At 40.5% G+C, this 57,671-nt stretch carries 55 protein-coding genes and 3 pseudogenes (1 of these 58 running past the window's edge); 50 read left to right on the top strand and 8 right to left on the bottom strand.

Annotated features, from left to right (window positions below):
* The 13 genes from AC25Y6_RS11170 to AC25Y6_RS11110 all read left to right on the top strand — a co-directional run.
* A protein-coding gene (locus tag AC25Y6_RS11170; RefSeq protein WP_488143076.1) for an EAL and HDOD domain-containing protein crosses the window boundary here: on the top strand, positions 1–264 show its 3' end. The gene continues 972 nt to the left of window position 1, outside the view; only the last 264 of its 1,236 coding nucleotides appear in the window; its start codon lies beyond the left edge, outside the window; its stop codon occupies positions 262–264.
* Positions 265–907: 643 nt separating this feature from the next.
* On the top strand, positions 908–1,756 hold the full coding sequence (locus AC25Y6_RS11165; protein ID WP_488143075.1) for a DegV family protein: 849 nt from the start codon (positions 908–910) through the stop codon (positions 1,754–1,756).
* A gap of 67 nt (positions 1,757–1,823) precedes the next feature.
* Complete coding sequence (locus tag AC25Y6_RS11160; RefSeq protein WP_488143074.1) at positions 1,824–3,203, top strand: ATP-dependent helicase ComFA; 1,380 nt, start codon at positions 1,824–1,826, stop codon at positions 3,201–3,203.
* A complete protein-coding gene (locus AC25Y6_RS11155) occupies positions 3,200–3,808 on the top strand; it encodes a ComF family protein (RefSeq protein WP_488143073.1) in 609 nt (202 codons plus the stop codon). Before AC25Y6_RS11160 ends, AC25Y6_RS11155 begins: the two co-directional genes overlap by 4 nt.
* A 20-nt stretch (positions 3,809–3,828) precedes the next feature.
* Entirely contained in the window at positions 3,829–4,257 is a 429-nt protein-coding gene (locus tag AC25Y6_RS11150; protein WP_488143072.1) for a TIGR03826 family flagellar region protein, read from the top strand.
* A 133-nt stretch (positions 4,258–4,390) separates the two neighbouring features.
* Complete coding sequence (gene flgM, locus AC25Y6_RS11145) at positions 4,391–4,654, top strand: flagellar biosynthesis anti-sigma factor FlgM (protein ID WP_488143071.1); 264 nt, start codon at positions 4,391–4,393, stop codon at positions 4,652–4,654.
* Positions 4,655–4,684: 30 nt separating this feature from the next.
* The gene (locus AC25Y6_RS11140) at positions 4,685–5,182 is read left to right on the top strand and encodes a flagellar protein FlgN (protein WP_488143070.1); all 498 of its coding nucleotides are present in this window, start codon (positions 4,685–4,687) and stop codon (positions 5,180–5,182) included.
* Between the two features lie 12 nt (positions 5,183–5,194).
* Positions 5,195–6,715: a flagellar hook-associated protein FlgK gene (gene flgK / locus AC25Y6_RS11135; protein ID WP_488143069.1), complete on the top strand. Its 1,521-nt coding sequence runs from the start codon at positions 5,195–5,197 to the stop codon at positions 6,713–6,715.
* 18 nt (positions 6,716–6,733) lie between these two features.
* Positions 6,734–7,597, top strand: coding sequence for a flagellar hook-associated protein FlgL (gene flgL, locus AC25Y6_RS11130; RefSeq protein ID WP_488143068.1), 864 nt, complete (start codon positions 6,734–6,736; stop codon positions 7,595–7,597).
* Between the two features lie 54 nt (positions 7,598–7,651).
* The gene (locus AC25Y6_RS11125; RefSeq protein WP_488143067.1) at positions 7,652–8,206 is read left to right on the top strand and encodes a DUF6470 family protein; all 555 of its coding nucleotides are present in this window, start codon (positions 7,652–7,654) and stop codon (positions 8,204–8,206) included.
* Positions 8,207–8,262: 56 nt separating this feature from the next.
* Positions 8,263–8,706, top strand: a complete 444-nt coding sequence (gene fliW, locus AC25Y6_RS11120) for a flagellar assembly protein FliW (RefSeq protein ID WP_488143066.1) — start codon at positions 8,263–8,265, stop codon at positions 8,704–8,706.
* 4 nt (positions 8,707–8,710) lie between these two features.
* Positions 8,711–8,932 carry a carbon storage regulator CsrA gene (gene csrA, locus AC25Y6_RS11115; RefSeq protein ID WP_488143065.1) on the top strand — a complete coding sequence of 74 codons (222 nt, stop codon included), beginning with the start codon at positions 8,711–8,713 and terminating at the stop codon, positions 8,930–8,932.
* A gap of 219 nt (positions 8,933–9,151) precedes the next feature.
* The gene (locus AC25Y6_RS11110) at positions 9,152–10,465 is read left to right on the top strand and encodes a flagellin N-terminal helical domain-containing protein (protein WP_488143064.1); all 1,314 of its coding nucleotides are present in this window, start codon (positions 9,152–9,154) and stop codon (positions 10,463–10,465) included.
* Positions 10,466–10,656: 191 nt separating this feature from the next.
* Here AC25Y6_RS11110 and AC25Y6_RS11105 read toward each other — a convergent pair whose 3' ends face one another.
* Positions 10,657–10,788, bottom strand: a complete 132-nt coding sequence (locus AC25Y6_RS11105; RefSeq protein ID WP_488143063.1) for a hypothetical protein — start codon at positions 10,786–10,788, stop codon at positions 10,657–10,659.
* A 23-nt stretch (positions 10,789–10,811) separates the two neighbouring features.
* Here AC25Y6_RS11105 and AC25Y6_RS11100 point away from each other — a divergent pair.
* Positions 10,812–10,925: pseudogene (locus AC25Y6_RS11100) on the top strand (flagellin); the annotation flags it as partial.
* Positions 10,926–11,416: 491 nt separating this feature from the next.
* Positions 11,417–11,983, top strand: a complete 567-nt coding sequence (locus AC25Y6_RS11095; protein WP_488143062.1) for a hypothetical protein — start codon at positions 11,417–11,419, stop codon at positions 11,981–11,983.
* Positions 11,984–12,114: 131 nt separating this feature from the next.
* Here AC25Y6_RS11095 and AC25Y6_RS11090 read toward each other — a convergent pair whose 3' ends face one another.
* The gene (locus tag AC25Y6_RS11090; protein ID WP_488143061.1) at positions 12,115–13,161 is read right to left on the bottom strand and encodes an endonuclease; all 1,047 of its coding nucleotides are present in this window, start codon (positions 13,159–13,161) and stop codon (positions 12,115–12,117) included.
* 842 nt (positions 13,162–14,003) lie between these two features.
* Here AC25Y6_RS11090 and AC25Y6_RS11085 point away from each other — a divergent pair.
* The 12 genes and pseudogenes from AC25Y6_RS11085 to AC25Y6_RS11030 form a co-directional block, all read left to right on the top strand.
* Positions 14,004–14,162 carry a hypothetical protein gene (locus tag AC25Y6_RS11085; RefSeq protein WP_488143060.1) on the top strand — a complete coding sequence of 53 codons (159 nt, stop codon included), beginning with the start codon at positions 14,004–14,006 and terminating at the stop codon, positions 14,160–14,162.
* A 121-nt stretch (positions 14,163–14,283) separates the two neighbouring features.
* Entirely contained in the window at positions 14,284–14,826 is a 543-nt protein-coding gene (locus tag AC25Y6_RS11080; protein ID WP_488143059.1) for a hypothetical protein, read from the top strand.
* Entirely contained in the window at positions 14,814–16,715 is a 1,902-nt protein-coding gene (locus AC25Y6_RS11075; RefSeq protein ID WP_488143058.1) for a hypothetical protein, read from the top strand. The genes AC25Y6_RS11080 and AC25Y6_RS11075 overlap by 13 nt, the downstream gene beginning before the upstream one ends.
* A gap of 77 nt (positions 16,716–16,792) precedes the next feature.
* A pseudogene (locus tag AC25Y6_RS11070) lies at positions 16,793–17,221 on the top strand (type I restriction enzyme endonuclease domain-containing protein); the annotation flags it as partial.
* Between the two features lie 279 nt (positions 17,222–17,500).
* Entirely contained in the window at positions 17,501–17,926 is a 426-nt protein-coding gene (locus AC25Y6_RS11065; protein ID WP_488143057.1) for an alcohol dehydrogenase catalytic domain-containing protein, read from the top strand.
* An 11-nt stretch (positions 17,927–17,937) separates the two neighbouring features.
* On the top strand, positions 17,938–18,531 hold the full coding sequence (locus tag AC25Y6_RS11060) for a zinc-binding dehydrogenase (RefSeq protein ID WP_488143056.1): 594 nt from the start codon (positions 17,938–17,940) through the stop codon (positions 18,529–18,531).
* Positions 18,532–18,830: 299 nt separating this feature from the next.
* The gene (locus tag AC25Y6_RS11055; protein ID WP_488143055.1) at positions 18,831–19,070 is read left to right on the top strand and encodes a hypothetical protein; all 240 of its coding nucleotides are present in this window, start codon (positions 18,831–18,833) and stop codon (positions 19,068–19,070) included.
* A 118-nt stretch (positions 19,071–19,188) separates the two neighbouring features.
* Complete coding sequence (locus AC25Y6_RS11050; RefSeq protein WP_488143054.1) at positions 19,189–19,632, top strand: hypothetical protein; 444 nt, start codon at positions 19,189–19,191, stop codon at positions 19,630–19,632.
* A gap of 234 nt (positions 19,633–19,866) precedes the next feature.
* Entirely contained in the window at positions 19,867–19,992 is a 126-nt protein-coding gene (locus AC25Y6_RS11045; protein WP_488143053.1) for a hypothetical protein, read from the top strand.
* Between the two features lie 148 nt (positions 19,993–20,140).
* Positions 20,141–20,725 (top strand): TetR/AcrR family transcriptional regulator, encoded by a 585-nt coding sequence (locus AC25Y6_RS11040; protein WP_488143052.1) that lies wholly within the window; start codon positions 20,141–20,143, stop codon positions 20,723–20,725.
* Positions 20,715–22,007, top strand: a complete 1,293-nt coding sequence (locus AC25Y6_RS11035; RefSeq protein ID WP_482103735.1) for a cytosine permease — start codon at positions 20,715–20,717, stop codon at positions 22,005–22,007. The genes AC25Y6_RS11040 and AC25Y6_RS11035 overlap by 11 nt, the downstream gene beginning before the upstream one ends.
* Positions 21,991–22,092: pseudogene (locus AC25Y6_RS11030) on the top strand (S-methyl thiohydantoin desulfurase domain-containing protein); the annotation flags it as partial. The gene AC25Y6_RS11035 and the pseudogene AC25Y6_RS11030, both read left to right, overlap by 17 nt.
* 328 nt (positions 22,093–22,420) lie before the next feature.
* Here the strand turns inward: AC25Y6_RS11030 and AC25Y6_RS11025 are convergent.
* Complete coding sequence (locus AC25Y6_RS11025) at positions 22,421–24,466, bottom strand: catalase (protein WP_488143051.1); 2,046 nt, start codon at positions 24,464–24,466, stop codon at positions 22,421–22,423.
* A 287-nt stretch (positions 24,467–24,753) separates the two neighbouring features.
* Between AC25Y6_RS11025 and AC25Y6_RS11020 the strand changes: the two genes are divergently transcribed.
* Positions 24,754–25,494, top strand: a complete 741-nt coding sequence (locus tag AC25Y6_RS11020; RefSeq protein WP_488143050.1) for a pirin family protein — start codon at positions 24,754–24,756, stop codon at positions 25,492–25,494.
* A gap of 362 nt (positions 25,495–25,856) precedes the next feature.
* Here the strand turns inward: AC25Y6_RS11020 and AC25Y6_RS11015 are convergent, their stop codons facing one another.
* Positions 25,857–26,645 carry a helix-turn-helix domain-containing protein gene (locus AC25Y6_RS11015; RefSeq protein ID WP_488143049.1) on the bottom strand — a complete coding sequence of 263 codons (789 nt, stop codon included), beginning with the start codon at positions 26,643–26,645 and terminating at the stop codon, positions 25,857–25,859.
* A gap of 588 nt (positions 26,646–27,233) precedes the next feature.
* Between AC25Y6_RS11015 and AC25Y6_RS11010 the strand changes: the two genes are divergently transcribed.
* On the top strand, positions 27,234–29,033 hold the full coding sequence (locus tag AC25Y6_RS11010) for a DNA/RNA non-specific endonuclease (RefSeq protein WP_488143048.1): 1,800 nt from the start codon (positions 27,234–27,236) through the stop codon (positions 29,031–29,033).
* A gap of 117 nt (positions 29,034–29,150) precedes the next feature.
* On the opposite strand, the gene AC25Y6_RS11005 is transcribed toward AC25Y6_RS11010, so the two are convergent.
* On the bottom strand, positions 29,151–30,113 hold the full coding sequence (locus AC25Y6_RS11005) for a S8 family peptidase (RefSeq protein WP_488143047.1): 963 nt from the start codon (positions 30,111–30,113) through the stop codon (positions 29,151–29,153).
* Between the two features lie 2,338 nt (positions 30,114–32,451).
* Between AC25Y6_RS11005 and AC25Y6_RS11000 the strand changes: the two genes are divergently transcribed.
* The 3 genes from AC25Y6_RS11000 to AC25Y6_RS10990 all read left to right on the top strand — a co-directional run bounded on the left by AC25Y6_RS11000 (position 32,452) and on the right by AC25Y6_RS10990 (position 34,658).
* The gene (locus AC25Y6_RS11000) at positions 32,452–32,949 is read left to right on the top strand and encodes an RNA polymerase sigma factor (RefSeq protein WP_488143046.1); all 498 of its coding nucleotides are present in this window, start codon (positions 32,452–32,454) and stop codon (positions 32,947–32,949) included.
* 4 nt (positions 32,950–32,953) lie between these two features.
* Complete coding sequence (locus tag AC25Y6_RS10995) at positions 32,954–33,625, top strand: TIGR04104 family putative zinc finger protein (RefSeq protein WP_488143045.1); 672 nt, start codon at positions 32,954–32,956, stop codon at positions 33,623–33,625.
* 307 nt (positions 33,626–33,932) lie between these two features.
* Entirely contained in the window at positions 33,933–34,658 is a 726-nt protein-coding gene (locus AC25Y6_RS10990) for a Fic family protein (protein ID WP_488143044.1), read from the top strand.
* Between the two features lie 137 nt (positions 34,659–34,795).
* Here the strand turns inward: AC25Y6_RS10990 and AC25Y6_RS10985 are convergent, their stop codons facing one another.
* Entirely contained in the window at positions 34,796–36,793 is a 1,998-nt protein-coding gene (locus tag AC25Y6_RS10985; protein WP_488143043.1) for a methyl-accepting chemotaxis protein, read from the bottom strand.
* A 946-nt stretch (positions 36,794–37,739) separates the two neighbouring features.
* Between AC25Y6_RS10985 and flaG the strand changes: the two genes are divergently transcribed.
* The 4 genes from flaG to fliT are packed head-to-tail and all read left to right on the top strand — an operon-like array spanning position 37,740 to position 40,379.
* Positions 37,740–38,108, top strand: coding sequence for a flagellar protein FlaG (gene flaG, locus AC25Y6_RS10980; RefSeq protein WP_488143042.1), 369 nt, complete (start codon positions 37,740–37,742; stop codon positions 38,106–38,108).
* A gap of 18 nt (positions 38,109–38,126) precedes the next feature.
* Positions 38,127–39,593, top strand: coding sequence for a flagellar filament capping protein FliD (fliD, locus tag AC25Y6_RS10975; protein ID WP_488143041.1), 1,467 nt, complete (start codon positions 38,127–38,129; stop codon positions 39,591–39,593).
* A gap of 34 nt (positions 39,594–39,627) precedes the next feature.
* Positions 39,628–40,029 carry a flagellar export chaperone FliS gene (fliS, locus tag AC25Y6_RS10970; RefSeq protein ID WP_488143040.1) on the top strand — a complete coding sequence of 134 codons (402 nt, stop codon included), beginning with the start codon at positions 39,628–39,630 and terminating at the stop codon, positions 40,027–40,029.
* Positions 40,026–40,379 (top strand): flagellar protein FliT, encoded by a 354-nt coding sequence (gene fliT, locus AC25Y6_RS10965; RefSeq protein WP_488143039.1) that lies wholly within the window; start codon positions 40,026–40,028, stop codon positions 40,377–40,379. The genes fliS and fliT overlap by 4 nt, the downstream gene beginning before the upstream one ends.
* A gap of 88 nt (positions 40,380–40,467) precedes the next feature.
* Here the strand turns inward: fliT and AC25Y6_RS10960 are convergent, their stop codons facing one another.
* Complete coding sequence (locus AC25Y6_RS10960; RefSeq protein ID WP_488143038.1) at positions 40,468–41,079, bottom strand: zinc dependent phospholipase C family protein; 612 nt, start codon at positions 41,077–41,079, stop codon at positions 40,468–40,470.
* A 284-nt stretch (positions 41,080–41,363) separates the two neighbouring features.
* Here AC25Y6_RS10960 and AC25Y6_RS10955 point away from each other — a divergent pair, with 284 nt between their 5' ends.
* From AC25Y6_RS10955 to prfB, 5 genes are all read left to right on the top strand, one after another.
* Entirely contained in the window at positions 41,364–41,735 is a 372-nt protein-coding gene (locus tag AC25Y6_RS10955) for a PilZ domain-containing protein (RefSeq protein WP_488143037.1), read from the top strand.
* A 145-nt stretch (positions 41,736–41,880) separates the two neighbouring features.
* On the top strand, positions 41,881–42,444 hold the full coding sequence (hpf, locus tag AC25Y6_RS10950; RefSeq protein WP_488143036.1) for a ribosome hibernation-promoting factor, HPF/YfiA family: 564 nt from the start codon (positions 41,881–41,883) through the stop codon (positions 42,442–42,444).
* A 118-nt stretch (positions 42,445–42,562) separates the two neighbouring features.
* Positions 42,563–43,744 (top strand): amidohydrolase, encoded by a 1,182-nt coding sequence (locus tag AC25Y6_RS10945; RefSeq protein ID WP_488143035.1) that lies wholly within the window; start codon positions 42,563–42,565, stop codon positions 43,742–43,744.
* 857 nt (positions 43,745–44,601) lie between these two features.
* Entirely contained in the window at positions 44,602–47,109 is a 2,508-nt protein-coding gene (secA, locus tag AC25Y6_RS10940) for a preprotein translocase subunit SecA (RefSeq protein WP_488143034.1), read from the top strand.
* A gap of 39 nt (positions 47,110–47,148) precedes the next feature.
* Positions 47,149–48,250, top strand: a protein-coding gene (gene prfB, locus AC25Y6_RS10935) for a peptide chain release factor 2 (RefSeq protein WP_488143098.1) whose coding sequence is annotated in 2 segments (ribosomal slippage) — positions 47,149–47,220 and positions 47,222–48,250 — 1,101 coding nt in all. Because the reading frame shifts where the segments join, the coding sequence is not laid out codon by codon here.
* A gap of 66 nt (positions 48,251–48,316) precedes the next feature.
* Here the strand turns inward: prfB and AC25Y6_RS10930 are convergent.
* A complete protein-coding gene (locus tag AC25Y6_RS10930) occupies positions 48,317–48,445 on the bottom strand; it encodes a hypothetical protein (RefSeq protein WP_488143033.1) in 129 nt (42 codons plus the stop codon).
* Between the two features lie 63 nt (positions 48,446–48,508).
* On the opposite strand from AC25Y6_RS10930, the gene cccB reads away from it, so the two are divergent.
* The 9 genes from cccB (at position 48,509) to AC25Y6_RS10885 (ending at position 57,308) form a co-directional block, all read left to right on the top strand.
* Positions 48,509–48,853 (top strand): cytochrome c551, encoded by a 345-nt coding sequence (gene cccB, locus AC25Y6_RS10925; RefSeq protein WP_488143032.1) that lies wholly within the window; start codon positions 48,509–48,511, stop codon positions 48,851–48,853.
* A 1,002-nt stretch (positions 48,854–49,855) separates the two neighbouring features.
* A complete protein-coding gene (gene ftsE, locus AC25Y6_RS10920; RefSeq protein WP_482103756.1) occupies positions 49,856–50,539 on the top strand; it encodes a cell division ATP-binding protein FtsE in 684 nt (227 codons plus the stop codon).
* The gene (gene ftsX, locus AC25Y6_RS10915) at positions 50,529–51,413 is read left to right on the top strand and encodes a permease-like cell division protein FtsX (protein WP_488143031.1); all 885 of its coding nucleotides are present in this window, start codon (positions 50,529–50,531) and stop codon (positions 51,411–51,413) included. The genes ftsE and ftsX overlap by 11 nt, the downstream gene beginning before the upstream one ends.
* Before the next feature lie 36 nt (positions 51,414–51,449).
* A complete protein-coding gene (locus tag AC25Y6_RS10910; RefSeq protein ID WP_488143030.1) occupies positions 51,450–52,796 on the top strand; it encodes a murein hydrolase activator EnvC family protein in 1,347 nt (448 codons plus the stop codon).
* Positions 52,797–52,920: 124 nt separating this feature from the next.
* A complete protein-coding gene (locus AC25Y6_RS10905; RefSeq protein ID WP_488143029.1) occupies positions 52,921–53,577 on the top strand; it encodes a hypothetical protein in 657 nt (218 codons plus the stop codon).
* Positions 53,574–54,155, top strand: coding sequence for a peroxiredoxin family protein (locus tag AC25Y6_RS10900; RefSeq protein WP_488143028.1), 582 nt, complete (start codon positions 53,574–53,576; stop codon positions 54,153–54,155). The genes AC25Y6_RS10905 and AC25Y6_RS10900 overlap by 4 nt, the downstream gene beginning before the upstream one ends.
* A 72-nt stretch (positions 54,156–54,227) precedes the next feature.
* A complete protein-coding gene (locus AC25Y6_RS10895) occupies positions 54,228–55,676 on the top strand; it encodes a S41 family peptidase (RefSeq protein ID WP_488143027.1) in 1,449 nt (482 codons plus the stop codon).
* 151 nt (positions 55,677–55,827) lie between these two features.
* Positions 55,828–57,021: a PDZ domain-containing protein gene (locus AC25Y6_RS10890; RefSeq protein WP_488143026.1), complete on the top strand. Its 1,194-nt coding sequence runs from the start codon at positions 55,828–55,830 to the stop codon at positions 57,019–57,021.
* A 35-nt stretch (positions 57,022–57,056) separates the two neighbouring features.
* Entirely contained in the window at positions 57,057–57,308 is a 252-nt protein-coding gene (locus AC25Y6_RS10885) for a CsbA family protein (protein WP_482100598.1), read from the top strand.
* Positions 57,309–57,671 lie beyond the last annotated feature (363 nt).

Here is a 57,671-nt window from a genome sequence, read left to right as displayed (position 1 = left end):
CTGACAGGCATGTTTTCCTTAATTGATGTCATTTTGAAACGGAGCTGGGACGCAATCTTCCAACTCATTCCACTGTCCGACAAAGTAGTGTCTACTTTAAGGGGAGAACCAACGGAAATTACACCTTATCTTGAACTAACCATCGCGGTTGAAAAGTTCGACTGGGACACAATTGAATATTTGTCGAAGAACATGAAGATTTCGCAAACGGAATTGAGCAGAATCACTCTAGAGGCACATCGCTGGGTACAACAAATCGAATGAAACAGGTTCGCTTTCTTTAATAAAAAGGAGAGGACGTTATTTGTTACTCCTAGAATCTAGCTGTATATATTGATTTTATCAATACATATGGAAATCGAATGAATGTTTTTAACGACAGTCACTATATAGAGAATGAATCAAAAATCCTGCTAATACCGCTTCTGGGAGGGATTGAACCGCATCCCTCCATCGGTCTTATCGCTTTGGTTACCACGAAGTCGCTCCTACGCTTGAGAATCTACTTTAGAAAGCGCAGTCCATTATCAGGGGTTATACCTGCAATCTGTAATGCATCTTTCTGAAATGAGATTAGTATCAAAGAGGAATAGCATTGTAATCTCAGTCCATACATCTCAGTATCATAATTCCCACGCTAGTGTAGTCACTAGCGCAGGCGCGGCAAAGGGGTAGCCTCTCGCCATGAGACTGGATGCGAAGCGTCAATCCAGGCTCATGGCGAGAGGCATCCCCAAAGCGCCAAGCGGTCTAGACTCTACACTCCAAATCACTCTCAATAATGGAACACCCCCAACGTAAGCGGCCGCCAAGGAAACCTCACCCTCAATTATTCTAGCTTTCTCCATACTACTCATTCCCATTTCACCACAATTTAGGTAGAATAGAAGCAGGAGTTGATCGGAATTTGAAAACAGCAATTGTTACAGATAGTACGGCATACTTACCTGCAATTTTAATGAAGGAACTGGACATTCGGATGATACCGCTGACAGTCACACTGGGCGGTACTGTGTTCGATGAAGAAATCGACATTAGCTCAACCGATTTTTACGATAAAGTGCGCGGGGATGGGCCACTGCCAAAGACGTCACAGCCGCCCATCGGCAAATTTGTAGAACTGTTCGAATCGCTAAAAAGCACACATGACGCGGTTATTTCCATCCATTTATCCAGCGGAATTAGTGGAACATACGCTGGGGCGGGACAAGCCGGTAACATGGTGGAAGGCATTGATATATACACATTCGATTCGGAAATTTCGACCTACATGCAAGGGTTCTACGTCATTCGCGCGGCAGAACTTGCGCTAGAAGGTGCATCACCGGAAGAAATTATCTCCGAGCTCAATGAAATGAAGCAGACAATGCGCGCTTATTTCATGGTGGACGACCTGACACATCTGCAACGCGGCGGCAGATTGTCTGCTGCGCAAGCATTGATTGGTGGACTTCTTCAAGTAAAACCACTGCTTCATTTCCAAGAAAAAGTGATCGTTCCATTTGAAAAAATACGCACTCGTAAAAAAGCGATGAAACGAATTGTTGATTTGCTAGCAGTAGACGCAGCAATTATGCCACTCGAGGCGGCAATCATCCATGCCAATCGTCCAGAAGACGCTGAAATGTGGCTAGCTGAACTTTCGCAGCGGTTACCGAATGTTGAGTTCACAATCAGTCATTTTGGACCTGTGATCGGGACACATTTAGGGGAAGCATCCATGGGACTCGGATGGGTTAAACGACGAACGAGTTAAGCTTGATTCAGGCACATCTAAAAGTGCCGAAGCAAGTAGATAGTCCAAAATAAGGGAGGTGTTGCGGATGACAAATACATTCGATCCGTCAGTTAGGGATTTCCTGGCTGGCCGTATTTGGCTCCGTCTGCACACTCCTTTTTCTATTGAATTAATCGACGCACACATCAAATCAGCGCACATTAAAACCATCCCAGGCATCAAAACCACCAAGACATACAAACGTTTTTCACATCACTTCTGCAATCGATGTGAAAACACCACACAATCTCGCTTCACAACATTCGACTGCGCCAAATGCGTTGGTCCGTGCACGTATTGCAGGCACTGTCTGAAAATGGGACGTGTTTCAACATGCACAGAACTCATTGTCTGGAACGCAGAACCACCGATTTATCCGACAAACCATACGCTCGCATGGCTTGGAACCTTAACACCCGCGCAACAGAAAGCCTCCCTAGAACTAACAAAAAGCACAACCGAACGAATCCCGCATCTCATCCATGCCGTCTGCGGATCAGGAAAAACAGAAATTCTCTTTGAACCAATTCGCAAACTGCTTACAGAAGGCAAACGAGTATGCATCGCAGCGCCACGCGTCGACGTCATATTAGAACTCGAACCGCGTTTGCGCACAGCTTTTCCGCGTACTGCAATTGAAGCGTTATACGGTGGCGCAGAAACAACAACCGATTCCGCACAACTGATTCTTGCGACAACCCATCAGCTTTACCGATTCCGTCACGCCTTCGATGCCATTTTCGTCGATGAAGCCGATGCCTTTCCCTATACAGCCGAAGAAACCTTACGGCGAGCCGTTCGAAAAGCGGCGAAACCTGATGCACCCGTCCATTTCGTAACAGCGACTCCGTCTGATAAATTACTTGCGGATATCAAACGAACCGGGGCTGTTTCAACCATAAACCGTAGATACCACGGACATCCGCTGCCGACTCCGCGGTATGACTCTCTGTGGAATTACACAAAACACATTCAAAAAGGGAACTTGCCGAAAAAACTTGCTAGCTGGACGGAAGAACGACTTCTAAGAAAGGAACCTTTTCTCATCTTCTTTCATCACATAGGACTGATGGAAGAAGCGGAGCCTTTATTCAAAATGCTAGATGCACGCATTCATGCGGTCCACGCGTCGCATCCCGATCGGAAAGAACATGTCCAAGCACTGCGCGACAAAAAAGTTCCGGGACTTCTGACAACCACGATTCTTGAACGGGGCATTACCATTCCAAACGTCCAAGTCGCCGTCGTCGGGGCAGAACAGCTCATCTTCAACAAAGGCGCGCTGATTCAAATCGGTGGTCGTGTCGGACGTTCCGTAAACCATCCATCAGGCGATTTTGTATTATTTCACCACGGCGTTACGTACGCAATGGACGAAGCGAAAAACGAAATTGACTTGCTCAATAAAGGTGGGGTCCGCACGTGAACGAATGCCTTCTCTGTCAAACACCAATTGCGATAGCGCCATCCTGGAAAGCGCTTGTTGGACTGCAAAAACAATCAGATATCTGCCAAAACTGTTCAAAAAAGTTTAAACGTGCCGACATAAAGGAAGTAGACAATTTACTCAGCCAAATCACATCGCTCTATACCTATAACGAAGCGATGCGGGAATACCTGCACCAATACAAATTCCTTCAAGACATTGCACTATCAACCGTCTTCGCGAATGAACTACGCACCCATTTAAAAGGTGTGGCAACAGTCGTTCCAATCCCGATGCATCCCGAAAAAAAGATTCAACGGACATTCGCTCATGTCGATGAACTGCTAAAAAGCGCACGCATTCCGTTTACGCATCTTTTAGAAAAAACGAATACAGAGGCAATGGGAAAGAAATCGAAAGAACAGCGTCTTGCGATGGACCCTTTATTCACGACAATACCCGGAATTACAATTCAACCAGGTACGTACATTGTAGTGGATGATATTTATACGACAGGAACAACGCTCCGTCATGCGGCAACCGTCTTAAAAGAGGCAGGTGCAACGCGTGTCGAAGCGCTAACACTTATCCGTGCTGAACGATGAATAGATAGGAGATAGACGATATGGCAGAACTACGAGATTGTCCTAAATGCGGTGGCTTTTTCAACTATACGGGCCTACGTGACGTTTGTGCGAAGTGCGCTGCAAGCGAAGAGAAAATGTATGAGGAAGTATACCGCTTTTTAAGAAGACGTGAAAACCGGGCGGCGACCATCGAGCGCATCGTTGAAGTAACTGGCGTGACGGAAACTTTGCTTCACCAATGGGTACGAAAAGGTCGGCTCCAACCCGCATTGTTTCCGAATCTCGGGTATCCATGCGATAATTGCGGCAAGCTGACAAGCTCAGGGAAATTATGTGCGAGCTGTACAGCGGACCTTAAAAACGAACTTAAAACGTTCGATGCTGCGCTGGAATTCAGAGAAGCAATCGAAGCAAATGACGATGCAACGTACCATATAAACCGTGATCTAAACCGTAATCGGAAATAGGTAAAAGTCCGGCAGTTTTGAACTGGCCGGATTTTTCGTACTATTGACCCTAAACGTTCAAAGATTTATGCCGAAATAAAGAGAGAAGAGGTCCATACACTATATAAAAACTAAACGAAAGGGACGATAGCCGATGAAAATTCAAAAATTCACGCCGCCTGTCATTAACCCGTACAAAACAAATCAGTTAAAAGCGGAACAAACCGAGCAGAAAGCGAAGATGAAAACGGATAAAATTGAAATTTCATCTGAAGCAAAACAACTGTCGGAAGTTTCTTCATTCACCGCTGGGCGTAACGAACGCGTTCAGCAACTAAAAGCTCAAGTCCAAGCGGGAACGTACGAAGTGAAACCCGAACAGCTTGCGAATAATCTGGTGAAGTACTTCAAACCGTAAAAAACTATGTAAATGAAAGCAGGAACATACATGTCTATCACACTAATTTTGGCGTCACTTGACAGCCTGGAAAAACTTCATAGAAGTCTGCTAAGGCTTGCATACGACAAAACTGTTCATATCAAGAACGGGGACATGGAAAAACTCGACCAATTGTTAAAAGACGAGCAAGCCCACTTAGCTGCCATTGTTCAAATGGACAATCAGAGGCAACTGAATGTTGTAAAATACCTAACTGATCAAGGACGATCAGTGCCGCAAAATCCGACGGTTGCCGATTTACTCGACGCTACACCGGAAGCGGACAAGAAAAGCCTTGAGGAGGCGAGGGAACGTCTCCTGCATGCGATTCATGACTTGAAATGGCAAAACGACCTCAATCAGAAGTTGACGTACCAATCACTTCAGTTCGTGAATCTGTCGCTGGACATGGTCCGGCCGCGCCTAGAAGCGGTCAACTACTCAAAACCCGAAATTAACGGAAGAAAAGTATCGAAAGAACAACCAACTTTCGATACAAATGCCTGAGGAGGTAAATGAATGTCTACATTTATGGGACTTGAGACAAGTAAACGCGGCTTGTTCACACAGCAATCCGCGCTCTATACAACAGGACACAACATCAGTAATGCCAACACGCCCGGTTACTCACGCCAACGTGTCAACATGGAAGCAACAGGCGGATTCCCAGGCGTTGGACTAAGTGCAGGCACGATGCCCGGTTTCCTTGGAACAGGTGTTCAAGCAGGTTCCATTCAACGTATTCGTGACGGCTTCGTCGACGATCAATTCAGACAGGAATCCAACAAGCTAGGCTATTGGGATTCCCAAACAAAAGCGATTTCTCAAATGGAAGACGTCATGAACGAGCCTTCTGCATACGGACTCCAGAAATCACTCAGTGAATTCTGGCAATCGCTGCAAGACCTCGCCGTCAACCCTGAAAACGGCGGTGCACGTGCGGTCGTCGTTCAGCGTGGTGAAGCAGTTGCAGACTCGTTCAACTACATGCACAAATCATTGACGGAAATCCAGACAAACCTAGGAAATGAAATCGGTGTGTCAACAGGTCAAGTCAACTCTATCCTTAAACAAATTTCAGAGCTCAATGCGCAGATTAAGCAAGTCGAACCGAACGGTTATTTACCAAATGACTTATACGATGCACGAGATGCACTTTTGGATGAACTATCTAGTTACTTCCCGATTGAAACGGATAACATGCCATCAGGTGGACGTGCATTGGCGATTGCTGAAGGTTCGGTGACTGTTACCATGAAAGTTAACGGGGTACCTGTTGAACTTGTTAAAGGTGACAAATTTGCAACTGTAGAAACGAACCCAAAACCACTAATTGAGGATACTACAAAGAGCAATCTACCAATCATTGGAATGAAAATCACGAAGATTGATGGCAATGAAGAGCTAGTTGGACATGCGAAATTACTAAATCTAGGAAAAATGAAATCATTGATGAATTCATATGGTACGGATGATGGAAAAGGCATGTACCCGGGAATGCTTGCTGAGTTAAACAAAATGGCGGCAGCATTTTTGAAAGAGTTTAATACTACCCATTCTGCAGGCGAGCCACTTCCAACTAATCCACCTCTTGCTGCCAGAATAAAAGAAGATAACTTTTTTACAGGGGCTTCCGCATCTACTATTGCTGTCAATGAAAAAATAATTGCCGACCCTGGTTTAATTAATGCCTCAGATAAGGTAAATGAAGAAGGTAACGGAAAAAAAGCACTTGAACTAGGAAACGTGCAGTTCAAGGCGATAATGGAAGATGGCTCAACCATCCAAACCTACTTCCAAGGCATCATAGGCCAACTCGGTGTAGACGGCCAACAAGCTGAACGAATGACCTTCAATACGACAACATTACTAGGAGCCGTCGAACACCGACGTGCATCCATCAGCTCCGTCTCACTGGACGAAGAAATGACAGACATGATCAGATTCCAACAAGCCTACAACGCATCCGCTCGTATGATCACCGTCGTAGACGAAACCCTCGACAAAATCATCAACGGCATGGGCCGAGTAGGAATGTAAGAAAGGAGCATCACCTAAATGCGCGTAACACAGTCAATGCTATCCAATAATATGCTGAGGAATCTCTCCACGAGCTACAATAATATGGGCAAGGTACAGGAACAAATTAATACAGGAAAAAAAGTAAACCGTCCATCAGATGACCCCGTCGTCGCGATGAAAGGCATGGGCTACCGCATGCAAGTCGACAAAGTTGCCCAATACCAACGCAACTTAGGGGAAGTGCACAACTACCTCGACAGCTCGGATGATGCACTCGATAAAGTCGGACAAGCCATGCACCGTGCAAGGGAACTTGTTACAAGTGCAGCGAATGGAACAATGACACCAGAAGACAAAGCGAAGGTGCAAAGTGAACTAGAACAACTGCAAATGCATATTCAAGACATGGCAAATACAAAAGTCGGAGATAAGTATATTTTCAGTGGAACGAAGACTGCTACTCCACTCTATGATAAACAAGGAACTGGATTCCCGGTTGACTCAACAGCCTTTGAAAAAAGTGTCGATGTAGAAGTTTTTGACGGTGTCACCATGAATGTAAATGCAAATGTAGTAACACTTTTTCAAGGAATAAATGCTATGTTTGAAGGATTTAAAGGAGACCCAGACTTCAGCGCTGCAATTGCAGATGTCGACGCCAATATGGACAAAGTACTAACAACACGCGCCGACATCGGTGCACGCCAAAATCGTGTTGAAATGATGAGCAATCGTCTAGATTCTCAAGAAGCCGCAGCAAAAAAACAAATGAGCGAAAACGAAGACATTGACTATGAAAAAGCAATCACTGAAATGCTAACATTAGAATCAATCCATCGTGCCGCGCTTTCTGTTGGTTCACGTATAATCCAACCATCACTTGTAGATTTTTTACGATAAAATAGAAAAACGATCTATCCATGTGGAAGATCGTTTTTTCAAAGGATGAGAAAAATGAACATCCCACAACTGCAAGTAACAACAACAAAAGCACAACTAGGCTTGACCACCCAAAAACCAACCCAACAAATTGAGCAACCAAAAGCAACCCTGGACATCCAACAACCAAAAGCAGAAATGACAATCAACACAACAAAATCGAGGCTATCCATAGATACCACACAAGCCCGCGCCGACATGGATTTAAAAAGTCCCGCCCGTCGTACAGAAGAAGTCGCGCAGTATGCTCGTTCAGAAGTCTCTAATGGAATCGCCCGCCGTGCACAAGATGGTAGTGAAATGATGAAGATTGAAAATGGGGGAAATTCGATTCAGACATTTGCCGAAAGAGCATTTAGGCAACCCTATAGCAGTTTAAGTATCAAGTTCATTCCGTCCTATGGCAGTGTAAAAGTTTCGTTCGAGCCGGGCAGTGTGGATATTCGAGTGGAACTACAAAAAGTGATCAATAACAGTACAGCGAATAAACCAATCCATACATACACACCAGGAAAAGTAACAACAGAGTTACTTCAAAAACCATCCATTCAGATTGATTGGAAAGTCTAACTACTGCTAGCAAATGCCGGGTGCAGTAACCGACACCCCAAAAGGAGAAAAAATCTATGAAAATCCAATCCACCATCCTAGGACAAGTAGAAGCATCCGAATCCGAAATCCTCACATTCGAAAACGGCTTACCAGGCTTCGAAAACGAAAAAAACTTTATCTTACTCTCTATAGAAGGAAATGAAGTCTATCAAATTCTCCAATCCATAAATTCTAAAGAAATAGGTTTTGTAACAGCAAATCCCTACTTATTCACAAACGACTATACTATCGATTTGGATGAATCAACCGTAGAGACCCTGAATATAAAATCCGAAGAAGACATCATCGTCTTAACAATCGTCACAGTCAAAGAACCATTCAACGCCTCAACTGTAAACTTAAAAGCACCCGTCATCATCAATACTAAATCTAAAAAAGCAAAACAATGCATTCTGGAAAACGCGGACTATCCAATTAGATATGCCATCAAAGCCAACATGCAGAAAGACAAGGGGTGACGGAATGCTCGTACTATCTCGAAAAAAAGGTGAATCTATCTGGCTCGGAGATGAAATTGAAATAACCATTAGTGAAATCAAAGGCGACCAAGTCCGAATCGCCATCAACGCACCTAAAAATGTCACCATCTTGCGAGGAGAACTACTAAAAGAAGTGTCAGAGTCCAACACTGAAGCAGTCAAAATAGACGGTTTCATGGACTTTCTCAAAAACGAAAAGAAATAGAACACCGGGTGCCAGTTACCGACACAATTCTTAATTTTCTAATTGTGCGGTAACTGGCACCATTTTATAAAAATTATTCATTTCTATTAAACATTTTAAAAGGGAATCCGATAATAGAATTGTAGCGAGGAAAACGGGGTTCGGCCGGCCCGGTCTCTTCGGTATAAAAAAATGTGCTCACAAGGACGTGAGCAACATACATTCAAGGAGGAAATTATAATGAGAATTAATCACAACATCGCAGCACTTAACACACACCGTCAGTTGAACAGTGCAACTAATGCACAATCAAAATCAATGGAGAAACTAGCTTCAGGTCTTCGTATTAACAAAGCTGGGGACGATGCAGCTGGTCTTGCGATTTCTGAGAAGATGCGTGGACAGATTCGTGGGTTGGACCAAGCTTCTAAAAACTCACAAGATGCTATTTCTATGATTGCAACTGCTGAAGGTGCATTGAACGAAACTCATGATATACTTCAACGCATGCGTGAATTAGCTACTCAATCTGCTAACGGAACGAACACGGGTACAGACCGTGGGGAGATTCAAAAAGAAGTTAACCAGTTAACTCAAGAAATCGACCGTATCCGTGATACTACTGAGTTCAATTCAAAGAAACTTTTGAATGGAGACTTGGCTGTTGCAGCCGCTTCTTCCACTACTGGTGTTTCAAAAGTTACTGTTTCAAATGACAGTATGACCGCAGGTGTTTACAATTTCAAAGCAACTGCTGCTGCCGATATCAAGTTGGGAGTTACGGTTGGCTCATCTACTATTACAGGGTTTGATGCAGCTACTGACGTAGTTACTGCAGTGGATGCGGATTTGGAAAACTTGGAACTTGGTGATTACAAACTAATTTCCTCTGATGCAGGTGGTGGTAACTTCAAACTAGATTTGCAAGATGCGTCCGGTAAAGTAGTTGCTTCCAACGCTTCTGTAGCTGCTAATGCTGCAGCATCGTTAACTGGAACAGGTGGCGTAGTCTTTAAAGTTGCAGCAAATGCAGTGGCTTCTACAGGTGAAGCGAAATTTAGTCTTGAAGCAAAAACAAGTGCAGCAACGACCCTATCGAATGCTAGCGGAACTGTTGAAACTTTGGTTTCTGGTACTACATCCAAGAATGGTGTATTTGAAGTTGGTGGTTTAAAAATACAATTGAATTCTGAAGCATTTAAAGGTGCCCTTGGTGTACTTACCGGTGCTACTGCAGCGACAGCAACTGTGACAAATAATGCTGAAACGTTCCAAATTGGTGCAAACGAAGGACAAATAACTAAATTGGGTATTGGTGATATGAGTGCAAAGGCTCTTGGTTTGGATAAAGTTGATTTGTCAACTAGTCAAGGAGCACAATCTGCAATCACAGCTATCAATAATGCTATTGAGAGTGTATCTGGCGAGCGTTCCAAATTAGGTGCTAACCAAAACCGTTTAGAACACACAATCAACAACTTGAACACATCTTCTGAAAACCTAACAGCTGCGGAATCTCGTATCCGTGACGTAGATTATGCTGAAGCCGCTTAATTGCAGTAACAAGCACAGTCGTCCTAGCTGGTAACGGCTAGAGATAATTATCGGGTGAATTGCTGGAAACCCCTAAAACTCACTTCCCTACAACGTAGCTGGAAACGGCAAGCGTGAATGGTTGAAAAGAAGAGAGATTGGGCAATCAGCAGCCAAGCTCCTGTTTCGAAAGAGTGGAGAAGGTTCAACGACTAGGATAGACCATCTAAGGCGAAAGCTACGATGATGAAATCCATAGGTGAAACAATGGTCATCAGCATTGTGAATCCGAAGTGCCCGACCCCAAACAAATCATGTTGAGGGTGAAGATATAGTCTAGTCATTTATGAAAGTAAATGTTCGCACGATGGCGAAAGAAATGATGAACCAAACAAAGAACTCAATCCTATCACAAGCAGCACAAGCAATGTTGGCTCAAGCACAGCAAGTACCGCAAGGAGTATTACAACTTCTTCGTTAATGTTGTGAACGGGCGTCTTATCGGGTAACGGGTAAGAGCACAACTGGGTGAATTGCTGGAACTTCCTAAAGCCTCATCAACCACAACGTAACTGGAAACGGTCAGCGTGATGGTCTGAAAATGATGAGGATGAAACAATGGACAATCAGCAGCCAAGCTCCTGTGAGGAAACTCTGGAGAAGGTTCAACGACTAGGATATACCGTCTAAGGCTTACGGCTATGACGATGAAATCCGTAGGACAAGCAACACCGTCCGAAGCGCCCAGCCCCAAACAGGTTATGCTGTGGGTGATGATATAGTCTATTCTATGATCGAAAGACATAGCGGCAAAGCAAGCCAACCAACAACCACAAGGGGTTCTACAACTTCTTCGTTAATAACAATTACAAAACACGGTCCGCGAAAGCGACCGTGTTTTTAATACTTGAGTATATAATATTAGAAGAATTGAGATTAGATATTTTAATTATAAAAAAGGAGAACTGAAAAGTGGCATTGAGTTCATTTATAACTAACACAGCGGAAATAAGTGGAATTATAAATAGTGAATCTATGAATGATTTTCATAGTAGTTTGAAAAACGAGTTGGATATTATAGGAATACCTTACACTATAGAAACTGAAGAATATGCAAGAGATCGAGATGGCTACGTTATAGAAAATAAGTGTGCCTGCACGTTACCTGAGTCTGGATGGAAATACGCAAAAAATGTATTTTTCTATACACAAAACATCTCTGACTATATTAATAACTCTTTTGCAAAAGTATATAGTAAGGAAGCTTTTGATAGGATAATTAATATTACCATTAGTTATCTTCTTGCGCACGAATTAATTCATGTTCTACAAATTAAACAGGGAAGACTAACAAAAGAAATTTTTGAAGACGAGAAAAAAATACATTATAAAGATAGATCTACTGAAATTGAAGCTGATTTAATGGCATCTGAAATATTGGGGAAATGTGATAGATTTACAATTGAGGTTTGTAAATTGATTAGGGAAAGAAGAAGTGCGGGAAGTGAAGAGGTTGAAAATCTAATGTATTATTTTTAGTGAGACACAAATGCTATTGTACACCGAAGATGTTAATGTGCCTATTATGTTAAATAGATAGAAAGAAACGCAATCCGAGCTAACGGCCGCGTTTTTCGTTTGAAATATGAAATAACCCTCTAAATTATATCCTATAACAAAGACTTTTTCCGCAACTCACTAATTTTATACACAACTGACCAATACGTTCTTCCTAGTCTATCTGCAATGGTTTGATCAGTGACATTAGCCTTTTTCAATTTAATTATAAGTTCTATTTCTTCCGAAGTATACGCTTTATTTCTTTCGGAAGAGCTAATTACTATGTTAACGTTCTGACCATACTTCTTATAAATATAATTAGTTTTTAAATTGACGTTTAATTCCACGTTTGTTTTATACTCTACAGAAGGAATATTTTTGACATAGGGCGATATGGTATTTAACAAATGTCTAACTTCCGATTCTTTATTGATTTTTAACAAACTTTTATGACCGTCAGGGTGGCCGGAAATAACAAAGCAGGTATCAAAGGTTTTATTTAGATGATTAGCTAATAATTTGTTTTCAAGAATTGTCAGATTCAGGGTATATAAAATAATACTCGGATGACAATATACAGTATTACTCTGCTCATTATACGTATAGGATATTGTTAAACTACCATCATCGAGATAAAGCATAGCTAAAAATATTGGATGGGTACACTGTGAAATAAATTCTTTACTTAACGATTTAATATCATTTGGATATAGAGTAGGATGAAGTTTCTTAAAATATGGGTGACTAGCAGAACGTAAGAAATTTCCTTTAATCGTAAAGTTCAAATCATTTAACTGAGATAATTTCCATTCCCGATACTTCCGTTGTTTTTCCCCGAAATGTTCTTGATAATAAAAATTGGTACTTCTTTCCGCTCCTTTACTAATATAGCCATCGCCAAGTAAGCTTCCGAATAGAATTTGCTCCTGAAAGTGAGTCGGCTCAAATGTAGGGATATTATCTTCATACCATTTTTTCCTACTAACAACTAGCTGCTTCTGCAATTCTAGTTTATATTTAATACATTTTGTTACATTATGCTGTTTCGCCAGTGTCCGAACTTGACTTAAACTTAAATTTAATGATTTTGCAACATCTTTTGTCGCAGTGTTAGGATAGAATTGCTTTACATACGAAATCACATCTCCCTTATCCATTGTTATTCTCCTTTCATAGGAATTCCCCAACCTAGACATTCACTTCAACTACTGGAATGTTTGTTCTTATTATACGATATATATCGAACTAATCCAACTAATCAAAGTATATAATTATCAGATATAAAAGAACTTAAGAGTGTTAGGTACCTGTTCGAAGAACTATTCAGTCAACTCAGTGCGATTTGATAATAATACGATAAAAATAGATTCCCGGGCTTCTGTCTGGCTACTTTGTATTTTTATTCAATTGAATGAATCGTTCGTCGTTGTTTGACGCACAGGTACGTGTCGCTAATTACAACAAGGGCCGTTAGAGTTACAAGGTACTGTATCTGAAGGAGATATGATGTAACATTGTGTCACTTTATTTAGTAACGCGTTTAGATTTAATAATAGCAGGAGGTATTCAAATGACGAATGAATCGAAAACTAAGGGCATGTTTCACAGGATGAATCTAAACGAGATCAAGAAGGTAAGTATAAATCCGCAAGAATTCAACCTGGAGACTTTAGGTTTTTGAAGGATTGGGCGCATTATAGTGACTCGAAGATTATAGTTAGAATTTCATACCTCATTGAAAACTACAAGGATGGCCTTTTATTAGAACAAGAAACTGCAGTAAAATCAATGTACTTCATTAACGCAGAACATAAAAGCACTTTCGTAAGGTATCTAATGCTCATGCCTAATATTACTTTTACCGAGGGTTATCAAATTTCTTTTTTATACGAATGCAGCAATTAATATTTTTATCGAGGACTATAGGGAGCTTTTTAGCTGGACAGGTACTTGGGATAAGGACGGAACGAATTTTACTCCAAGCAAAGAATTTTTGGAAATGGGGAAAGCGGAGCAACAACTAGTCGAATTTGCAAATACACTTTTTTCCACTCATAATCCGTCAGATGTAATTCAAGAGATTGTTGACATAAATCGAGAAAGTTTACCATTAGTACAGCAAATGATTCGACTTAAATTAAATGGAATACCTGAATAAAGAAAACAGTTTATAGAAAAAGGGTTGCATGAGATGCCGTGAGTTAACGTGTTATCTTGTGTAACTCTTTAAACGTTGGTAGACTGAGAATGATAAGAAAAATCATAAAGAGGTAGAAAAAATGATTTCAAAAAGATCCATATTTCGAATGTTTATTGCAATAATACTACTTTTATTAGTTGCACAAATAGGAACTTGTTTTTTTAACACAATTCAAATCAAGTTTTTAGTAATTGAAATGAGTAATATAGAAAGTCTAATTTTAGCTATTTGGCAAGTCCAAGCTGTTGTAATTTCAATAAGTGTTGCATTAGTCGCTTTAACAATTGGATTTATAAAAGAAAAGCTATATGGAAAAGACATAATGAAATTTGTGTTTATTGAAGACAAAACATTATTTCTATCTAAAATAGAAATGATTTTTATCCTTCTGATTTTGATTTTTGTGAATTACTATTATGTGGCTTTTGAATTGCTATTTAGCGTGATTTTCATCTTATTTATTTCACTATTCGGAGTGATTATTTTAATGCATCAAACATTTTCACTTTTAGTGAACTTTGAGAGAATAGAAGAAAAGATTAAAAAAAGTATCATTAACGATTTTACCAAAAAGCTTGAGCATGCAATAAAGCCGAAGAGGGAAAAAAAATGGAGAAAATAATAGAGCAAATCTATGTTCATTCAATTGAAACGATTGATAAAGACTCATACATAGTATTAGGGAATAATATTTCTCTTCTTAAAGACTTATATAAAATTATTTTAGTTGATGAACCAACAGAAGTACATATAAAAACTGCAGATTTTATTGATGAAGTGAACGCTGATTTGTTTAAGAGATGTTTTGAAAAAGGAAAGTTAGATGAAGCTCTCGAGTTATTAATAAATATTTATGAATTTGTTTTGGCACAAAAAAGATTTGTGTTTTTAGAGGATGAAATACGATTAATATTAAAGTATATCGATAGAACTGAATTTATGAATGAAAACTTTTTAAAATCCGTTTACAAATTACTTGAGATTTTATACAATGCTGCGGATGAAAATGAAGCTTCACAAATAAATTATGTAAGTCAAATTTATTCAACACTGTATAATTCAATATATAAAAACAATTACTTACCGGGATATAATAAAGAATTAATTCTTAAAAGCTATTCAATTAAAATAGCGTTTTTAAATAAATCAGGAAAAAATAAGCTGAAGAAATTAGTAAAATTAAGAGTTCTAAAAGTAATGATTGATAATAGGGACGTTGAAAACTTTAAGAATACTATAAGTAGGGCATTTATTTCAGATGAATTTCAAAAAGAGGCTTTTGAAATGAATTTCACCTTAGCTGTCTATTTATATTATCTTGTCTATAAAGAAGGTTTAGTTGACGGGAAAAAATATAAAGACTTTTTGAGTATAAATATATTTAATAATTTCGGTGATCAAATTTTAAGTAATTTAAAAGACTTGCCAAGTGTTGTTGTAGCTGCTAGTAAAGAGTTGACTAGCTGGGAGAAAATGCCGGATGGTGTTGGTAAGTGGATGATGATGGAAGGTGTAATCAGAGAATTTCTTTTCTTTATTGAGTGTTCGACAGAAATTGGGTATTTCGAAAATTTAAAAAAGGGGGAAATCAGTAGTTATTTAATGGGTAGTGTGTCTGATTTCAATGAATCATATATTGAACGTTATGAAGAATTTAAACACTACTTTGGATTTTTCGGTTATAAGGGAGCTAAATTAGAATTAAACGATGGTTTGCTTAAGTTAAAAGAAGTATATATTAAACACGAAATTGAACAGTATACAAATATGAAAAAAGATATGGATGAAGCAGAAGACTACATCAAAGGAAGTTTTAGTGATATAAATGAACAATTACTGGTTACGAAATTCATTCAAGACGAAACTATAGATTTGGAAAATAATCTTTCATATTCAATATCGGTTCCTATTTCTGCTGTTGATACTAATCATGATATAAAAAGTATTATTGATCACGAAAAAAGAGTGATAGTTCGTGAAATGAACACTCGTACAATTAAAACATTTGCTTTATCAAATGTAACAGTAAATATCACTAGTGAAAAAAGATTGGATAAAATTAATATTTTCATGAAAAATTTAAATGAAAATTACTATGACTCAATCATTACAAATATAAAAACCGATTCCCACTTTTTACATTATGAAGACCCTCAAATAAAAATAGACTACAATAAAAGGTTGGAGGACTACGACTTATATTTAGAGCAAACAATTATACGACCTTTATTTTGGTTAATAACTAATTCTAAAAGTTTATATTATAATATTGGAAAAGTAAATGCTACAATAAGAGATTTAAACAAATCAGAAATGGACTCTCAATTAATAAAATATTGTGTTTCGGAAGGCCGCTATTCTATTCCGATAATAAATGATATTAAAGCAGATTTAAGTGAGGAAAAGGCCGTGCAGTATTTAAATTTAAGCAAGAAAATCATTGATTTAAGTATGGATTTTGGTATTGATGTAAAGGAAACAGAGGGGCATTTAGTTTACTTTACACGATAAATAAAAGGAATCCCGTTTGGAAAAAATTGTGAAGCGATGCCTATTATGTTAATAGATAGTTGGCAAATGAAAAAAACAAAGCAAAAAAGTTCACGGATATGCTAAATGCGGCGATTAATAAATACAACAAACGCGCAATCGAAACATCGAAAGTCATTGAGGAACTGATTGAACTTGCAAAAGAGATGAACGATTCTTATAAAGCAGGCGAAGGATCAAATATGATACAGGAGGAAGTTGCATTCTATGATGCACTGGCCTCGCACGACACAGCAGAGCAAGTATTAGGTGATGATATTTTGAAAGTGATTGCCCATGAACTGACGAAAGCCATTAAAGAGAATATGAGTATCGACTGGAATTTGCGTGACTCTACAAGAGCGAAGATGAGGATTACAGTTCGAAGATTGCTGAAAAAGTATGGCTATCCACCTGATTTGCAGAAGATTGCAGTGGAGACGGTTGTGAAGCAGGCCGAGTTGATGGCTGGGAATACGCTGTATTAGATGTGATGGTAGCCAAGTCCTAAGGTTTAGGGGCTTGGTTTTTTTACATAGTTTTTGGAGGAACCTAATAATTAAGGAAAAAATAGCACTAGTTATTCCAAGAAAGGCATTAATAAGGGAAGCTTGACCACAAACCCACTCCTTTTGGGGGATACACCCCCTGTTGAAATGGGAATATTCTATCTTTATTAAATAGTGTAACATAAAATTTATGAAGTGCTTCCTAATTTTAGTGTAAGCATTTACTATTTTTCGAGATAGAAAAAGGGGGAGAAATTGATGAAGGCATTAGTCATTGAAGGTGTTCAAAAAGCGGTAGTGAAAGAAGTTCCAGTCCCAGAATTTAAGAAAGACGGAATGTTAATTAAGACAATGGCAAACGGTGTTTGTAGAAGTGATTGGCATGTTTGGGTTGGAGACCATGGTATTATTCAACCAATTATTGGTCATGAGTTTTCTGGAGTTGTGGAGGAAGTAGGAAGTGATGTGAAGAACTTCAAGCGAGGAGACCGTGTAATCATTCCGTTTTCCGGAAGTGATGGGACATGCCCATATTGTATAGCGGGTGACACACATCTCTGTGATTCTTTCCTTGTGCCGGGAACAGCCTATCAAGGTGGTTATGGTGAATATGTTGCTGTACCTATTGCTGATCGAAATGCGATTCATTTGCCTGAAAATATTGGTTTCATGCAGCAGCACTAGGCTGCCGATTTATGACTGCATATCATGGAATTATTGACCGTGTACACGTACTTCCTGGGGAAAAGGTTGTCGTTTATGGGTGTGGCGGCATTGGTTTATCTGCCATTCATATCGCTGCGTCAATGGGTGCATATGTAATTGGGGTAGATATAAATGATGATAATTTAGAACTTGCAAAGAAACTTGGCGCGCATTACACAATCAATAGTAGAAATAACAATCCAGTAGAAGCTGTAAAAGAACTTACAAAAGGCGGAGCCGACGTTTCTGTTGATGCATTAGGGATAACTGAAACATGTCTAAACGGTATTAATAGCTTGAAGAAAGGCGGCCGTCACTTACAGATTGGAGTTACAACGAAAAAAGAGGCTGGCTTTATATCAATACCAGTAGATGACATGGTCCTCAATGAAAAATCATTCATCACAACACTCGGTATCCCTGGAGGTCGATTCGCTCCTCTTTTAGAACAAGTAGCCCTAGGGAGTTTACAACCAGGGAAAATGGTGACACGCAATATCAAACTTTCCGAGGTTGAGGGGATTTTTGAAGATATGAGCAATTTCGCTACTAAAGGAACGTTTGTGGTTACTGATTTTAGCTGAGTTTTGTAGTAATACACAAAATCTCATAAAGTGAAAAGGGGAGTCGACTATGTTGTCGTCTTCTTTTTTGATTTATTAATTAGTATCTTGAATTGAAAACGAGCTTATCATCTTTCCTACTTCGTAATGCTGCTGGCTCCCAACAACTTGCCACATCACCTATTTGAATAACTCATAATTGATCCGATATAAAAGATATAGATAAGACACATATTATTAAGAAATGCTGAAGCACTTCTTCGTATAGGGTACCCGATTTTTAATATTTGCTTAGAAGCTGCCAACTAGGAGGAAACAAGATGACTCAAGAACAACAAGAACAGAAGAAACACCTTGAACAACAGCTTCAATGGACTGTGGAACAGGTTCGTATCTTGGATGAGATGAACGTTAAGTTGCATGAAATGAAAAGGATAGCCGAATACGCTTTAGCACATAACCTTTCAGCAAATGAAATTGAGAGGTTGAATGATGAACTGGATACATTGAAGACTGAATTCAGTTCTCTGGAACGGCAGCTATATCTAATACTCCACTAATTACTTATTGTTCCATTATAGGTGAAATTCCCCGTAGACTAGAGTTTCATACGCAGACTTCTTATGAGGTATAGGAACCTGCAGAATCTACACATATTTTATTTATCACGAATCCACTGTGGAAAGACAGATGGAATTTATGGAATACCTGAAAATCAGACACACAGTCAAACCAGGAGAACGGCAGATCAAGGATCGTTCTGCAAAGCAGTACAATAACCGTCACCTTAATCTGCAAAGATACAATATTTATAACGGTGAACGGTGCTGTAACGGACCAGATGCTGCGACAGATTCAAGAGCATTACAAGGATACAACCAATCATTATCGAAGAACAATTACATACTATATAGAGTTTATGGCATATCGGGAAGAGCAAACGAATGGGAGTGGCTTATGAGAAGGTTTGGTGCAACTTTAGTGTTAGCCGGCTCGCTGGTCGGGTGTACTAATGGGATGTATGACAAAGCAATGGAGCAAGGAAAACTGGCGCTTGCCAATGGTGAATTTCAAAAAGCGTTAGGGTCGTTTGAACTTGCCAAAGATGAAAAAACTGAGTGACGATAACGCAAAGCAATACTATAAAGTTGTGAATGCGTTTTTAGGAGTGAAGCATGACGTAGAAGAAGGCAATGCTTAAATTTCGCATACCTGTGCACGATATTATCTAGTCAATTAACTACAATTACATACTTATAAACTAGAGAAAAGATAAGTATCTGAATATCTAATATCTAATGTTTTTTTATACAATTGGTTGAATTGTTTTTTGTTCCACAGACACCCACACAATTAGTGGGTACGGTCCACTCTGTAGCGAAATTAAAGAAAGAACCTATCGTATTACTGGGCTACGGCCTTGTCGTGATTGAAGTGAGCGTCTTCTTCGGTAAACAGATAAAAATCAGCCATGCCCCATAAATGGCTGATTTTTTTGTGCGTTTTTATTCGGTATGAAACTATGTTCAAAAACGAAAAAAATATACTAAAACAATATTCGGAATGTTGTTGATTTCCGATAACTGTAGTTGTATTATGGACCTAATAACTATTAGGCGGTGTAAGTGTAGTGAAAGAAAAAATATTGGAAGCGACAATTTACCATTATTCACGATACGGTTATCAAGGGGCCACGATGCAAAAAATCGCTACAGAAGTTGGCATTAAGCCGGCTTCGATCTATTTTTTTTATCAAGACAAAGAAGCTGTATTTGTTGCAGCTTTTAAAAAGTTATTGGGGGAGCATTTTAGTCAGATGAAAAAAATTATGGCTGAAGTGGAAAATTCTCCAATAGAAGAGATATTCTCCAGTCTGCTGCACGGGACTGTCTCTTATCATAAAAAGAACGAAAATAAAACGATGGCGTATATTTCATTGCTTACCTCCCCACCTCCAGAAATTAGGCAGTTTCTGAAAAGACATATGGAGCAATTCGATGAGTGGCTCATTCAATCGTTGAAAACTTCTTTAAAACGTGACTATCCATCCATTTCAGAGCAACAAAATATCAACTTGACAAAACAATTTCTTTTGATAATGGATGGGTTATTCTGGGAAATTAATCTGTACGATGATAAAGCTTTATTTGAGCAAATCCAACATGCATTTCAACTAGTAATTCTTATGTTAACGGGGATTGAAAATGCAAAATGATTATGCACGAGAAGTAGTACCTATGAACGAACGTAAGAAATGGCTATCCATTAGTATGATCTGGATCGCTGTCGGAATTGATTTATCCGCAATGATTTTTGGCGCAGAACTTGGCGCAGGAATGGCTTTTAATGACGCCTTGCTTGCTGTGGTGATCGGATCTCTGATATTGGGTGTTTTAGCTGCATTTTGTGCATACGTTGGAGCAGCAACTGGATTATCCACTTCTATGATTTCTCGCTCCGCCTTTGGAACTTCAGGAGCGAAAATTGTTTCGGCATTACTCGCCATCTCGTTAATGGGCTGGTTTGGTGTACAGGCTGGCTTTTTTGCCGAAAATGCGTCCGTCGCAATTACTAATGCAATCGGAATTCATTTACCAATTCCACTTCTCGCTGGAGTAGGTGGATTGCTGATGATGATGACGGCAATGTATGGTTACCGTGCGATAGAAAAGTTAAGTTCTTGGTCGGTTCCGCTGGTAATCGTATTAGTTATTCTGGCAGTCGGAATGGCCATCAGTAAATTTGGCACAGCTGGTATTGCGGCACCTGTAGAAAATACATTCTCATTAGGAATGGCCATTTCACTTGTGATTAGTATCTTTGTCGTGGGTGCAGTCATTTCCCCGGACATATCAAGATGGGCACGAACAAAAAAAGATGCAGTTTTAGCATCATTCTTTGGTTTCTTTATTGGTAATAGTTTTATATTGGTCATTGCGATGATTCTATCCCGTATCATGAACGAAGACAATCTGACGACGATCATGCTGACTGTTGGACTTGGAATTCCAGGCATTCTCGTCTTGATTTTGGCGCAGTGGACAACGAACACAAGTAATGCTTACTCTTCTGGACTTGGCTTAGCTGTTATTTTCACGAAGACTAGTAAAGCGAAGTTGACACTTGCTGCAGGTACAATCGGAACTCTTATGGCTGTTTTAGGGATTTACGGAAACTTCATTAATTTCCTAAGTATCATCACGATGTTCATCGCACCAATAGGCGGTGTATATACGGCCATTTACTATATTGGCGGTGCAAAAATGCTTTCATTCGAATCAACTGCGCAGTACCATGTATACCCGATAATCGCTTGGGGGACAGGGACATTGGTGAGTTGGCTAACACTGGAGAATCCAATTGGAATGGAACTTTTCACTCTAACGACAATTCCGTCTCTTGATAGTTTCATCATTGCTTTTGCTACACAGACAGTTTTTTGTTTAGTCGTTAAACGTCAATTATCAAGGGAGAATCAGTATGAAGTGGTTAAATAAAGAAGATATAGAGCACATTGCAATCGGGGCAGCAGTCCTAGGAACAGGTGGAGGTGGAGATCCATATATCGGGAAATTAATAGCTTGACATGCTATCCAAAAGTATGGGCCAGTTCAGGTAATTACGATGGATGAACTAAAGTGTCACGTACCTGTGCATGACACTATTCTGTAAATTTATTGCAATTGTATAATAATAAAAATGAATTCAGATATTCGCATGAAAATCTTAATACCTTGAATATTTATTCAGAGGTGTGAATTGTTTGTCATTGTGTCTCGCACAGGTACGGGTCACTTAACAAAAGAAATCAATCAACAAAAAATATGAGGAGATAGAAGAGTACGTATTTCGGAAATAGTACCCCTCTAATCCTCGATTTAGATTGTTCTCTTTTTCTGATGGAATTTAATCAAACTAACTTCCTCTGCCAGAAACGGTGGGCAGCAATCGCCTCAACAAATTCTGTCACAAAATCTGTAATGTCAGTTTCCGAAATTACGCCCGGTTGTCCTTCAAAATGATTTACTTCCAGCCATTGGATGCCTTCACCGGTTGCACCAATCGGCTTATAGTGTGAAAATGCCTCATCAATGAAGTAGGCTGCATCCTTGTTGAACTTTTTACTTTTGTTACTGCCCCTTATCATATAAACAGCATCAAATAACACCGACTTCGCAGTTAAAAAGGTATGTTCCGCTTTTACCTTAACTTCATTTGTACCCTGCACTGTTCCAATGTTTTCACTGATAATTTCCGGCATAAGGCCTTCATTAATCAATCTGTCTAGCACATATTGAACCTCTGGACCATTGAATCCCTTCGTCAGTATTACAGCGATCTTACGTGTTTTTTCTGATTTTGTTGTATTTTCCTGGCTGAGGGCTGGGGAAGATTTTGTTATGGTCGAACCGCCCCCTTTAGGAGGATTTGCCCCGATATTTACCGCAAAGGCGGTCGTTAATTCAAGACTCACATTGGCAAACATATCCACCACCTGCTGTTTGACCGATTCACTTTTGACTTTCTCTAGTTCGAAGCTGAACGCATCAATGATATGCATTTTTTCAGGTGGGCTCATACTGTTCCAAAAAAGGGTGGCCTGAGAAAAATGGTCTGCAAAACTCTTACTTCGAGCACGAATTTTAACCCCTTCCACCTTTTCCTGATAGGAGGCATATCCTCCTTCCTCCACACTTGCAGGTGCGGGGGTGTTACCAGCCAAAGTGTTTCGATGATAGCTCACCTTCCCGAGATTGATGGTCTGGCGATGGAAACCCTCCCGTTGATTGTTATGGAACGGTACAACCGGTCTATTAATTGGTATTTCATGAAAGTTAGGTCCGCCCAGACGGAGTAATTGCGTATCTAAGTACGAAAACAAGCGCCCCTGTAATAATGGATCATTCGTAAAATCAATTCCAGGTACAACATTGCCCAAATGAAACGCAACCTGTTCCGTTTCAGCAAAGAAATTGTCTACATTTCGATTCAGGGTCATCTTTCCAATGATGGTGACTGGAATGTCTTCTTCCGGCCAAATCTTTGTCGCATCCAATATGTCGAACTCGAGACTGAATTCGTCCTCTTCGGCAAGAATCTGAACGCCCAATTCGTATTCCGGGTAAAACCCTTTTTCAATGGCACCCCATAAGTCATTACGGTGAAAGTCAGGGTCGATGCCTGTCAGTTTACGGGACTCGTCCCAGACAAAGGAATGAATTCCTAATGCAGGCTTCCAATGGAATTTCACAAAATGGGCTTTTCCTTGATCATTGACAAAGCGAAACGTATGAACGCCAAATCCTTCCATCATCCGAAAGCTACGTGGAATGGCGCGGTCTGACATAATCCACATAATCATATGTGCAGATTCCTGGTTATTCGCGACAAAATCCCAAAACGTGTCGTGGGCAGTAGAGGCTTGCGGGATATCATTATCAGGCTCAGGTTTGAAGGCATGTACGAGATCTGGGAATTTAATAGCATCTTGGATGAAAAAGACAGGAATGTTATTCCCAACTAGATCATAGTTTCCTTCTTCTGTATAGAATTTAGTCGCAAATCCTCTGGCATCCCGAACCGTATCCGCAGAACCACGGGCTCCATTTACAGTAGAAAATCGGACAAATACGGGCGTCTTTTTGGACGTATCTTGCAGGAACTTCGCCCTTGTATACTTTTTCATGTTTTTGTATAACTGAAATTCTCCGTGCGCGGCAAAACCACGTGCATGAACGACCCTTTCTGGAATTCGCTCGTGGTCAAAGTGAGTTACTTTTTCGCGAAAATGAAAATCTTCCATTATAGTCGGCCCCCGCACGCCCGCTTTTAATGAAAATTCATCTTCTGACACTTTTAACCCTTGATTGGTTGTAAGTGTCTTGCCTTTATCATCAACCCGAAAAAATTCTAATTGCTCGTCCTTGCTGTTCTTCCTATCATTGCGCTCATCCATATAAAATCACTCCCTATCAATAAATGGTATGAGTCACCCTCAAATCTTATGATAAAAATCCACGGTTTCCTGTTCATCTATAAAAGGTAGCTTAACTTCGTCTACCTGTGCAGGAAGCTGTTATGTAAATTCACTGCAATTGAGTAATAATAAAAGCGAAATCAGATATTCGTGTTAGAATCTAATTACTTTGACCACGTATCCAAAGGTATTAATTGTTCGTCATTATGTCATTCACAGATAAGGTTTTTAACTACAAAAAAAGCAATTAAAGGAGTGTATGAAAAGTGAATATTTTACGGAATGAACAAGCTAATTCAAACGGTAGAGGTCCTTTTTCGCTACAAATTCGTCGACCCGGTTTAATCGATGGAAACTTGGAAAAAGAGGATTATGCATTTGGTCCACTTAGCCGAATTGATCATGCAAATTTCGGAAAAGGTGTAACGATAAAGATGCATGAACACATAAATGATGAAATTATAAGTTATGTGTGGCAAGGCGAAATGCTCCATGAAGATTCAACAGGCTTGAAGGAATCTTGCTCGCCAACAAAGCAAATGCTAATGGGGGCTGGGAAAAGCTTCTTCCATCGGGAATCAACACCAACTGGTCCGGTTGAAATGCTCCAAATAATTATACGTCCGTCGGAAAAGGATTTTGAGCCGCGCGTTCAATTTGCGGAAATGCAACTACCAGAAGTGAGTGATTGGCGTTTAATAGCAGGACCAACAGAATCAAATGCCCCACTGGAACTTCGTCAGCAAATCATTGTTTACGATGTATATGGAAAAACAGACGAAGCTTTTATATTACCGATTGCGGCCGGCTATACACCTTGGCTGTATGTAATGGACGGCGAAATTACTACACATGGGGAAATCCTACGTAAAGGTGATGCAATTTCAGGTACTGCGGAAGAGTTAACCAAAACCCAAATGACAAAGGATACAACCGTTGTGCTATTCCTAGTCGACTTAGAGGCACCAATGACACTTGCTGGTAATTTTAGTGGAGTCAAACGCTAATAAATTGTTTCCAACGAACTCTTCGAAGTGTCTAACGAAATCCGAGTGCTATCCAACCAACGCGGCACAGTTTCCAACTAACACTCTTGTGTCAGACACAGATACGGTTCACTAATCCGCTATACACATCACTACCACGATTAAATAATTCACTGCCAACATCGTCCCTATCACATTTCTTGCAGTCGTCTTCTAAGAGGCTTTGAATTGCTGTTTGCTATGTCATTCATATAATCAATGACAGATACAACGTCGAAAGTGTTCTCGACAATGTCTTTTTTATTACTCTTATACTCTAAGGTTATTGCTAGGGGCAATTTGCGATTCCTCTTGAGCTGAATTTTCAAATTAACTACTTTACTTCATCGATAGAAAAAACCCTCAAATGGCACGTCATAATCCATAAATGCCTCACTGAATAAAGCCTTGTCGATGAGTTCGCGCAAGACGCCTGAATAATAGCCGGGTAGATTTCGGATGTTTTTCACTTTTGTCGTTTGAATCGAAATACGAAGTGCTTGCATAGCCAATTGCTCGAACAGCTCTCCTTTGTCTTCGTGAATACTGAATTTCAGCATTTGCAGGGACTGTTTCCGGTAGACGCCGTAAAAGTTGCGTGCTAATTTACTCTCTCCGATTGTTGAAGAAAGAAGCGTTTTCATCTTCCCGAAAAGTGTAGTGGGCACAATTTCCGGAGGAGACGTTCTTTTAAGATCTTTAGTACTTAACGCTTTAGAAAGAAAAGCTTCGTTTTGTGGTTTAGCAGGTTCCGCCTTACTGACAGAAGGCTTTTCGTCAACCTTCGGGGTGTTCAATTTCGACTGGTCATTAGTAGGTTTAATGACATAAATGTTAGCGCCTAGACCGCTCATGACAGGGCGGATATAGTGAATGCGTTCGATGATTTCAAGCTTTTCTAACTTGCGAATGGCGCGTCGTACAGTTGCGTTGGATTTCTTAATGGCCTTTTCGATGGTTTCGTGTTTCAAATGTGCAGCACCATATTTAACAGAGTAACGACGGATCATATCGAGAACAGCCCGCTCAGTTTGGTTCATTTCATTCCAGTGCGTGAGTACATGTTGCCTAGTTGCTGCATCTAAATCGTGTTTGTTTGTGAAGTGTGCGTATCCAGAAAGGTAAGTTGTCATAAAGAATATCCCCTTTATTCTTTAGATAGAAGAAAAGTGAGGGAAAGTGGACAAGAATTTGATAAAAGTTTTTCGTCCAACAAATTTTGGGTAACAAAATAATTATGATGACAAAGAATGGACGAGAAGGTTTGCAGCAAAATGAACACCACTCGAAACGCACAGCACTTACAGGTGTACAGGCTTTAATTTCTTCGCCGTCTTCCATAAGGACCATATATAACTCATTGAAAACAGTTTCGGATGGCTAAAGTCATAATGGGAATATACATAATTGGGAAAACGCTTTAAATTATCCTTAATTAGTAACTTTCTAAAAAACAACAAGACTGTTAGAATTATCTGAACAGTGTAAAATTAGAGTAGGTCAATTTAGAATGAAATGAAGTATTTGATTGAATCCACTGTGACGCTGGGGGACAACCAATGCCTCCCGCATATGCACGTATTATGCATTCGCATCTAACCAGGCGATTTCAATTATTTTTGTTACCCCTAGAAGGCGCCTTCGCTTAGTTTGTGTTCATTTATTCAACATATATAGTAAAGCAAAATGTAGTGACGACAACTATTTGAAGGAGGGGAAACATGTCTACTAAACGACTTGACCAGTTTCAAAGTCTTACTGTGGAACTTGTAGATTTGCAACAACAACAAGCGTTAAAGCGTTACATCGCGCGTTCTAGTGAGCGTGAACGAATTGCTGGTGAACTGCAAACTAAAAACCCTATGGAGGTAGATACGCCTGAGCGGGTCGCGCTCCGTAAAGCAATTATTGATCCTCGGGATGGACTTGCAATCGAGCGTATTATTGGTCGGGATGATTTATTTCCAATTTCTTATCTTGAAGCAGGTCTACAAGCAGCCAATCCGGTTTGCAGAATCGAAATCCGTGATCGTATCGGCAGAGTTCTCGGACATGCTACAGGATTTCTTGTCTCACCTTCATTATTGCTTACGAATAATCATGTGTTGGAGAACGTCGATACGGCTCAGTTCAGCGTCGCACAATTCAACTTTGAGGTCGGTCTTGATTTAAAAGAACGTCCGATGAAAAACTTCCGTCTAACACCAAAGCGTTTATTTATAACGGATCAAAATCTTGATTTCACGCTAGTTACGATAGAGGAAGTATCTGCTGACGGCACAAATATAAGTGAATTTGGTTTCTTGCCGCTCATCCCGCAAACGGGCAAAGGGTTGGTTGGTGAATGCGTATCAATCATTCAGCATCCTTCGGGGGCACCGAAAGCTGTAGCAATCAGAGAGAATCAAATTATGGATGTATTTGACGATTATATTCACTACTCAACAGATACTATGCCAGGATCTTCCGGTTCACCTGTCTATAATGACGAATGGATTGTCGTTTCCCTCCACCATGCTGGGGTTCCAGATCCAAAGAACCGGACTGAATTTATTGCCAATGAAGGGATTCGTATCAGCAGTATTATCCAGTTTATCGTGGAGCAAGGCACAAATTTTAGTGATGATCAAAAAGTGTTGCTGAATGACATTGTGAAAGAGTGGGGAGTCCTTGACCATACTAGTGAAGAAATGGTCGTTGAGGAGTTAAGCAGTTCGTGGTATGAAGGGGCGACCGGTTATGACACTCAATTTCTTGGTGAGGCCTATGAAGTTCCTCATCCGAAATTCCGGTCGGATCTTGAACAGGATATTGCCTTATTAAAGGACGGAAGCAATGTTTTACAGTATACGCATTTTTCAATTGTCATGAGCAAGTCACGCCGTTTAGCGTATTATACGGTGGTGAATATTGATGGCAATCAATTAATGAAGATTGGCCGTAATGACAAATGGTATCTCGATTCTCGTATCGAAACAGAGTACCAGTGTGGCCCAGAATTATATAAAAATAATTCGCTTGATCGGGGGCATCTTGTCCGCAGGCTGGATCCTGTTTGGGGAGATTCGGCGGAAAAGGCGAATAAGGATACGTTCCATTTTACAAATTGTGCGCCCCAGCAAAGTAAACTGAATCAGCAAAGTTGGCTGGATCTGGAGAATTATATTTTAGACAATGCCAAAAACGCGAATCTTAAAGTGACGGTGTTCACTGGGCCTGTTTTTCGGTTGGATGACGTGATTTACAGGGGCGTTCAAATACCGGCAGAGTTTTGGAAAATAGCTGTCATTGTTAAGAAAGATGGAAATCTATCTGCAACTGCTTATTTGCAAACTCAAAAGAACCTTATTGAGGATTTGGAATTTGCGTATGGAGAATATAAAACATATCAAGTACCTATTTCAAAAATTGAAGCGATTACAGGTCTTGATTTTGAAGAATTACGAAATCACGACCCACTCATACAATTAGAATCGACAATAGGATATGTCATTGATGTACCCGGGGATATTAAACTCTGAAATAGAGCTATTGCGTGATTGCCAAAAACGATAGCCGCACAAGGAAATTAATATTCCTTGTGCGGCTATCGTTAATTTCTGAATGTTTGAATGCGGTTATATCATTAAATTGATTTATTATGCATTCAAGACCAGTGTTTTGTTTTCTTGCTCAAATACATTCGTCAAATGTTCAAGGACTGTTAAATAAATGAGACCGTTGCCTTCTAGTTTCGGTGAGAATCCTAGCGGAACGGTCCTTTTAATTAATTGGGCATATAGCTCCGGCTCCGAAAGTTGACGCCCGAAACTGTTATTGACCAAATTTTTTATTAGGGCGAGTGCTCCCGATACATGTGGTGCAGCCATTGAAGTTCCACTTAACGTGGCATATTTTCCGTTTAAATACGTAGAAATAATTTTTTCACCCGGAGCGACTAAATCGATTTCATTGTGAGAATTGGTGAAATCGGAAGAGCGTCGTTTTAGGTTAATCGCACCAACGCTTATGACTTCGTTATAACAACCTGGATAGGCAAACTCATCGGTTGAATCGTCGCCGTCACCCTCATTTCCAGCCGCACAAACGACGAGGATATTGTTGGTAATCGCTTTTTTGATCGCCTGATAAAGTTCTGGCATATCATTAGGACCCCCCAATGACATGGAGATGATATCCACTTTTTGTTCAATCGCATAATTGATGCCATTAATGATCCAGTCATATTGTCCCGAGCCTTCTTTATTCAAGACCTTAACAATGAGTAAACTTGCTTCAGGGGCTACTCCAATTACGCCGTTATCGTTCTGTCGAGCAGCAATCGTTCCAGCAACGTGAGTTCCATGTCCATTATAATCAAGAAATAGTTCGGGATTGTGACCATCGTCGTCCGTAAAGTTCCGACCACCAATTATCTGTTCTTGTAAATCGGAGTGTTTACGATCGCATCCTGTATCCAAAACCGCTACCGTAATCCCTTTTCCTTTTGTTTTTTTCCAAATACTTGGTGCTTGAATTAATTCTACACCCGCGGGAACTTCATTTGTATTCGCTACTTGTTCAATCATTTCGTATGGAATTACATGAGCATAGTTCTCCATTTCAAACCTCCTATTAATTGGATTGGATATCTACGTAATTGATACGAAAAACGAATCAAACGCTTTTTTACGACTAGCCGCCACTGGGAGGAAGGATTTGTTTCTATTAGAAGTACTTGTTGCATATAATTGAAAACTTGAATTGGAATAAATAGGACTGAGTGATAAAAATCAGTCCTATTTATTGTCGACGGTGTAAATTGCCGGGCTGAAAAAACAGTTGACCCAGAATGGAAATAGAAGAAGTAATTGTCCACACTTCTGCCGATAGGGGGGCAATTACTCCTTTCTTGATAAGAAAAAGATAGCTGACAACGACACCGACATAAAAGCAATCCATCCACCGGAAAGTGAAATGAGTAAGCTTAGTATTTCGTATGTTGTCACTGGTTTTCACCTCCTTTTATTTGAAAGTGTCCATGTTTATGTCAATACCTTTCTTATAACTAAACTGAAATTGTGATGTATTTCTAGAGAGGTGAAAAAACAATTAAAGAGTTATTCAATTGTTTGTATGTGAAGCATTATGTATATGTAAAATTGTTATGGGAGAGGGGTGAGATTTTGGAGAACTATTTCTTACACACCGTAAGAGAAGATACATCTATTTTAGGATTATTTCTATAGAAATTGTACCATTATTTAACTATTCAGTCCATTGAATAATGAACGATTTAAATAATAGATTCAGAAGCCTTAGTAAAAAGGAAGGCGTATTAGCGCTTAGTCACTATTGTAGGGGAAGATACTAAAAGAAAGGTTCCATTTAATAGGACATGCTACATATATAAATGATTATACTAAAATAAGGACTCATATCAGATCCAATATGCAAAACTAATAAAAGTGAAATGAGTCAAGTTTGGTTATCGAAAGTCATTTTGAAATGAAGTGTCGCACTTCTATTGATAGTTCATCAAGTAATGTAAAAGAACTAAGTGTTTGAACATTCAGTCCTGTAATGGTAGACTGTAACTACAAAATCATAATCGATTTTGTACATCGTACGACGGTGAAAATTGTTGTATGGAAAAGAAGAAGTAATTGTCCACACTTCAGCCGATGGGGGGGCAGTTACTTCTTTCTTGATAAGAAAATGATAGCTTTACATACATAAAATCTATCTAGTGGAAATCTAATACTACGTGCAATGTAAATTAAAAAATCGTTCTGGAGATTTTATTGTCAGAACGGCTTTTTTGATTATTTTGGTACTAACACAAAAGATATGGAAACATTAAAATAAAATTTTATAGCATTAAGCCAGTTTTATGGGGGATATACTACTAGATTTGTTTCTATTTGTAGTGCTAGTTACATATAATAATTGAACGTTACTTGAAAAGTGCTTTGCAGTAGGTCCTAAATATGCAGACTTGATCATCCACAATTTCACTATGTGTTGCACTACTCTTGAAATCTATCATATTATAAAAAACACGACATAGAATAAAAAGGACTGAGTGTTTGAGCACTCAGCCCGGTTGTAGTATTCTGCAAGGCAAAATCAGTGGCGATTTTGCGCAAAGTAAAATGGTGTAATCAGTTGGTAGAAAAGCATTTGGTCAACAAGAAAGAAGTAATTGTTGTTCACACTTCCGTTGATGGAAGGGACGGTTACTTCTTTTTTGATAAGAAAAAGATGACTGACAACGACACCGACATAAAAGCAATCCATCCACCAGATAGTTGGATGAGTAAGCTTAGTAATTCGTATGTTGTCACTGGTTTTCACCTCCATTCATTAGGCACTGTCAAACTGCTCTTGCAATTTATAAAGGGTTGAAAAACGATATAAGTAACCCTATTACTATGTATATGTGCAATAAATTATGTATATGACCGACTGTTACAGAAAATGCGAGACAATTGAGTTATTTATGGGAAGAGTATGATGAAAATAGTTCTAGATAGAAAAACCACTTAGGGCAAAATTCCCTAAGTGGTTTTCAATTTCTTAAACCTTAAACCTTAAACCTTAAACCGATTAACCGCCATACTCAATTCTTCACTCAACTCCTGAACCGCAAGACGCTGTTCATCTGTTGAAGCACTAAAGTTTGGGTACCGATTACGTAAATTCACTGCAACTGTATCATAATAAGAGAAGGGTCAGAAATCTAGATGGATTTCTGCTTTTTGTATTTCTATCCGAATCGTTGAATTGCTCGTTATTTTGTCTTGCAGAGGTACGGGTTTTATTCCAGATTGCTACCGAACGGATTATGTATAAACTCATTTTGTTATGAACAGACATCAGTCTTTAAAAAATAGCATTGTTAAATGAGTCGGAAAACAATCGACTTACGTCAGTAGGATGAAGGTGGTGGAATTTGTTTTGCAAATTGAAAAGATTATTTCCGAGTATGGGGATTATTTATTGCGCGTTGCATATTTGTACGTGGAAAATAGTGCAACTGCTGAGGACATCGTTCAGGATGTGTTCGTTGCCTTTTATGAAAAACAGGACCAGTTTAGGGGAGATGCATCGCTGAAAACGTACTTAGTGAAAATGACTGTCAATCGGAGTCATGATTATTTACGAAGTTGGAAGAGTCGGAGAACGACGTTGTATAAAAAAGTTATAAGTAAAGGTAAAAGTCAGTCGCCTGAACGTGCAATGCTTGAAAAGTCCGAGAAAATGGAATTGGTAGAAGCACTGTTTACGTTAACGGTACCTTATCGTGAAGTGCTCATACTTTATTATTATGAAGAAATGTCGACAGTGGAAATCGCAAAATTAGTAAATTGTCCAGAGTCGACAGTTCGTACTCGATTACAGCGTGCACGGAAGCAACTGGGAAATCGGATAACTGATTATGAATGGGGGGAGTAGCGTCATGAATAAATTTAAAGTGGACTTACATAGGGAATTACAAACTCTGTCGTTGTCAAAAGATAGAAAACAGCGAATTAGTACAAAAGCAAAAACAAATACTATAAGAACTAAACGGCACAGTGAGTGGAAATACCGTATTGTGCTCGTAACTTGTACGATTCTTACACTGGGCTTCAGTTATTTACTTTGGCAACAAAAAGATCCATTACCTTTAAGTCCATCACAAACTGCAGCTTCGAATCAATCTGATACGACTACTATTTGGATGGAGCTTAACAATGATTTCATAAAAACGATTCTCCTTGTCAGTATCTTTGTACTCCTGTATATCTACCTAAAAAGGAGACTACGAAAAAAGGGTAAGGGTTTGCCTGTTTGTGTTAAATGTAATGAAGAATGGTCATATGGAGAAGCCTTGAAGTGTAGTATGAAAAACGGAGAGATCACTTGTCCGAAATGTAAACAAAAACAATACCGGACGAAAAAGTCATCGCAACGAGGTGGTTTGATTGGATTTCTCATTCCATTTATGATTTTAGTATCGCAAATATTCAATAATACCTTGATAGGTATAGTCGTTTATTTTAGTTGTTTATTGTTTATTTATTTGGGTTTAACTCCCTATTATATAGAATTACAAGAAGAGGATCCAATCAATGAGCCACTTTACTGATGTTATCACTTGTCCCTACTAGCGTTGCGTATCTGTAAAATCATTGCTGACTAGAAATCTAAGCGGATACGGTCATTATGCATTACATAGACTCTCATCAAAAAATTGTCTTTAATTGAACGCGGAGGTAAAATAATCTTATACATCAAATAAAAGCACAAAATGATCACTTTGCCGACCTGATTAGTGAACCTAATATCATAATAGGATTGGTCATATAACAAATAATGATGACACTGCTACCTGATTGAAGAAATGTATGTGACTGATAAAAAGAGCTATGACTTATGACAAGGGGGGCACGGACATGTTTCAGGAAATCGATCGTAAAAAAAATTTGCTAGACGGAAAACGTCCTTTGCCTACTTATACGCTGAAGAGTTTACGGGAGAAGTTGCTACTGGAGTGGACGTACAACTCGAATGCGATAGAAGGAAACACGTTGACGCTAAAAGAGACAAAAGTCGTTCTTGAAGGGATTACGGTTGGTGGTAAAACGATGCGGGAGCATCTTGAAGTGATCAACCATCGAGATGCGATACTGTATGTAGAAGAAATCGTGGCTAATAATGAGTTGCTAACCGAATGGCAAATTAAGAACTTGCATGGACTCATACTAAAAGGAATTAACGATGGATACGCAGGAATGTACCGCGACCAGCAAGTCTATATCTCGGGTGCAGAGCATGTCCCGCCTGAACCATTTCTCATAAAAGAGAAGATGGAAGAACTAATTATTTGGCATGACGGCGAGGCACAATCTATGCATCCAATTGCGCGTGCCGCAATGCTACATATTATTTTTGTTGGTATTCACCCATTCATCGACGGAAACGGCCGCGCATCTAGATTACTACTTAACTTGGACTTAATGAAAGCTGGATTCCCTCCAATTATCATTAAGGCAGAAAATCGCCTTTCTTACTATGATGCACTAGACAAAGCGCATACTACGGATATATATGATGATTTCATTGAATTGGTTAAGAGTGAAGTAAATCATATGTTGGATTGGTATTTATCGTTGGTGTAATTAGGTAGAGTGCGTAGTAAAAAAGGTGTAAGTGAAATTATTTAGCATTGTGTTCTATACAAAAAAGGGTTACTACTAAGAAATAGTCGAAAAAAAGCGCTCAAGACAGAAACTGTCTTGAGCGCTTTTGCACTGTTTTAAACCTTAAACCGATTAACCGCCATGCTCAATTCTTCACTCAACTCCGTCAACGTCTCCGCTGCATCCGTTACTGATTGAATCGCGCGAAGCTGTTCGTCTGTTGAAGCACTTACTTCTTCACAAGCAGCGGCTGTTTCTTGCGAAGTTGCTGCCATTGTTTGGATCGTTTCAGCGACGTCGTCTTTATGAGTCGCCACTTTCTGTATTTCTTCATACACTGCGTCAATCGAGTCTTGCATATCAACCATCAACGTCGAGATTTCACCGAACGTGACTTCTGTGTCGGTTACGACCGTACCTTGACGTAGGAAGTTTTCGCGTGTTTCGTTCATTTGCTCTGAGACGAGTCTGGATTCTGTTTGTAGTTCTTGGACGGTCACTTTTACTTCATCCGTTGACCTAGCTGATTGTTCAGCGAGTTTCCTTACTTCATCTGCAACGACCGCAAACCCTTTACCGTGTTCACCTGCACGTGCCGCCTCGATGCTCGCGTTTAGCGCAAGTAAATTTGTTTGTGTCGAGATTTGCGTAATGGTTTCCATAACTCCGCCGATTGCTTTGACTTTATTCTCAAGGGTTCCGATTACTTCAGACATGGACTGTAAATTTGTTTCCCAGTCATTGAAGGAAAGTTTTAGTTCGTGCATTTGGCCTTGGCCGTTGGTGTTCATTTCACCGGCTCTTGTTGCGATATCAGACATGACACCGGCTTTCGTTGTAATTTCGTTAATTTGTTGGCCAAGGATGTCGGCCTTTTCAGTTACGAGTTCTGCATCTTCAGCTGATTTCGACGCGCCATGTGCAATTTCGGAAACGGCATGTGCGACTTCTTCACTTGATGCACTTGTCTCCTCTGCGACAGCGCTTAAACTCTCGGAACTCGCACGCACATTCGATGCAGAGCCATTAACGACAGTGATAATGGAATGCATATTGTCAATCATCGTATTGAAGCTGTTCCCAAGTTCACTAATTTCGTCGTTCATTTTAATGTCTGAGTGAACTGTTAAATCGCCTTTTGAAACAGAATTCATTAGTGAATTCAATGTACCGAGTGGTTTAATGGTACGGCTAATCATGAAATAAAGTGCTGCGAAAATGATCAAGAGTGTTACTAAAGCCACAATCAGCATAGAGTTACGCAAGTCACTTGCCAGTGCGTGGATATTTGTTTCATCATAGATGGCACCGATCTTCCAACCGAACTTCTTAATCGTTGAGTAGATATTGGCTTTATTGATACCTTCATATTCATAGTAAATCGCGCCTTGTTCGTTGCCTTCTTTGTACATCTCGGCGATGAATGGAAGTTCCATCGAGTTTTCTCCCTGTAATGTCGGGTGAGCAATCGCTGTTCCTTCTGTATCGAAAAGGACGGGGTAACCGTCATAACCAATTTCGCTGGATGAAATCTTGTCTGTTAACGCGGAAAGCTGAATATCGAGGCCAACAACGCCAATGACCTTCCCATTTGCTTGCACCGCTTTTGAAGCACTGATTACAAATTCACTAGTTGCTTGGTCTATATAAGGTTTCGTCCATTGCACAGCGCTCGGGTCTGCAACCGCTTGTATATACCATTCACGTGTTGTAGGATCGAAACCAGCGCCTAAATCTGCTTCTGGCATAATGTAAGTCTCTTTAGTAGGAAGAGAAAAATAGATGCCTGATGAATCTTCGTATAATTCCATAAAGTGTTCGAAAGATTCATTGAGTTTGGGAAGTGAATCGTCAGCTGGTTCATCTCCCGTTGCGGTTGAAAACTCTGTCACTAAAGGGGAAGTCGATAGTTGAGCAAGACCTAACTCGTATTGTCCCAGATAGTTCTCGATCGCAAAGCCCATTTCATTAATGAGGGAACCGCTTGACGCGACCACGTTTTCCTCCGTTTTGTTTTTTACTTGCGTACTGCTAATGGCAGTCATAATGGCTATGCCAATTAGAAAAAGCACCATACCCGTCATGATGATTTTTGTCTTGATGGACTTGAACATATAGCACCTACTCTTTCTCTATTTAAAATGAATTCACTATATAAGTACTTCGGTATTTTTAGCGATTATTAAGGGTCTCTAGTAAATTTTATTACTAAGAAAAATCTGACAATAAAACAAGCCTGCTATTTAACTAATAGCAACTAGTAAATAACTTGATCACATACCAGGCACTACTTGTATAGTTGTTTATGGATCGCTTTGAAATGAACAATTTCTTTATGCTGATCAAGAGGTCTAAGTAAGTAGGGATGCGACTTTGTCGCATCCCTACTTACTCATTTCGGTAATCGCATGGTATTTCTTCATCATTCGCTCTCCAAAGACACAGTTACAAGAAGTGCCGAAGTTTTTTTGGACGAAAAAATAGCTCGCTTCTCACATGGAGAGAAGCGGTCAAAGATACAATTTTGACCGCTCAAGCCTTCTATTATAGTTTTTCTATTTTTATTTTAGGGAAGTGTCACTTTCTTATAGAGTAAAGCAGAGAATAAAAAGTACAGCGTGCAAGAGTTCCCGAAATTTCATCTTCGGAACTTACAATCCCTATAGAAGCTCATCTATTCTTTTCTTTAAAAGCAGCTGCAATTTTCGCTTGAATATTGTAGGAACGCGGTAGGCTAATATTCATAACAGGATTAGCGAAAAGAAGGTGTCTAGAAGTGACGGAGTCACTTCTAGACACCTCGATCCTCGGAAAAACTGTCGTGATTAATTCACCGAAAGCGGACTGAAAATAGGCAAGTGGAATTGGCGATTTTCAAGCACTTCTAGCCATCGGTTTATGCAACTAAATGGTTAATCACTTTAGGTGAAGATTCAATCTTAAAAAAAGGTAGGCATATTTCCATTTGCGATACTTTTTATTGCCAATTGACTCAACTTCCATTTTCCATAGCCGATATAAATCATAACGAATGATCTTAAACTTAGGGAGGTTTGGCGGATGGTAAGTCGGATGAATGGAAAAGCAGTTCGAACGCAAGCGAATGCATCAGCAGAAAAAACGGCACCCGACATGGAAACAGCGGTCGTTCAAGTGCAAGCAATTCAGGAGAAAGTCCAGCAGCAGGACAATGAACAACAACTGCCGCTAGACAAAGCGATGCAAATGACAGATAGCATAAACAAGTTTTTAGAAACGGCTAATACGCAATTGCGCTTCAAATTCCATGAAAAACTCAACGAATATTATGTAACAATCGTTGATTCAACCACAGACGAAATCATCCGAGAAATCCCATCAAAAAAACTATTAGACATCCATGCCGAAATGCGCGAATTTGTCGGCTTGCTTGTCGATCGGAAAATTTAAGGAAGGCGTGATTGTTAAATGCGAATTAGTGGACTAGCTTCAGGTATGGATACGGAGTCAATGGTAACGGATTTAATGAAAGCACACCGTATTCCACTTGATAAAATCACACAGAAAAAACAATACCTAGATTGGCAATTGGATGATTATCGCACAACCAACCGTCAGCTATTTGATTTCAGTAAAAATACGTTTGATACCATGATTTTATCAACATCGTTTGCGGCGAAGACAGTGAATATCTCTTCACCAAATGATGTAGCGATTAGGAGTATGGGGTCTACTAGTGATTTTTCGGGAACGATTAAAGTTACACAGTTGGCTAAAAACTCAACTATGCAAAGTGGTCAAATAGATAATGCTAAGGGGAAAACAGAAAGCATTACTCTCGCGGACCTTGGACTTGCTAACGGAGGAGAAATATTAATTGCAGCGATAGGTGAAGATGGAACACTTCAGACGCCAAAGGAATCGTTAAAATTTCTAGCAACTGATACACTGCAAACTGTATTGAACAAAATTAATAAAGAGACTGGTGTAAATGCTTTTTTCGATTCTCAAAGTGGTCAAATTGCAATGACTACAAAAAATGGTGGCGCACTTGGAGTCGATGAGAAGGAAATTGTGGTGACTGGTAGTCTTGGAACGGCATTGGAATTGAATGGAGCTCCCGTTAATTCAGGTATAAATTCATTGTTCAATATTAATGGGCTCGAAATGACCCGATCATCTAATACATTCCAAGTCAATGGATTTGAGTTCACGCTAAAAGCAGCAAATAGCAATGAAATCAATTTCAACTCCGCCCCAGACACCGATAAAATATTCGAATCCGTCACAAAATACGTAGACCAGTACAACAAACTGATCGAAGACTTGAACAAACAACTCCGTGAACCTAAATACCGTGATTTCCAACCGCTTTCCGCTGAACAGCGGAAGGAAATGAATGAAAAGGATATTGAACTGTGGGATGAAAAAGCGAAAAGTGGTACGCTTCGTAGAGATCCCACTATTTCCAGTATGCTGACGCAAATGAGGACAGCTCTTATGGGAACTGTAGATGGGAAAACATTGAAAAGTCTTGGTATTACTACGTCAAATGACTATACAGCCAATGGGAAACTTGTTATTAATGAAACAGAATTAAAGAAAGCAATCAGTGATGATCCAAGCAAAGTGCATGAAATGTTCTCAAAAGACGATGCTAATGTGGATAATCAAGGATTTGCGCGTAGACTCCGAACAATCGTTGACAGTACGCAAACGTCAATCGCACAGCGCGCGGGGAAAACAGGGTCTGTCAACGATACGTTTTCACTTGGCCGTTCACTCAAAGACATGAACAATCAGATTGAACGTTTCGAAGAACGTCTCAAAATGATGGAAAACCGTTATTGGAAACAGTTTACAGCAATGGAAACGGCGATCAGTCGTGCAAACTCACAGTCCGCGAGCCTTATGAATGCATTCAATAATTATTAACTACAGCAATGACCTTAAAGGAGACCGAATATAAATGGCTATCAACAATCCCTATGCAACTTACCAAAACAATACAGTTAACACGTCAACGCCCGGCGAACTGACGCTTATGCTTTACAATGGTTGCCTGAAATTCATTTTGCAGGCGAAAAGAGCGATGAATGACAACAACATTGAAGAGAAAAACAAGTCTATCCAAAAAGCGCAGGCAATCATTTCTGAACTGATGTTGACGCTCGATACAACGTACCCCGTTGCTCAAAACATGCTTGTTCTCTATGAATTCGCAAACAGCAGACTGGTGGATGGCAATATACAAAACGACAGTGCTTTTTTCGATGAAGCCTCTGCCATTATTACGGAGTTTCGCGATACGTGGAAACAGGTTATTCAGATTAACCGCCAGAAACAATACGCGAATGTAGAAGAAATATGATTCGCCCAGCACTAATCGCTTGGCGTGAGGTGACCGAAAAGTTACTAGAATTGACCAAAGCAACGACGGAAGACACGCGGGACGAAACGATTGCACGAATCGAAGCACTTCTCGATGATCGTGATAAGCTGCAACCGCAAATTATCGCCCCGTTCACACCGGAAGAAGAAGCGTTCGGTAAAGTACTTGTCGCAACCGAAGCAGAGGTACAGCAAAAACTTGCCTCCTTTTCGAAATTAATACGGATAGACATTACTGAAGCACAAGCAAAAAAAGATACGATGAAAAACTACGTCAATCCCTACAGCAATGTAACGCGAGACGGAACATTTTACGATACAAAGCAATAATTAGAAGCCCGGAAAAAGGATAGTATTCTTTTCGGGCTTTTATTTTTTCAATGAAAGCGATGACGCATTGTCCCTTTAAAGCTGGTGTTTAGTCAGTAAATAATGGCCTTATATTCATTAATCCCTTATTAACGGATGTCTCGATATAGCCAACTATCTGTTCAAACGTAAATACATTAAGCTTTTCATGGATCACTTCCTTATCGTATATCATATCGCCTATTACATAAGGAATGAATTGATCAACATCTCTAGACGTAACTTCTTGCAAATCAATGGTTGCAGTAGAATCACCTAACATTATTCTCAATTCATCTGTAAAACCATAGTGTTCCAGTAACTTTCCATTCAGTAATCGGAAATCATTATGGTATAAGTCGGCCATGTCTTTATTTACTTCCATTCTGTTTTTCAACCATGGAAGATAAAAACCTTTCAGCCATAGATCATCAGCGATTAAATGTGTAAAATAGCCCAATATATAATGACTTGCTACTTGCGAACTGTATTTCTGTAAAAAACCTTTATAATCAATGTTTCTTGAATAATCCTGTACTTCACCTTTAAAGAAATGTGATAAGTCTTTAGGGGAAACAGCATCTGGAGCAAGACCTCCAAGTAAAAATGGAGTTCTATCCACTATTGAAAGTGACTCTGCAATTCGATTAGCAATAATCAAATGCATTATTCTTGAACCCATAAATTTTCTCACCTTTCTATAAAAATTTTACATACCAATGGTTGATCGACATTATTGATCCGTTATTTTGTCAATTCTGTAAATATACTTTATCATAGGGAGTATTAAATGAGAACGGGCTCTTTTAACAGAGTCATATAATAGGGCCTGTTACGAAGAGCTGTTGGATAGTTCAATTATTTTTAGGCAAAATAAATACTAGAGCTAGAAACTTCCGAAGGAACATGCTTGTGTGCTATCAATAGAAGAAACTAATCGCAGTGCGATGGAGCGGAGTGTGGAACATGCTTTATAAGCGGACTGAATATTTTAGGTACATGTTTGGAAAACCGCTTGAAGCTGAAATGCGGATTGTCGTTAAAAATGGTGTGGACAGGGAATCGAGCCCTGGAGACTGTAAACTTATCGATATCAGTCCGGGCGGTGCAAAGATCTTTTCCTATTTCGATATCCCACTCGATGGGACTCAGCCTGTGCGTTTGCATCTCAAATTTAAGTTGCATGAAAAAATGATTGATTTGCTAGGCGTAATTGTCTGGAAGAAGCCATATAGTGATGGGTATATGTACGGCTACGATTTCGACGAAAATGCTGTGCTTGAAAAATTAATTGTGGAAGAGCTAAAACTTCGTCGGAAATCTGAAATCGACTCGTGAAGCGCTTTCATGGTTAAATATCAGACGTTTTTGCATCTTTTCGTCACAAATCGACATTAATTTAAAATTCAAAATGTTTTTAGAAGGGTTTTATGGGGAACATGTAGAAGAGTACTATATCGTTTTAAATAAAGGAGGAGTTCATATGTTTGATTTTAATATCCGCGGTGAAAATCTAGAGGTAACTCCAGCAATTCGTGAACACGTCGAAAAGAAATTGCAAAAACTAGAAAGATATTTTACTGATGGCCCGAATGCTACGGCTAATGTGAACATGAAAGTGTATAATGATAAGCAAACAAAAGTGGAAGTAACAATTCCAATGAAGAACTTGACTCTTCGTGCTGAAGAGCGTCATAACGATCTATATGCAGCCATCGATTTGATTGTCGACAAACTCGAACGTCAAATTCGTAAATTTAAAACAAAAGTGAACCGTAAATTCCGTGAACGCGAAGGCGTTGCAGCATTCTTCGCATCCGTCAATAAGAGCGAAGAAAAAAATGGAGAAACAGTTGAAGAAGATCAGGAATTCCCAATCGTTCGTACAAAGAATTTTGATTTGAAACCAATGGACCAAGAAGAAGCAATTCTGCAAATGAATATGTTAGGTCACAATTTCTTCATCTTCACTGATGCAGATTCAGATGGCACAAATATAGTCTATAAACGCAGTGACGGAAAATATGGTGTTATTGAAACAAGCTGATTAATAAATGAGAGGGACCTCCAAGTGGCATTGTTACTTGGGGGTCTTATTTTTATGTTAGAGGTATTTTTCACCGTCCCCTCGTTAATCATTGATATAAAAAGGAGTGCATTCCCTCGTGAAACAACGCTTAATGAAAATGCTGGAAGAACGTAGTGATGAAATGATTGCGATTCGCCGTACCCTTCATGAAAACCCAGAATTATCATTTCAAGAAGAACAAACCGCACAGTATATTATCGATTTCTACGCCGGAAAAGCAGTAGAGATTCAAACAAATGTCGGCAACGGTTATGGAATAATTGTCACTATTAAAGGAGCGAAACCTGGGAAAACAATCGCTTTACGTGCAGACTTTGATGCCCTACCCATCGAAGAAGAAACGGAAGTGCCTTTCAAATCCAAAAATCCAGGCGTAATGCATGCATGTGGACATGATGGACATACGGCTTACTTACTCGTTCTAGCAGACTGTTTGATTCAAATGAAGGATGAGCTATCCGGAACGATTAAAATTATTCATCAACACGCAGAAGAAACGCCTCCGGGTGGAGCAAAAAGTATTGTTGAGTCAGGCGTGTTAGACGATGTAGATGCCATATTCGGGGTTCACTTATTTCCAACGCATCCCGCAGGTGTTGTAGGATACCGCAGTGGGTTAGCTATGGCAGGTCGTAGTTATTTTAAATTGGTGTTAAAAGGCAAAGGGGGCCATGGTTCTTCCCCGCATATGGCGAATGATCCAATTGTCGCGGGAGCTCACTTTGTCACAGCTGTTCAAACAATTATTAGTCGTCGCCTAAACCCATTTGATATGGGTGTAATCACGATTGGTTCGTTTGACGGAAAAGGTACTTTTAATGTCATAAAAGACAGTGTGGAGCTTGAAGGCGATGTGCGATACATGACAGATGAAACGCAAGCGCTGATTGAAAAGGAAATTCACCGTATCGTAAAAGGGCTTGAGGAAGAGTTTGGCGTTGCTTGCGAGCTAGACTATGTGGCAGATTATCCACCACTTTATAATGATCCGGGCGTTGTGGAAGAAATTGTAGAGATATTACAACTTTCTAAAGAAATAGAAATAAAAGAAGTCGTAGAATTTCCGATGTTCTCTGGTTCTGAGGATTTTGCTTACTATACAAAAAAAATCCCGGGCGCATTCATCTATATAGGGAGTGCACCAAAAGGAGTAGAAAAACCATATTTTAATCATCACCCGAAATGGGATATCGACGAGGATGCATTATTGGTAGCAGCAAAAGCCGTAGCGGGAATAGTGTGTGAATATAGCAGGTAATTGCGGAGACTATCTTGAAGAAGAGAAGAAACTCTTCAGGAGAGTCTCCTTTTTGTATTTCAATTATGTGAGATGGATTGTAGAATGTAGAACGTTTGGCGCTTTGGGGATGCCTCTGGCCCAGTGCGAGGGTACTGAAAAAGTCCAATCTCCTTCAATCCCGTTGATTTTCGTTCCGAGCGGACGCTTTCTGCGGGCACGGCTTCTGCCTCCTCGTCACTGCGTTCCAGCGGGGTCTTCCGCTCGCGCTGTTCCCGCTGGAGTCGCCGCTCTCCACTAAAATCAACTAGTTCTTATTATAATAAAGAACTTTTTCAGTGGTCTCCCATGAGCCTGGATTAACGCTTCGCATCCAATCTCATGGCTTCGGCGACCCCTTTGCCGCGCCTGCGCTGGAGTTTCCCATTATTGAAAGTAATTCAAAGAGGTGTGCACTGAGATTATAATGTGATTACTATTTGTTACTAATTTCATTGGAGAAAGACGCACGATAGATTGCAGGTCTAAACCCCAATAACGAAATGCGCTATCTTAAAAAGACGATCCAGCGAAAGCGCGACTTAGTGGTAGCCGAAGCGATAAGACTGAAAGTGGTTTTCTTTCTGGCTTATCGCGAGAGGCATCCACAAAGCGCAAAGCGGTATTAGGAGAATTTCTAATTCTATCTATAATAAACTATCCAACTAAATCGCGTCTTCGTAGTCTCTCAAGGGGCGTTCCCATGCGATTACCCCCAACGATAATATGGAAAATATCCAACTCACCGAGCTAAAAACGAGTTGTTTTAGGTAGACCATTTGCACCGTGCAATTCTCAGTGTTAAAATAAAGGGTGAACCTAATGAGGATGTGACCTGAATGCTTGGCGTATTGAATAAAATGTTTGATATGAATAAACGAGATTTGAAAAGGCTCGACAAAATTGCGGACAAGGTTGAAGCGCTCGCAACTCAGATGGAGCAGCTAACAGATCAAGACCTTACAGCAAAAACGGTGGAATTCAAAGAACGGTTTATAGCTGGAGAAACGCTCGACGACCTCCAGGCAGAAGCATTTGCAGTCGTACGAGAGGCATCGCGACGTGTCCTTGGCATGTATCCATTCCGCGTGCAAATCATTGGAGCTGCTGCTTTACATGAAGGTAACATTGCAGAGATGAAAACCGGTGAAGGGAAGACATTGACGTCGACTCTAGCGGTTTATTTGAATACGCTTGCTGGTAATGGCGTACACGTTGTAACAGTCAACGAATACTTAGCAAGCCGTGACGCAACAGATATGGGACTGCTCTATGAGTTTCTAGGTCTATCTGTTGGATTAAACTTAAATAGTTTATCAAAAGAAGAGAAACGGGAAGCGTACAGTGCAGATATTACGTACACCACGAACAACGAACTCGGATTTGACTATTTGCGTGACAACATGGTGCTTTACAGTGAACATAGAGTACAGCGTCCGCTATTCTACGCGGTTATCGATGAGGTTGACTCCATTTTAATTGACGAAGCCCGTACACCGCTTATCATTTCGGGACAAGCCGCCAAAGCGGCCGAGTTATACCGTTTAGCAAATATGTTTACGAAATCGCTCAAAAAAGAGGAAGATTATTCATATGATGAGTCAACGAAAGGTGTCGTACTGACAGAAAGTGGAATCGAGAAATCGGAAGCCGCGTTCAGTATCGAAAACCTATTCGATTTAGAACATACGACACTCAACCATGCGATTAACCAATCGTTGAAAGCGCAAGCGAGTATGCATATCGATGTCGATTATGTTGTCCAGGAAGGCGAAGTCGTCATCGTTGACTCATTCACAGGACGCCTTATGAAAGGGCGCCGCTACAGTGATGGACTTCACCAGGCAATCGAAGCAAAAGAAGGCCTAGAAGTGCAAAACGAAACAATGACGCTCGCAACAATTACATTCCAGAACTACTTCCGGATGTACGATAAGCTTTCCGGTATGACGGGTACAGCGAAAACGGAAGAAGAGGAATTCCGCAATATTTACAACATGAACGTCATTGCAATTCCAACGAACCGTCCACTTGCCCGTGATGACCACGCGGATTTAATCTACGCGTCGATGGAAGGCAAGTATAAAGCAGTCGCTCAAGATATCAAAGAGCGTCATGAAAAAGGGCAGCCAGTCCTTGTCGGTACGGTTGCGATTGAAACGTCCGAAATCATTTCTAGCCACTTGACGAAATACGGTGTGAAGCATAATGTATTAAATGCGAAAAACCATAGCCGCGAAGCCGAAATCATTTTGGAAGCAGGTCATAAAGGCGCTGTTACAATTGCGACAAACATGGCAGGTCGAGGAACGGACATTAAATTGGAAGCAGGCGTGCAAGAACTTGGCGGTCTGGCAGTTCTCGGTACTGAGCGACATGAATCACGCCGTATTGATAATCAGCTCCGTGGACGTTCTGGACGTCAGGGAGATCCTGGTGTCACACAGTTCTATTTATCGCTTGAGGATGAATTAATGCGCCGATTCGGCTCCGATCAGATGAAATCGATGATGACAAAACTTGGTATGGACGACGAGACGCCAATTCAATCGAAAATGGTATCGCGTTCGGTTGAAGCTGCTCAGAAACGGGTAGAGGGGAATAACTTCGATGCACGGAAAAGGTTGCTTCAGTATGATGATGTGCTACGTCTACAACGTGAAATCATCTACAAAGAACGTAATGAAGTTCTGGAGTCCGAGAACATCCGTGAAGTATTAGAAAAAATGTTGTCAAATGTCATCGGCAATGCAGTGGCAATTCATACGACAGAAGAAAAACAAGAAGATTGGAACTTAAAGGGTCTCGAAGATTTCTTAGGTGCCAACTTGCTTCCTGATGGCCGTGTGACAGTTGTTAGTATGCAAGAGAAATCCGTTGAAGAATTGACGGCATTCATTCATGAGGCGGTCATTGAGCGTTATGATGAAAAAGAAGTGGAAATGTCGGAAGAGCGCATGCGCGAATTCGAAAAAGTTGTCCTCCTTCGTGCCATTGATTCGAAATGGACCGATCATATTGATGCAATGGACCAATTACGTCACGGTATCCATTTACGCGCCTATGGACAATCCGATCCGCTCCGTGAGTATCAGTCGGAAGGGTTTGCAATGTTCGAGGAAATGGTCGCTTCAATCGAAAATGATTCAGCGAAATACGTGATGAAGGCAGAAATTCGCGACAACCTTGAGCGTGAGGAAGTAGTGAAAGCGCAAGCCGTTAATCCGAAAGAGGATGGCGAGCAAGTACGCAAGAAACCAGTACGACGTGCGGTTAACATCGGACGCAACGATTCATGCCCATGCGGCAGTGGAAAAAAGTACAAAAACTGCCACGGCAAAGCGTAAGCTACCTAGCAACTCAAAATTCAGGAGGAAACTATTATGATGGAATTATCCGATGTACGCAACGAGCTCGACAAATCAGCTAAGAAATTAGCGGACTTTAGGGGGTCTCTTTGACTTAGAAAACAAAGAGGCACGAATCCAAGAGTTAGATGAAGCAATGCTGGAGCCCGGTTTCTGGGATAGCCAGGAAGCTGCACAAAAAGTAATTTCCGAATCAAACGCGTTGAAAGACGTTGTCGGCGAGTATACAGAGTTAACAGATGAACAGGAAAACCTTGAAATGACACAAGAACTATTGCGTGAAGAAAACGATGCAGAGATGCAAGAAGATCTTGTGGCTGAGTTGAAAGAATTCAAGAAAAAATTGGATGCTTTTGAATTGCAAATGCTTCTGAGCGATGAATACGATAGTAACAATGCAGTTCTTGAACTTCATTCAGGGGCGGGCGGTACGGAATCCCAAGACTGGGCATCCATGCTGCTGCGCATGTACACACGCTGGGCTGAGCATCGCGGCTTTAAAGTCGAGACACTCGACTACCAAGCAGGGGATGAAGCCGGCGTGAAATCCGTAACGCTATCCATTAAAGGCCATAACGCATATGGTTATTTAAAAGCGGAAAAAGGCGTTCACCGTCTCGTTCGGATTTCTCCGTTTGACTCATCAGGCCGTCGCCATACGTCATTCTCTTCTATAGAAGTAATGCCGGAGTTCGAAGGCGATGTAGACATTGACCTTAAAATGGAAGACGTTAAAATCGACACGTACCGTTCAAGCGGTGCTGGTGGTCAGCACGTCAATACGACAGATTCTGCTGTCCGTATGACACATATACCAACAGGTGCAATCGTTACATGCCAAACCGAACGTTCGCAAATTAAAAACCGTGATCGCGCAATCAATTTATTGAAAGCGAAGATTTACCAGATCCGGGTCGAAGAAGAAGAAGCGCGTCTTCTTGAAATACGGGGAGATCAAAAAGAAATTGGTTGGGGAAGTCAGATCCGTTCATACGTTTTCCATCCGTATTCCATGGTGAAAGATCACCGTACGAGTGCAGAAACAGGAAACGTAAGTGCAGTCATGGACGGCGAAATCGATTTGTTCATCAATGCCTTTTTACGGTCACGTATTTCGTAATTGAATGGAATGAAATGAAGTGCACTTCGGTGCGCTTTTTTTATGAGCAAACAGGTTTTGAAGCATTCAATTATGTGTATAGTAAAAGATATAGACAGGAATTGCTGTTTGTTTCCCTGTCGTCGGCGTGAAAAGAGTTGGTTCGACGGTAATTGTCATCATTTTGTCAGTATCGGAAACCTTCAAGTGGTTCAAATGCGTTTTACTTTGGTATACTGTGGTATGAAGTATAACAATTAACAGATGGAGGTAAGAAAAATGAAAAACAAGTTTTTAGCAGTCATGTTCGGAGCTGCACTTGTCCTCGGCGCATGTGGCGGCGGCGACGATAATGCAAACGAAACAGACAAAGGTACGGATACAGGTAGTGAAACAGCTTCAGTAGATGCAGAAGCAGTAGTTAGTACAAGCTGTATCACATGTCACGGAGGTAACCTCGAAGGTGTAGGTGGCGCACCTGCACTTAGTGACGTTGGTTCACGCTTGTCTGAATCTGAAATCCACGACATTATCGTTAACGGTCAAGGCGGAATGCCAGGCGGACTTATTAAAGATGAAGCAGAAATCAACGCAGTCTCTAAATGGCTTGCAGCGAAAAAATAAGGTTACAAATCAAACTGCTGTCAGGGGATTTCCTGACAGCGTTTTTTTTGTGTTTTAGTGGGTGTTCATGTTTCTCTTGTCGAATTGCGCTAACAGACTAGGTACTAAGTGTAGAATTACTTTTGGTTCGCTTTGAATTGAATAAACTTGTATACGATTATCGAGACGGCTGAATAAGCAGGATGCGAAAAAGTCGCATCCCTACTAATTTTTTCGGTACGACGGAATAGATGACTTCTTATATGGAGAGAAGCGGCCCAAGAAACAATTTTGGCCGTCTAAACCTGATAATATAGTTTCTCTATTTATATTATAAAGTAGTGTCAATTTCTTATAAAGTTTACAGGGAATGCAATCTACAACGTGCGAGAGTGCCCGAAATTGCATCTTCGGGCACTTACGCCCTCTATAGAAAACCATCTATTCTTTTCTTTCAACGTAACTGCATTTTTCACTTGAAGATTGTAGGAACGCGACAGGCGATTAATCACAACAGTAAACCCGAAAAGAGTGTGGCTAGAAGTGATGAAGTCACTTCTAGCCACACATGCCCCTCGGTAAAACGGTCGAGATTAATTCGCCGAAAGCGGACCGGAAATAGTCCAGTGAAAATGACGACCTACAAACCCTTCTCGCCAGCTTTTTATGCAATATGTGGTTAATCAACAGGCGTGTTGCTTCTAATTATTACCCACTGCTACATTCAATATTACGCTTTTTATAACCTTTTGTAATAATAATTCTATACATCTAGCAATAGATTAATATACGTTATACATATCTGTCTATTAAGGAGGAATTACCCTTAAAAAGGGCGAATAGTACAAATACGTTAGTTACTCTGTCACATTTACCGCTGTGCCGATAGTAATAAGTAAGTATATTACCGACATGGTTTTCAAGTTTCAAATGAAACACAACTGTAATGTTTATAGAGTCGAATCATGCTATAATTGGGCTATTGGAAAAAAAGCGAGATATTAATAATCAGGTGGTTTTAGAATGATTGTGATGAAAAATGTCTACAAAAAGTACCCGAATGGCGTCGTTGCAGCAAATGGCATAAACATTGAAATCGATCCGGGAGAGTTTGTGTATGTGGTCGGTCCAAGTGGAGCCGGTAAGTCAACGTTCATTAAAATGATGTACCGTGAAGAAGCACCTACTAGCGGAGACATTATCATCAATGGTATAAACCTTGCCACACTTCGCAATAAACGTATTCCCCATTTACGCAGGCAGATTGGTGTCGTTTTTCAAGACTTCAAATTATTACCTAAACTGAATGTTTACGAGAATGTGGCATTTGCACTCGAAGTTATCGAAGAATCCCCCGAATCAATCCGGAAAAAAGTGAATGATGTCCTTGGGCTTGTCGGACTCACGCAAAAAGCGCGGATGTTTCCGAATGAATTGTCAGGTGGGGAAGAACAACGTGTTTCCATCGCAAGGTCAATCGTCAATGTACCTAAGGTTGTCATTGCAGACGAACCGACAGGAAATTTAGACCCTGAAACATCATGGGAGATCATGAGGATCTTCGAACAGATTAATGCTCGTGGAACGACGATTGTCATGGCCACCCATAATAGGGAGATTGTAAATGCGATAAAACACCGCGTTATTGCTATTGAAGGCGGACTCATTACCCGTGATGAATACGGAGGTGAGTACTATGAAGGCTAGAACTTTCGGTCGGCATGTGCGCGAAAGTTTCAAAAGCATTCGCCGTAATAGCTGGATGACATTTGCATCAGTCAGTGCCGTCACTGTTACTCTTCTACTCGTTGGCGTATTCATCGTTATCATGATGAACTTAAATCAATTGGCTGACAATATTGAAAATGACGTTGAAATTAAAGTCGTTGCAGATCCTGCAGCAGACGAGAAAGCAATTAAAGAGTTGGAACAAAAAGTACGCTCGACAGCTGGAATCCTCGAAGTCGTCTATTCGTCGCGGGACCAGGAATTGAACAAGATGATTAAATCATTCGGCGATGAGCTTAGCTTATATAAACAAAGTAACCCTCTCGGCGATGCTTTGTATGTAAAAGCAAAGGATCCGCAGAAGACTGCGACCATTGCCAAAAAAATCGATACATATGACTACACGTATGAGGTCATATACGGTGAAGAAAAGGTTGAAAAGCTTTTCAATGTACTGAACACAAGCCGCAATATCGGCCTCGTATTAATATTGGCTCTTTTATTCACGGCGATGTTCCTCATCTCGAATACAATCCGTATCACGATTGTGGCAAGAAAAAGAGAAATTGAAATCATGAAATTAGTTGGAGCGACGAACAACTTTGTACGTATTCCGTTTGTTTTGGAAGGGATTTGGCTTGGTATTTTAGGTGCTCTTGCTCCGATGGTTATCATTTCTATATCCTATTACAAACTTTATGAACATTGGGAGCCGAGACTGCAAGGAGAGCTCTTCCAATTGCTGAATACAACGCCTTTCATTTTCCAGTTAAATGGACTTATTCTTTTCATGGGTATTTTCATTGGCATCTGGGGCAGTTTCATGTCTGTTCGTAAATTCCTTAACGTCTGAACCATATATAGAGAGTTTGAAAGGGGAACTGAGAAATTGAGTAAATACAGAAAGTTGCTTTCTAGTGCAATTGCGATTGTTTTCTTGTCAACCGTTATTAGTGGAGCGAGCGTTACAGCAAACCCATTGGATGACATGAAAGAAGAACAGAAACAACTAGACCAGAAGAAAAACGAATTGAATACGGGCATCAATGAAAAAAATTCCGAAATAAAAACGAAGAAAACAACGATCGAAAATATAACGGATCAAATTTTGGAATTGAATGCGAAAATAGAAGAGTCAAATCAAAAAATTAACAGTGTCGTTGCTGAGATAAACAAAACGACAGATGAAATCGACGCATTGCGCGTTTCCATCGCTGACCTTGAAAAGAAAATTGAAGAACGTGATGTAGTATTGCGTGACCGCGTACGCGCGATGCAAGTGAAGGGCGGACAAGTCAACTATCTTGACGTTCTCCTCGGTGCAAACAGCTTTGCAGATTTCATCGACCGTTTTTCCGCTGTTACATCATTGATGGATGCAGACCGTAATATTATGGAACAACAAGCGAATGATATTGCACAGCTTGAAGAAGAAAAAGCACTTGTCGAATCAAAGCTTGCGGAACAAGTAGCGAGTAAAGAAAAACTTCAAGCGTTGAAGGACTCACTTGTGGCGCAAAGGAGTAGCAAGGATAAGTTGATTGATCAATTGGAAGCCGAACAAAAGAAATTGGCTAACGAAAAGAGTCAGCTTGAATCTGATTTAGATGAAACATATAAAGTGAGTGAAGAGCTTGCAAGTAAGATTTCCGCTGAGCAAAATCGTCTCGTTGAAATTGCTCGCAAACTTGAAAATGAACGTAAAGCAAAAGTAAAAGCAGAAGCAGAAGCTGCAGCGGCAGCAAAAGCAAAAGCGAATACAAGTAATAGCACAAGTAAAAGTAGTGCAAGCACATCTTCTTATCTTCCACCCGTATCAAACGGTACTTGGACGAAACCTGCTTCCGGAACGTACACATCATCATTCGGATGGAGAACACATCCAATCTACGGTACGCAAAAACAGCATCGTGGAGCTGATATTGCAAATAGTGTAGGAACTTCTATTGTGGCTGCAGGAGACGGTATTGTTAGTCACGCAGGTCCAATGGGCACATACGGAAATGTCGTTATGATTACGCATTCCGTCAATGGTCAAATTTTCACAACAGTCTACGCTCATTTATCTAGCATTGGCGTAGGCGCTGGTTCACAAGTTTCCAAAGGTCAATTCATTGGCGGTATGGGGTCTACAGGTGCATCAACCGGATCTCACTTGCATTTTGAAATGCATATCGGAAATTGGTCAGCTTATGGACCAAGTGCCGTGAATCCGTTACGTTACGTTTCATTCTAACTAATTGTGTCCGCCTAGAATCTTAGGCGGACTTTTTTTGCCTATTTTCAATTCGATAGATAGCTTTCATACCGGTTTTTATATACCATTGTAGTATTAATATAGTCGAAGGAGTATTACGCGGATGCCGATTACTACATATTTCACGCTGGGTGGCTTGAGTATGCCGTCGTCTTGGATTGCCCTCATTGCCGCATTTGTTTTCGCATATACTCTAATTCGGGTTCGTTACGGGAAAGTCCATGCAGGTCACATCGGGGATGCATTCTTTTACTTAGTAATTGTTTGGAAGTTAAGTCTATTCATTACTGATTTCGATTCGATTCTGCGTTCTCCCCTCGCGCTTGTTTATTTCCATGGAGGGATTGTTGGCTTTTACTTAGGTCTCTCCTTTATTTTAGGAAAGATTTTATGGGACATGAAAAAGGGTCGGTTAGATGTAGATGGAATTCGAGCGCTCTTTACGGGTGCTGTCTTAATTCAAGGCGTCTTCCAAGTGATGATGGTCTTTTTGAATGAAGGTGCGCTCATTGCGCAAGTGATGACCATTGCCATTTTTGGGCTATTTACTCTGTTTTTCTGGATTATTAGCAAAAAAGCGGAAAATTGGTCGATTCAACTCGTCTTATTGTTCATGGCGGTTCACATTTTTGTAGCTGCCATCCAACCGTCGGGACTTTTTGAGACGCCGCTCAGTTCTACATTACTCATCGGTGTCTTCTTTACGGTACTGTTTTTGCAGAAAAGCCGTATAAAAGGTAAATTGGAGGATCAGACATGAATAAAAAAACGTTAGGTATACTTATAGCCACGCTCCTTATTGGCACATTGGTTATCATTATGGTGAAGTCAAATACGAATACTGTAAAACCGATTACCAATCATCTGATTGATGAAAATGGCAATTCAACGGATGCATTGCCTGGTTTGAAAAAGGGTCAAACTCCACCTGACTTTGAACTTGCCACGCCTTCTGGAGAGACTATCAAGCTATCCGATTATAAGGGGAAAAAAGTGATTTTAAATTTCTGGGCATCTTGGTGTGGGCCGTGTAAAGCAGAAATGCCACATATGCAAAATTACTATGAGAAAAACAAAGAGTCCGACAATGTTGAAATCATCGCGGTCAATATGACGACGGAAGAAAGGCGTGGCATGAAGGGCGTTGAAGAATTCATCAAAAGTTACGGTTTGTCGTTCCCAATTCCGCTAGATAGCGAGGGTACCGTTTCGGATGCCTATCAAGTCGCCATCATTCCCACGACCTATATCATCGGGACTGACGGGAAAATTAGTCAAAGAGTCGTCGGACCGATGGATGAAAAGATATTGGAAACAATTATAAAGAATTCAGATTGAAGTTACCGGTTTTCTGCTGTCGTAATGTTCCTTTTTTGTTCATATAGTGGACAGAGGAGGGGACATTGCATTATGCAGAGAAGCCGGTTTTTGATATTTATTATTCTGGCCGCTTTGGCGACGGTCGTCTTTCTTCTGTTAGACGGATGTGCAGGAGAAGGAAGTGCAAAAAAAGAGGAAGGGGCAATTAGCGCATCATTTCCAGTGATTGACGAAGCATTTGATGTTATCAAAGAGAAGGGCGTTTACCCTGTGGATAAGGACAGGTTGGTTGAGGGGGCACTTCGCGGAATGGCGGATGTCATCGGTGATCCGTATTCATCGTATCTGACGCAGGATGAGGCAGCTGCCCATAAGGAGTCACTCGCAGGGGAACGTATCGGAATTGGCGCTGAAATTACACGTTCAAATGGGAAATTTATCATCGTAGCACCTGTTAAAGGTTCACCATCGGAGAAAGCGGGATTGCGGCCATATGACGAAATTGTCCGCATTGATGGCAAGCGCATCGATGGAGAATCGCTACAGGACGTTGTACAGCGCATACGGGGTAAGAAAGGGACAGCGGTTTCCCTGACAATCTTCAGACCAGATTTGGATAAACATCTTGAACTGACCGTCATGCGAGACAGCATTTCCGTGAAAACTGTAGCAACTGAAGTGCTTGAAGAGCGCGGACAGAAGATCGGTTACATATCGATTACGATGTTTGGCAATGAAAGCCCGAAAGAATGGCTGGAAGCAACAAATAAGCTGATTAGTGACGGAGCAGGATCGCTGATTATCGATGTGCGCGGGAATCCCGGTGGTTATCTCCATGCTGTCGGCAGTATCATAGACAGTTTAGTAGAAGATGATACAATTTTCGCCTATATGGAAGATGCAGCTGGAAACCTGGAGCCGCTAGCCACCGAAAAGTCAGAAAAACTTGCTTATGATGAAAAATTGAAAAAGATACCCGTTGTATTGCTGCAAGATAAAGGAAGTGCTTCTGCGAGTGAAGTGTTGAGTGCCGCTTTGAGAGATTTAAAAAGAGGGTACATCATCGGTGCAACGAGTTTTGGAAAAGGGACAGTTCAAGAAACGATGGATTTGTCGAATGGTGGGGAAATGAAGTTATCTACCCATAAATGGCTTACGCCGAAAAAGAAGTGGATTCATTCGAAGGGTGTAACAGCGGAACTCGAAGTCCTTCAAAATGAATTATTCAGTGAGCACATTCGGCTCGTAACGGAAATTTACTCAGAAGGTGATTACCATGACGATATAGCCTATGCTCAGAAGATGTTGACGGGTCTAAGTTATAACGTTGCTCGGACAGATGGATTCTATGACGAATCAACATCGCGCGCTGTTCGTGCATTTCGCGACGATGCCAAAGTTGAAGTGGTGTCTACCATGGATCGACTATTTTTCTCGAAACTGAAAGATGAAGTGGAAGCGTTCAGAACTGAACGGAAAAATGACGATCAACTGCAAATGGCAATTGGCTATATACACCACAAAATGTTGACGAAGTAACAACGAGCTCCTGATGCAAGCCGTCGGGAGTTTTTTTGTTGTACATAGGATCCAGCGATTCGCCTATAAGCGAAATCTACCATTTTATGAAAAATTCTATTCGCAATCACATTGGGTACCAAACTTTTGGTACAATGAGAGAAATGAAGTTGTGTCAGATTGGATGGTGACGGATTTGTCTAAGGAAATGATGTTGAATATAGTAGAGGTGCTAGGACTATTTTTCCTAAATCCATTATTTATAGCCGCGCTTTTTACAGCAGTCGCTGTCGGGTATTTCCGTGTTAAGAAGGAGCGCCGGAATTTCAAAGTTCGTTTATTACCAGGTTTAACCGAATTGAAAAAGCTATTAGCCGAATCGTGGCCGTATGCGCTCGTTTTGTCTGTTTTGATCTCCGGAGTAGGATTGTCAGTGGATCCGGGTTGGTTGGTGTTGTTTTCAGCAGCCGCGCTCGTTGGCTTGCTTTTTTTCTATTACAAAATCACTTCACCTATTTATTTTGCAGCAGTGGCTTTCTTCGCCCTGTATTTCATGGAAAAGTATATGGCAGATTTCACTTTTAGAGGTTGGTCTCCAGAACAAGCAGACCTGCTAGGTGACCTCGCTGTAACGATTCCGGTTATTGCCGGTTTACTATTAATTGCGGAAGGACAACTCATAAGTCGTCATTCCGTCCGCTATGCGTCACCGTTCTTGATGCATACGAACCGTGGACTTCGGGCCGCTGCCTTCAAGACCAAGCGGCTGTGGCTGTTGCCAGTTGTCTTTCTCGTTCCGGGAGATATGATTACGTCGGTTGTCCCTTATTGGCCGCAGTTTACACTAGGAGGAAATGCATTCAGTTTCGTTCCTGTGCCAGTAATCATTGGGTTTTCACAAGTAGCACGTACATTGTATCCGGATGTTTTATATCCTAAAATTGGCCGTGCCGTCGTTTGGACAGGCACAGCGGTTATCATTATAGGACTCGCTGCACTGTGGTTGCCCATGCTCGGTTGGTTGTCTCTACTAATCGGAGTCGTTTGCCGGGCTAGCATCTCCATACATGCTTACCTTGGGGAACGTAGAGGCGGATTTGCAGTGGCTCCTCGTCCCGCAGGTGTCGTCGTAGCAGGCGTCGTACCGGGTTCACCGGGTGAAAAAATGGGCCTGTTGCCCGGAGAATGTATCCGAACTGTAAACGGACTGCGGGTTAGCAATGAAAAAGAACTATATGATGCAATCCAGCTCAACGCTGCACATTGCCGGTTGCAAGTGATTGACCGCAATGGAGAAGTACGGCTGATGCAGCAGGTTATCTACCGGCACGACCATCACCGACTTGGACTTCTCGTCGTTCGGTAATCGGGTGCGAGGCCACTCGGAAAGGAATGTGTAAAATGGATTCACTTGAAACTAAACTGATGCTCGCCTTATTTCTACCGGGACTTCTTGTCATATTATTTACCCGCGTGACTTTTCATCACATTGTGGGTTTGATTTTGACGGTTGCTTTGATTGCCGCATCGGTCTACGCGGGTTACACGCACAACTGGATGCTTTACGTGGCAGACGCGCTGTCACTGACTGTCGGTTTTTGGTACGCAACACGAATGGTCAAGATTGCAAGACAACACCAAGAAGAGGATTGAATCGTGAAACCGCTCGCTTGTATAGGAGCGGTTTTTTTGTGGAATGAAATGAGGGGAAAGCGGTGAAAAATGGGTGGCTACGATCCCGAGCAAAACACTGATAATATGAAATTGGAAAGCGATTTGAGCAAGGAAAAGCAAATAGGTAATAAATATGCACATAAAAAATGAACCGGGAAATGTTTCTCCAGGCTCATATAATTTATTCTTCAATTTTTACTAAAGCACCATTTAGTTGAAGACAATCGGTTTTACCCGACATAAAAGGCACTAATTGTTTCGTATACCTTTCATATCTCCATAATAAGATACAAATTCCTTTAATTCTTCTAGTGTTGAAGGAATAAAGCTTTGGTCGCTATC

It is taken from the genome of Sporosarcina sp. Y1004, assembly GCF_057669665.1.
This window is presented reverse-complemented; position numbering and strand designations above follow the sequence as displayed.

Bases quoted from the DNA above. Each gene is read 5' to 3' on its own strand.
- AC25Y6_RS11160 (WP_488143074.1), top strand. From the start codon at position 1,824: ATGACAAATACATTCGATCCGTCAGTTAGGGATTTCCTGGCTGGCCGT.
- AC25Y6_RS11150 (WP_488143072.1), top strand. From the start codon at position 3,829: ATGGCAGAACTACGAGATTGTCCTAAATGCGGTGGCTTTTTCAACTAT.
- flgM (WP_488143071.1), top strand. From the start codon at position 4,391: ATGAAAATTCAAAAATTCACGCCGCCTGTCATTAACCCGTACAAAACA.
- AC25Y6_RS11140 (WP_488143070.1), top strand. From the start codon at position 4,685: ATGTCTATCACACTAATTTTGGCGTCACTTGACAGCCTGGAAAAACTT.
- flgK (WP_488143069.1), top strand. From the start codon at position 5,195: ATGTCTACATTTATGGGACTTGAGACAAGTAAACGCGGCTTGTTCACA.
- flgL (WP_488143068.1), top strand. From the start codon at position 6,734: ATGCGCGTAACACAGTCAATGCTATCCAATAATATGCTGAGGAATCTC.
- AC25Y6_RS11125 (WP_488143067.1), top strand. From the start codon at position 7,652: ATGAACATCCCACAACTGCAAGTAACAACAACAAAAGCACAACTAGGC.
- fliW (WP_488143066.1), top strand. From the start codon at position 8,263: ATGAAAATCCAATCCACCATCCTAGGACAAGTAGAAGCATCCGAATCC.
- csrA (WP_488143065.1), top strand. From the start codon at position 8,711: ATGCTCGTACTATCTCGAAAAAAAGGTGAATCTATCTGGCTCGGAGAT.
- AC25Y6_RS11110 (WP_488143064.1), top strand. From the start codon at position 9,152: ATGAGAATTAATCACAACATCGCAGCACTTAACACACACCGTCAGTTG.
- AC25Y6_RS11105 (WP_488143063.1), bottom strand. From the start codon at position 10,788: ATGACTAGACTATATCTTCACCCTCAACATGATTTGTTTGGGGTCGGG.
- AC25Y6_RS11090 (WP_488143061.1), bottom strand. From the start codon at position 13,161: ATGGATAAGGGAGATGTGATTTCGTATGTAAAGCAATTCTATCCTAAC.
- AC25Y6_RS11085 (WP_488143060.1), top strand. From the start codon at position 14,004: ATGGGGAAAGCGGAGCAACAACTAGTCGAATTTGCAAATACACTTTTT.
- AC25Y6_RS11080 (WP_488143059.1), top strand. From the start codon at position 14,284: ATGATTTCAAAAAGATCCATATTTCGAATGTTTATTGCAATAATACTA.
- AC25Y6_RS11075 (WP_488143058.1), top strand. From the start codon at position 14,814: ATGGAGAAAATAATAGAGCAAATCTATGTTCATTCAATTGAAACGATT.
- AC25Y6_RS11065 (WP_488143057.1), top strand. From the start codon at position 17,501: ATGAAGGCATTAGTCATTGAAGGTGTTCAAAAAGCGGTAGTGAAAGAA.
- AC25Y6_RS11060 (WP_488143056.1), top strand. From the start codon at position 17,938: ATGACTGCATATCATGGAATTATTGACCGTGTACACGTACTTCCTGGG.
- AC25Y6_RS11055 (WP_488143055.1), top strand. From the start codon at position 18,831: ATGACTCAAGAACAACAAGAACAGAAGAAACACCTTGAACAACAGCTT.
- AC25Y6_RS11035 (WP_482103735.1), top strand. From the start codon at position 20,715: ATGCAAAATGATTATGCACGAGAAGTAGTACCTATGAACGAACGTAAG.
- AC25Y6_RS11025 (WP_488143051.1), bottom strand. From the start codon at position 24,466: ATGGATGAGCGCAATGATAGGAAGAACAGCAAGGACGAGCAATTAGAA.
- AC25Y6_RS11015 (WP_488143049.1), bottom strand. From the start codon at position 26,645: ATGACAACTTACCTTTCTGGATACGCACACTTCACAAACAAACACGAT.
- AC25Y6_RS11010 (WP_488143048.1), top strand. From the start codon at position 27,234: ATGTCTACTAAACGACTTGACCAGTTTCAAAGTCTTACTGTGGAACTT.
- AC25Y6_RS11005 (WP_488143047.1), bottom strand. From the start codon at position 30,113: ATGGAGAACTATGCTCATGTAATTCCATACGAAATGATTGAACAAGTA.
- AC25Y6_RS10995 (WP_488143045.1), top strand. From the start codon at position 32,954: ATGAATAAATTTAAAGTGGACTTACATAGGGAATTACAAACTCTGTCG.
- AC25Y6_RS10990 (WP_488143044.1), top strand. From the start codon at position 33,933: ATGTTTCAGGAAATCGATCGTAAAAAAAATTTGCTAGACGGAAAACGT.
- AC25Y6_RS10985 (WP_488143043.1), bottom strand. From the start codon at position 36,793: ATGTTCAAGTCCATCAAGACAAAAATCATCATGACGGGTATGGTGCTT.
- flaG (WP_488143042.1), top strand. From the start codon at position 37,740: ATGGTAAGTCGGATGAATGGAAAAGCAGTTCGAACGCAAGCGAATGCA.
- fliD (WP_488143041.1), top strand. From the start codon at position 38,127: ATGCGAATTAGTGGACTAGCTTCAGGTATGGATACGGAGTCAATGGTA.
- fliS (WP_488143040.1), top strand. From the start codon at position 39,628: ATGGCTATCAACAATCCCTATGCAACTTACCAAAACAATACAGTTAAC.
- fliT (WP_488143039.1), top strand. From the start codon at position 40,026: ATGATTCGCCCAGCACTAATCGCTTGGCGTGAGGTGACCGAAAAGTTA.
- AC25Y6_RS10960 (WP_488143038.1), bottom strand. From the start codon at position 41,079: ATGGGTTCAAGAATAATGCATTTGATTATTGCTAATCGAATTGCAGAG.
- AC25Y6_RS10955 (WP_488143037.1), top strand. From the start codon at position 41,364: ATGCTTTATAAGCGGACTGAATATTTTAGGTACATGTTTGGAAAACCG.
- hpf (WP_488143036.1), top strand. From the start codon at position 41,881: ATGTTTGATTTTAATATCCGCGGTGAAAATCTAGAGGTAACTCCAGCA.
- secA (WP_488143034.1), top strand. From the start codon at position 44,602: ATGCTTGGCGTATTGAATAAAATGTTTGATATGAATAAACGAGATTTG.
- cccB (WP_488143032.1), top strand. From the start codon at position 48,509: ATGAAAAACAAGTTTTTAGCAGTCATGTTCGGAGCTGCACTTGTCCTC.
- ftsE (WP_482103756.1), top strand. From the start codon at position 49,856: ATGATTGTGATGAAAAATGTCTACAAAAAGTACCCGAATGGCGTCGTT.
- ftsX (WP_488143031.1), top strand. From the start codon at position 50,529: ATGAAGGCTAGAACTTTCGGTCGGCATGTGCGCGAAAGTTTCAAAAGC.
- AC25Y6_RS10905 (WP_488143029.1), top strand. From the start codon at position 52,921: ATGCCGATTACTACATATTTCACGCTGGGTGGCTTGAGTATGCCGTCG.
- AC25Y6_RS10900 (WP_488143028.1), top strand. From the start codon at position 53,574: ATGAATAAAAAAACGTTAGGTATACTTATAGCCACGCTCCTTATTGGC.
- AC25Y6_RS10895 (WP_488143027.1), top strand. From the start codon at position 54,228: ATGCAGAGAAGCCGGTTTTTGATATTTATTATTCTGGCCGCTTTGGCG.
- AC25Y6_RS10885 (WP_482100598.1), top strand. From the start codon at position 57,057: ATGGATTCACTTGAAACTAAACTGATGCTCGCCTTATTTCTACCGGGA.